General features: G+C 75.6%; 60 protein-coding genes, 2 tRNA genes, 2 pseudogenes and 1 riboswitch (1 of these 65 running past the window's edge). Of the genes and pseudogenes, 33 read left to right on the top strand and 31 right to left on the bottom strand.

Translation table 11 applies throughout. From position 1 onward, the window contains the following. The 4 genes from ACI8AD_RS15395 to ACI8AD_RS15380 form a co-directional block, all read left to right on the top strand. Positions 1-806, top strand: partial view of an ATP-dependent helicase gene (locus ACI8AD_RS15395; RefSeq protein WP_456871391.1) — the 3' portion only. 1,222 nt of this gene lie to the left of the window's left edge; 806 of the gene's 2,028 nt are visible here — the last part of the coding sequence; its start codon lies off the left edge, out of view; its stop codon occupies positions 804-806. 192 nt (positions 807-998) lie between these two features. After that, on the top strand, positions 999-1,316 hold the full coding sequence (locus ACI8AD_RS15390) for a hypothetical protein (RefSeq protein WP_456871390.1): 318 nt from the start codon (positions 999-1,001) through the stop codon (positions 1,314-1,316). Between the two features lie 247 nt (positions 1,317-1,563). After that, the gene (locus ACI8AD_RS15385; RefSeq protein ID WP_281252181.1) at positions 1,564-1,806 is read left to right on the top strand and encodes a WhiB family transcriptional regulator; all 243 of its coding nucleotides are present in this window, start codon (positions 1,564-1,566) and stop codon (positions 1,804-1,806) included. 103 nt (positions 1,807-1,909) lie between these two features. Then, the gene (locus ACI8AD_RS15380) at positions 1,910-2,074 is read left to right on the top strand and encodes a hypothetical protein (protein ID WP_456871389.1); all 165 of its coding nucleotides are present in this window, start codon (positions 1,910-1,912) and stop codon (positions 2,072-2,074) included. Positions 2,075-2,201: 127 nt separating this feature from the next. On the opposite strand, the gene ACI8AD_RS15375 is transcribed toward ACI8AD_RS15380, so the two are convergent. The 3 genes from ACI8AD_RS15375 to ACI8AD_RS15365 all read right to left on the bottom strand — a co-directional run bounded on the left by ACI8AD_RS15375 (position 2,202) and on the right by ACI8AD_RS15365 (position 4,906). Further along, the gene (locus ACI8AD_RS15375) at positions 2,202-3,524 is read right to left on the bottom strand and encodes an ABC1 kinase family protein (RefSeq protein ID WP_456871388.1); all 1,323 of its coding nucleotides are present in this window, start codon (positions 3,522-3,524) and stop codon (positions 2,202-2,204) included. 53 nt (positions 3,525-3,577) lie between these two features. After that, a complete protein-coding gene (locus ACI8AD_RS15370) occupies positions 3,578-4,642 on the bottom strand; it encodes a ThiF family adenylyltransferase (protein WP_456871387.1) in 1,065 nt (354 codons plus the stop codon). A gap of 111 nt (positions 4,643-4,753) precedes the next feature. Continuing rightward, positions 4,754-4,906, bottom strand: coding sequence for a DUF5679 domain-containing protein (locus tag ACI8AD_RS15365; RefSeq protein ID WP_012950213.1), 153 nt, complete (start codon positions 4,904-4,906; stop codon positions 4,754-4,756). Positions 4,907-5,275: 369 nt separating this feature from the next. Between ACI8AD_RS15365 and ACI8AD_RS15360 the strand changes: the two genes are divergently transcribed. Then, positions 5,276-5,854 (top strand): M48 metallopeptidase family protein, encoded by a 579-nt coding sequence (locus ACI8AD_RS15360; RefSeq protein ID WP_456871386.1) that lies wholly within the window; start codon positions 5,276-5,278, stop codon positions 5,852-5,854. A 36-nt stretch (positions 5,855-5,890) separates the two neighbouring features. Here the strand turns inward: ACI8AD_RS15360 and ACI8AD_RS15355 are convergent, their stop codons facing one another. Then, positions 5,891-7,282 (bottom strand): zinc-dependent metalloprotease, encoded by a 1,392-nt coding sequence (locus ACI8AD_RS15355; RefSeq protein WP_456871385.1) that lies wholly within the window; start codon positions 7,280-7,282, stop codon positions 5,891-5,893. A gap of 104 nt (positions 7,283-7,386) precedes the next feature. Here ACI8AD_RS15355 and ACI8AD_RS15350 point away from each other — a divergent pair, with 104 nt between their 5' ends. From ACI8AD_RS15350 to ACI8AD_RS15330, 5 genes are all read left to right on the top strand, one after another. Continuing rightward, positions 7,387-8,412 carry a YlbL family protein gene (locus tag ACI8AD_RS15350; protein WP_456871384.1) on the top strand — a complete coding sequence of 342 codons (1,026 nt, stop codon included), beginning with the start codon at positions 7,387-7,389 and terminating at the stop codon, positions 8,410-8,412. 239 nt (positions 8,413-8,651) lie between these two features. Beyond that, positions 8,652-11,636: a UPF0182 family membrane protein gene (locus ACI8AD_RS15345; RefSeq protein ID WP_456871419.1), complete on the top strand. Its 2,985-nt coding sequence runs from the start codon at positions 8,652-8,654 to the stop codon at positions 11,634-11,636. 79 nt (positions 11,637-11,715) lie between these two features. After that, a tRNA-Met gene (locus ACI8AD_RS15340) sits at positions 11,716-11,789 on the top strand. Positions 11,790-12,364: 575 nt separating this feature from the next. Beyond that, on the top strand, positions 12,365-13,816 hold the full coding sequence (locus tag ACI8AD_RS15335) for an FAD-binding oxidoreductase (protein WP_456871383.1): 1,452 nt from the start codon (positions 12,365-12,367) through the stop codon (positions 13,814-13,816). Positions 13,817-13,999: 183 nt separating this feature from the next. Continuing rightward, positions 14,000-14,449 (top strand): fumarylacetoacetate hydrolase family protein, encoded by a 450-nt coding sequence (locus tag ACI8AD_RS15330; RefSeq protein WP_456871382.1) that lies wholly within the window; start codon positions 14,000-14,002, stop codon positions 14,447-14,449. On the opposite strand, the gene ACI8AD_RS15325 is transcribed toward ACI8AD_RS15330, so the two are convergent. The 6 genes from ACI8AD_RS15325 to ACI8AD_RS15300 all read right to left on the bottom strand — a co-directional run bounded on the left by ACI8AD_RS15325 (position 14,433) and on the right by ACI8AD_RS15300 (position 19,403). Beyond that, the gene (locus ACI8AD_RS15325) at positions 14,433-15,251 is read right to left on the bottom strand and encodes a MetQ/NlpA family ABC transporter substrate-binding protein (protein WP_456871381.1); all 819 of its coding nucleotides are present in this window, start codon (positions 15,249-15,251) and stop codon (positions 14,433-14,435) included. The genes ACI8AD_RS15330 and ACI8AD_RS15325 overlap by 17 nt on opposite strands. A gap of 65 nt (positions 15,252-15,316) precedes the next feature. After that, entirely contained in the window at positions 15,317-15,976 is a 660-nt protein-coding gene (locus ACI8AD_RS15320; protein WP_456871380.1) for a methionine ABC transporter permease, read from the bottom strand. Further along, entirely contained in the window at positions 15,973-17,016 is a 1,044-nt protein-coding gene (locus ACI8AD_RS15315; RefSeq protein WP_456871379.1) for a methionine ABC transporter ATP-binding protein, read from the bottom strand. Before ACI8AD_RS15315 ends, ACI8AD_RS15320 begins: the two co-directional genes overlap by 4 nt. Positions 17,017-17,321: 305 nt before the next feature. Further along, positions 17,322-17,399 carry a putative leader peptide gene (locus tag ACI8AD_RS15310; RefSeq protein ID WP_456871418.1) on the bottom strand — a complete coding sequence of 26 codons (78 nt, stop codon included), beginning with the start codon at positions 17,397-17,399 and terminating at the stop codon, positions 17,322-17,324. A 4-nt stretch (positions 17,400-17,403) separates the two neighbouring features. Then, a riboswitch (SAM riboswitch) is annotated at positions 17,404-17,499 on the bottom strand. A gap of 129 nt (positions 17,500-17,628) precedes the next feature. Beyond that, a complete protein-coding gene (locus ACI8AD_RS15305; RefSeq protein WP_089402327.1) occupies positions 17,629-18,288 on the bottom strand; it encodes a response regulator in 660 nt (219 codons plus the stop codon). Beyond that, positions 18,285-19,403: a sensor histidine kinase gene (locus ACI8AD_RS15300; protein WP_456871378.1), complete on the bottom strand. Its 1,119-nt coding sequence runs from the start codon at positions 19,401-19,403 to the stop codon at positions 18,285-18,287. Before ACI8AD_RS15300 ends, ACI8AD_RS15305 begins: the two co-directional genes overlap by 4 nt. Positions 19,404-19,671: 268 nt before the next feature. Here ACI8AD_RS15300 and ACI8AD_RS15295 point away from each other — a divergent pair, with 268 nt between their 5' ends. The 5 genes and pseudogenes from ACI8AD_RS15295 to ACI8AD_RS15275 all read left to right on the top strand — a co-directional run bounded on the left by ACI8AD_RS15295 (position 19,672) and on the right by ACI8AD_RS15275 (position 22,533). Beyond that, positions 19,672-20,415 carry a hypothetical protein gene (locus tag ACI8AD_RS15295; protein WP_456871377.1) on the top strand — a complete coding sequence of 248 codons (744 nt, stop codon included), beginning with the start codon at positions 19,672-19,674 and terminating at the stop codon, positions 20,413-20,415. A 70-nt stretch (positions 20,416-20,485) separates the two neighbouring features. Further along, positions 20,486-20,562: transfer RNA gene (locus ACI8AD_RS15290), tRNA-Met, on the top strand. An 82-nt stretch (positions 20,563-20,644) separates the two neighbouring features. Then, a pseudogene (locus ACI8AD_RS15285) lies at positions 20,645-20,938 on the top strand (GNAT family N-acetyltransferase); the annotation flags it as partial. A 114-nt stretch (positions 20,939-21,052) separates the two neighbouring features. Continuing rightward, entirely contained in the window at positions 21,053-22,348 is a 1,296-nt protein-coding gene (locus tag ACI8AD_RS15280; protein WP_456871376.1) for a cytochrome P450, read from the top strand. Further along, positions 22,348-22,533, top strand: coding sequence for a ferredoxin (locus ACI8AD_RS15275; RefSeq protein ID WP_456871375.1), 186 nt, complete (start codon positions 22,348-22,350; stop codon positions 22,531-22,533). The genes ACI8AD_RS15280 and ACI8AD_RS15275 overlap by 1 nt, the downstream gene beginning before the upstream one ends. Before the next feature lies 1 nt (position 22,534). Here the strand turns inward: ACI8AD_RS15275 and ACI8AD_RS15270 are convergent, their stop codons facing one another. Beyond that, positions 22,535-23,683 (bottom strand): cystathionine gamma-synthase, encoded by a 1,149-nt coding sequence (locus ACI8AD_RS15270; protein ID WP_456871374.1) that lies wholly within the window; start codon positions 23,681-23,683, stop codon positions 22,535-22,537. Further along, positions 23,680-25,077, bottom strand: a complete 1,398-nt coding sequence (locus ACI8AD_RS15265; protein ID WP_456871373.1) for a cystathionine beta-synthase — start codon at positions 25,075-25,077, stop codon at positions 23,680-23,682. The genes ACI8AD_RS15270 and ACI8AD_RS15265 overlap by 4 nt, the downstream gene beginning before the upstream one ends. A 146-nt stretch (positions 25,078-25,223) precedes the next feature. Here ACI8AD_RS15265 and ACI8AD_RS15260 point away from each other — a divergent pair, with 146 nt between their 5' ends. Beyond that, the gene (locus ACI8AD_RS15260) at positions 25,224-26,003 is read left to right on the top strand and encodes an aldo/keto reductase (protein ID WP_456871372.1); all 780 of its coding nucleotides are present in this window, start codon (positions 25,224-25,226) and stop codon (positions 26,001-26,003) included. 5 nt (positions 26,004-26,008) lie between these two features. Here ACI8AD_RS15260 and ACI8AD_RS15255 read toward each other — a convergent pair whose 3' ends face one another. Continuing rightward, positions 26,009-26,509 (bottom strand): hypothetical protein, encoded by a 501-nt coding sequence (locus tag ACI8AD_RS15255; protein ID WP_456871371.1) that lies wholly within the window; start codon positions 26,507-26,509, stop codon positions 26,009-26,011. A 130-nt stretch (positions 26,510-26,639) separates the two neighbouring features. On the opposite strand from ACI8AD_RS15255, the gene ACI8AD_RS15250 reads away from it, so the two are divergent. The 5 genes from ACI8AD_RS15250 (at position 26,640) to ACI8AD_RS15230 (ending at position 30,538) form a co-directional block, all read left to right on the top strand. After that, the gene (locus ACI8AD_RS15250; protein WP_456871370.1) at positions 26,640-27,656 is read left to right on the top strand and encodes an aldo/keto reductase; all 1,017 of its coding nucleotides are present in this window, start codon (positions 26,640-26,642) and stop codon (positions 27,654-27,656) included. Further along, positions 27,653-28,456, top strand: coding sequence for an alpha/beta fold hydrolase (locus ACI8AD_RS15245; protein ID WP_456871369.1), 804 nt, complete (start codon positions 27,653-27,655; stop codon positions 28,454-28,456). The genes ACI8AD_RS15250 and ACI8AD_RS15245 overlap by 4 nt, the downstream gene beginning before the upstream one ends. After that, positions 28,453-28,917, top strand: coding sequence for an XdhC family protein (locus tag ACI8AD_RS15240; protein WP_456871368.1), 465 nt, complete (start codon positions 28,453-28,455; stop codon positions 28,915-28,917). Before ACI8AD_RS15245 ends, ACI8AD_RS15240 begins: the two co-directional genes overlap by 4 nt. Next, on the top strand, positions 28,914-30,257 hold the full coding sequence (locus ACI8AD_RS15235) for an FGGY family carbohydrate kinase (protein WP_456871367.1): 1,344 nt from the start codon (positions 28,914-28,916) through the stop codon (positions 30,255-30,257). Before ACI8AD_RS15240 ends, ACI8AD_RS15235 begins: the two co-directional genes overlap by 4 nt. Before the next feature lie 86 nt (positions 30,258-30,343). Then, positions 30,344-30,538 carry a hypothetical protein gene (locus ACI8AD_RS15230; RefSeq protein ID WP_456871366.1) on the top strand — a complete coding sequence of 65 codons (195 nt, stop codon included), beginning with the start codon at positions 30,344-30,346 and terminating at the stop codon, positions 30,536-30,538. A gap of 74 nt (positions 30,539-30,612) precedes the next feature. On the opposite strand, the gene hisN is transcribed toward ACI8AD_RS15230, so the two are convergent. Continuing rightward, positions 30,613-31,416: a histidinol-phosphatase gene (gene hisN, locus ACI8AD_RS15225; RefSeq protein ID WP_456871365.1), complete on the bottom strand. Its 804-nt coding sequence runs from the start codon at positions 31,414-31,416 to the stop codon at positions 30,613-30,615. A gap of 22 nt (positions 31,417-31,438) precedes the next feature. Beyond that, positions 31,439-31,615 (bottom strand): DUF2795 domain-containing protein, encoded by a 177-nt coding sequence (locus ACI8AD_RS15220; RefSeq protein WP_456871364.1) that lies wholly within the window; start codon positions 31,613-31,615, stop codon positions 31,439-31,441. A gap of 54 nt (positions 31,616-31,669) precedes the next feature. On the opposite strand from ACI8AD_RS15220, the gene ACI8AD_RS15215 reads away from it, so the two are divergent. Next, positions 31,670-32,212: a DUF2087 domain-containing protein gene (locus ACI8AD_RS15215; RefSeq protein WP_456871363.1), complete on the top strand. Its 543-nt coding sequence runs from the start codon at positions 31,670-31,672 to the stop codon at positions 32,210-32,212. 162 nt (positions 32,213-32,374) lie between these two features. Then, entirely contained in the window at positions 32,375-33,013 is a 639-nt protein-coding gene (locus ACI8AD_RS15210; protein ID WP_456871362.1) for a hypothetical protein, read from the top strand. On the opposite strand, the gene ACI8AD_RS15205 is transcribed toward ACI8AD_RS15210, so the two are convergent. The 4 genes from ACI8AD_RS15205 to ACI8AD_RS15190 form a co-directional block, all read right to left on the bottom strand. Beyond that, complete coding sequence (locus ACI8AD_RS15205; protein ID WP_456871361.1) at positions 33,010-33,441, bottom strand: VOC family protein; 432 nt, start codon at positions 33,439-33,441, stop codon at positions 33,010-33,012. The genes ACI8AD_RS15210 and ACI8AD_RS15205 overlap by 4 nt on opposite strands. A gap of 11 nt (positions 33,442-33,452) precedes the next feature. Further along, positions 33,453-34,349: a ribosome small subunit-dependent GTPase A gene (rsgA, locus tag ACI8AD_RS15200; RefSeq protein WP_456871360.1), complete on the bottom strand. Its 897-nt coding sequence runs from the start codon at positions 34,347-34,349 to the stop codon at positions 33,453-33,455. Positions 34,350-34,465: 116 nt separating this feature from the next. Continuing rightward, positions 34,466-35,770 (bottom strand): 3-phosphoshikimate 1-carboxyvinyltransferase, encoded by a 1,305-nt coding sequence (gene aroA, locus ACI8AD_RS15195; protein ID WP_456871359.1) that lies wholly within the window; start codon positions 35,768-35,770, stop codon positions 34,466-34,468. 40 nt (positions 35,771-35,810) lie between these two features. Beyond that, positions 35,811-37,274 (bottom strand): NAD-dependent succinate-semialdehyde dehydrogenase, encoded by a 1,464-nt coding sequence (locus ACI8AD_RS15190; RefSeq protein WP_456871358.1) that lies wholly within the window; start codon positions 37,272-37,274, stop codon positions 35,811-35,813. Positions 37,275-37,419: 145 nt separating this feature from the next. On the opposite strand from ACI8AD_RS15190, the gene ACI8AD_RS15185 reads away from it, so the two are divergent. Both ACI8AD_RS15185 and ACI8AD_RS15180 read left to right on the top strand, forming a co-directional pair. Beyond that, entirely contained in the window at positions 37,420-38,166 is a 747-nt protein-coding gene (locus ACI8AD_RS15185; protein ID WP_456871357.1) for an SOS response-associated peptidase, read from the top strand. Between the two features lie 116 nt (positions 38,167-38,282). Further along, the gene (locus ACI8AD_RS15180) at positions 38,283-39,752 is read left to right on the top strand and encodes a fused MFS/spermidine synthase (RefSeq protein ID WP_456871356.1); all 1,470 of its coding nucleotides are present in this window, start codon (positions 38,283-38,285) and stop codon (positions 39,750-39,752) included. Here ACI8AD_RS15180 and ybaK read toward each other — a convergent pair. Next, positions 39,731-40,279, bottom strand: coding sequence for a Cys-tRNA(Pro) deacylase (gene ybaK / locus ACI8AD_RS15175; protein WP_456871355.1), 549 nt, complete (start codon positions 40,277-40,279; stop codon positions 39,731-39,733). The two genes, ACI8AD_RS15180 and ybaK, sit on opposite strands and share 22 nt — an antisense overlap. Positions 40,280-40,499: 220 nt before the next feature. Here ybaK and ACI8AD_RS15170 point away from each other — a divergent pair, with 220 nt between their 5' ends. Then, positions 40,500-41,216 carry a sigma-70 family RNA polymerase sigma factor gene (locus ACI8AD_RS15170; RefSeq protein ID WP_456871354.1) on the top strand — a complete coding sequence of 239 codons (717 nt, stop codon included), beginning with the start codon at positions 40,500-40,502 and terminating at the stop codon, positions 41,214-41,216. After that, a complete protein-coding gene (gene rsrA, locus ACI8AD_RS15165) occupies positions 41,213-41,542 on the top strand; it encodes a mycothiol system anti-sigma-R factor (protein ID WP_456871353.1) in 330 nt (109 codons plus the stop codon). The genes ACI8AD_RS15170 and rsrA overlap by 4 nt, the downstream gene beginning before the upstream one ends. A 115-nt stretch (positions 41,543-41,657) precedes the next feature. On the opposite strand, the gene ACI8AD_RS15160 is transcribed toward rsrA, so the two are convergent. Further along, complete coding sequence (locus ACI8AD_RS15160) at positions 41,658-41,732, bottom strand: 50S ribosomal protein bL37 (protein WP_014377707.1); 75 nt, start codon at positions 41,730-41,732, stop codon at positions 41,658-41,660. 183 nt (positions 41,733-41,915) lie between these two features. Here ACI8AD_RS15160 and ACI8AD_RS15155 point away from each other — a divergent pair, with 183 nt between their 5' ends. Beyond that, entirely contained in the window at positions 41,916-42,965 is a 1,050-nt protein-coding gene (locus ACI8AD_RS15155; protein WP_089402352.1) for a biotin carboxylase N-terminal domain-containing protein, read from the top strand. A gap of 70 nt (positions 42,966-43,035) precedes the next feature. Continuing rightward, entirely contained in the window at positions 43,036-43,260 is a 225-nt protein-coding gene (locus ACI8AD_RS15150; protein ID WP_456871352.1) for a biotin/lipoyl-binding carrier protein, read from the top strand. Positions 43,261-43,275: 15 nt separating this feature from the next. Here ACI8AD_RS15150 and ACI8AD_RS15145 read toward each other — a convergent pair whose 3' ends face one another. Further along, positions 43,276-44,070, bottom strand: coding sequence for an esterase/lipase family protein (locus ACI8AD_RS15145; protein ID WP_456871351.1), 795 nt, complete (start codon positions 44,068-44,070; stop codon positions 43,276-43,278). Between the two features lie 164 nt (positions 44,071-44,234). On the opposite strand from ACI8AD_RS15145, the gene ACI8AD_RS15140 reads away from it, so the two are divergent. Next, positions 44,235-45,758, top strand: coding sequence for a WS/DGAT/MGAT family O-acyltransferase (locus ACI8AD_RS15140; RefSeq protein WP_456871350.1), 1,524 nt, complete (start codon positions 44,235-44,237; stop codon positions 45,756-45,758). Between the two features lie 50 nt (positions 45,759-45,808). Here ACI8AD_RS15140 and ACI8AD_RS15135 read toward each other — a convergent pair. After that, positions 45,809-46,246, bottom strand: a pseudogene (locus tag ACI8AD_RS15135) (GNAT family N-acetyltransferase); the annotation flags it as partial. A 44-nt stretch (positions 46,247-46,290) separates the two neighbouring features. Between ACI8AD_RS15135 and ACI8AD_RS15130 the strand changes: the two are divergent. Continuing rightward, positions 46,291-47,790 carry a sensor histidine kinase gene (locus ACI8AD_RS15130; RefSeq protein ID WP_456871349.1) on the top strand — a complete coding sequence of 500 codons (1,500 nt, stop codon included), beginning with the start codon at positions 46,291-46,293 and terminating at the stop codon, positions 47,788-47,790. A 129-nt stretch (positions 47,791-47,919) separates the two neighbouring features. Here ACI8AD_RS15130 and ACI8AD_RS15125 read toward each other — a convergent pair whose 3' ends face one another. Beyond that, positions 47,920-48,246: a WhiB family transcriptional regulator gene (locus ACI8AD_RS15125; protein ID WP_456871348.1), complete on the bottom strand. Its 327-nt coding sequence runs from the start codon at positions 48,244-48,246 to the stop codon at positions 47,920-47,922. A gap of 387 nt (positions 48,247-48,633) precedes the next feature. Further along, entirely contained in the window at positions 48,634-49,656 is a 1,023-nt protein-coding gene (locus ACI8AD_RS15120) for a diacylglycerol/lipid kinase family protein (protein ID WP_456871347.1), read from the bottom strand. 82 nt (positions 49,657-49,738) lie between these two features. On the opposite strand from ACI8AD_RS15120, the gene ACI8AD_RS15115 reads away from it, so the two are divergent. Then, positions 49,739-50,212: a hypothetical protein gene (locus tag ACI8AD_RS15115; RefSeq protein ID WP_456871346.1), complete on the top strand. Its 474-nt coding sequence runs from the start codon at positions 49,739-49,741 to the stop codon at positions 50,210-50,212. An 87-nt stretch (positions 50,213-50,299) separates the two neighbouring features. On the opposite strand, the gene ACI8AD_RS15110 is transcribed toward ACI8AD_RS15115, so the two are convergent. The 6 genes from ACI8AD_RS15110 to sodN form a co-directional block, all read right to left on the bottom strand. After that, positions 50,300-51,082, bottom strand: a complete 783-nt coding sequence (locus ACI8AD_RS15110) for an HAD-IIA family hydrolase (RefSeq protein WP_456871345.1) — start codon at positions 51,080-51,082, stop codon at positions 50,300-50,302. A gap of 14 nt (positions 51,083-51,096) precedes the next feature. Continuing rightward, positions 51,097-51,600, bottom strand: coding sequence for an N-acetyltransferase family protein (locus ACI8AD_RS15105; protein ID WP_456871344.1), 504 nt, complete (start codon positions 51,598-51,600; stop codon positions 51,097-51,099). Next, positions 51,597-52,424 carry a CDP-diacylglycerol--serine O-phosphatidyltransferase gene (gene pssA / locus ACI8AD_RS15100; RefSeq protein WP_456871343.1) on the bottom strand — a complete coding sequence of 276 codons (828 nt, stop codon included), beginning with the start codon at positions 52,422-52,424 and terminating at the stop codon, positions 51,597-51,599. The genes ACI8AD_RS15105 and pssA overlap by 4 nt, the downstream gene beginning before the upstream one ends. Positions 52,425-52,433: 9 nt before the next feature. Further along, complete coding sequence (locus ACI8AD_RS15095; RefSeq protein WP_089402362.1) at positions 52,434-53,123, bottom strand: phosphatidylserine decarboxylase; 690 nt, start codon at positions 53,121-53,123, stop codon at positions 52,434-52,436. Positions 53,124-53,201: 78 nt separating this feature from the next. Then, a complete protein-coding gene (locus ACI8AD_RS15090) occupies positions 53,202-53,615 on the bottom strand; it encodes a VOC family protein (RefSeq protein ID WP_456871342.1) in 414 nt (137 codons plus the stop codon). 127 nt (positions 53,616-53,742) lie between these two features. After that, positions 53,743-54,147, bottom strand: coding sequence for a superoxide dismutase, Ni (gene sodN / locus ACI8AD_RS15085; RefSeq protein ID WP_456871341.1), 405 nt, complete (start codon positions 54,145-54,147; stop codon positions 53,743-53,745). 50 nt (positions 54,148-54,197) lie between these two features. Here sodN and ACI8AD_RS15080 point away from each other — a divergent pair, with 50 nt between their 5' ends. Further along, complete coding sequence (locus ACI8AD_RS15080; RefSeq protein ID WP_456871340.1) at positions 54,198-54,560, top strand: S26 family signal peptidase; 363 nt, start codon at positions 54,198-54,200, stop codon at positions 54,558-54,560. Positions 54,561-54,683 lie beyond the last annotated feature (123 nt).

The following is a 54,683-nucleotide window of genomic DNA, read 5'->3' as shown; positions in this document are numbered from 1 at the left end:
GCGAGGCCGTCGTCCTGCTGCGCGGGGCCGCGGCGGGCGGCAGCGAGCCGGGCGCCCTGGTGACCACCGTGCGCGACGTGCTGGCCTCCACCGGCTGGGTCGAGCACCGCCCGCCGCCCGGGGGAGCGGCGCGCGACCGCTGGCAGTCGCTGGCCGCCCTGGTCGACCTCGCCGTCGACCTCGTGGCCGAGGACCCGACCACCGACCTGCCGCGCTTCGTCGCCCACCTCGCCGAGCGGGCCGACGCCCAGCACGCGCCGACCGTCCAGGGCGTCACGCTCGCCTCGATGCACGCGGCCAAGGGCCTGGAGTGGGACGCGGTGTTCGTCGTCGGCCTGGTCGACGGCGTGCTGCCGATCGCGCAGTCGCTGTCGCGGCCCGACGCCGTGGAGGAGGAGCGGCGGCTGCTCTACGTCGCCGTCACCCGCGCCCGGGAGCAGCTGACGCTGTCGTGGTCGCTGGTCCGCAACCCCGGGGCCAAGCGGCCCCGCCCGCGCAGCCGCTTCCTCGACGGGCTCGTCCCCGGGTCCACGCCCACCGCTCCGGCGCCGCCGCGGAAGGCGAAGAAGGCGAAGGTCGTCCTCGACGGCGAGGCCGGTGAGCTCTTCGAGCGGCTGCGGGCCTGGCGCAGCTCCACCGCCCAGGCCGCCTCGGTGCCGGCCTACGTCGTGTTCACCGACGCCACGCTGCAGGCCATCGCGGAGGCCCGGCCCTCGAGCCTGCGCGAGCTCTCCGGGCTGCCCGGCATCGGCGCCCGCAAGCTCGACCTCTACGGCGAGGACGTGCTGGCCACCCTCAGCGGCTGAGCGGTCACGGATCGTCCCGACGGGTCGGTCCGCGGCGGACGCGCCCACCCGTCGGGCGACCCGCCCGTTAAATGCGTTGCGCCGCCCGCGCGACCTTCCCTACTGTCCTGACTGCGCCCGAGGGACCACCACGGGCGCGCCAGACCGAGCCCGGTGCGACAGCCGGCTCCGACCCCGGGAGGAGGGGTTCCGATGATCGACACGCGCTTCGCTCTCGCCCCCGCCGGGGTCTCCGCCTGGGGCGCCCTCGACGTGCGTCCGGCCGGCACCGGTGCGGTTCCGCCCACCCGTGACCGGTACGCGCTCGTCCGTGCCCTGGTGCCCTCCGAGCTGATCGGCGGCGCCTGCACGGCGCCCGACGCCCCGGTCCAGGGGACCGGTGTGCCCACCGTCGGCGGCACCGCCGCGCCGTTCGGCACCCGCGTCACCGGCACCGACGTCTTCGACACCCACATCTCCACGCAGCGCACCACCCTCGGGATCCACTCCCCGGGGAGACCGCAGAGCTAGCCGCTCGACCGGTCCTCCTCGAGGCCGCGGAACCCGAACCCGGGATCCGCGGCCTTCGTCTTTCTCCGCGGCACCCGGCCCCGACCACCCGGTCGGCGGGCCCCGCCGGCCGCGCAGACGACGAGTACGAGGAGGAGCGGCAGTGCTACAGACGATCGACCGCCCGACGTCCCACCGCCGAACCGGGCTCCCCCGGACCGGTGGCGCCCCGCCGAGGACGCCGCACACGCCCCTGGCCCCGGCCCCGGTGCGGCGACCGCTGCCGTGCCGCGGGACCGACGACCCGGACCTGTGGTTCGCCGAGAGCCCCGCGGCCCTCGAGCAGGCCAAGGTCCTGTGCGGCGACTGCCCGGTCCGCGACGCCTGCCTGGCCGGTGCGCTCGACCGCGGCGAGCCCTGGGGCGTCTGGGGCGGCGAGATCTTCGAGCGGGGTGTCGTCATCCCGCGCAAGCGACCGCGGGGTCGTCCCCGCAAGGTCGTCGCGGCGTGACGAAGGACCCCGTCCCCCTCACCCCTCGCAGGCTCGGGGTGAGCCTCGGGACGGGGCCGACAAGAACCGGAAGACGTTCCACCAGAGACCGTGAGGAACCGAGATGACCACGTACGAGTACGACCTCGCCGTCACGCGGCTGAGCGAGCTGCGTGCCGAGGCCGACGCCGCCGGGCGCACGCGCCGGCTGCGGGCGGCCCGCCGGTGGGCCCGTCGCGCGGAGTACGCCAGCCGGCGTGCCGCGCGGGCCAGCGCCGCGGTCCGCTGACGAAGGACCCCGCTGCCCCCCACCACTCGCGAGCTCGTGGCGGGGCCCTGCAGCGGGGCCGACCGGCCGAGGCCGGGTCCCCGACGCTCCCGGTGCGTCGGGGACCCGGCCTCCTGTCCGTGGGCGCTCAGCCGACGAAGCCGGGCAGCCACTCCTCGAGCACGCTGCGGTAGTCGGCGGCGGCGTCGAGCTGGCACAGCACGCCGATCGACCCGACGGTCACGCGGTGGATGAGCAGGTAGGCCGGCGGGAGGTTGAGCTGGCGCCCCAGCCGGCTGGCCTCGCTGCGGGGGTCGGCCAGGCGGGCGGCCTGCTCCTGCATCCACCGGCGGGTGAAGCGGAAGTTGTGGCTGACGATCGGCTCGAGCATCGGCCGCAGGTAGTCGAGCACCCCGGCGGCGTCGACCGCCACGCCCGGCCGGACGAAGCCCTCGGTGCGCAGGTCGGCGAGCACGTCCTCGGCCCGGCCCTCCAGCGCCCACCGCACCAGCCGGCCGATCGGCTCGGGCAGCCCGTCGGGCAGCCGGGCGGTGGCGCCGAAGTCGATGACGCCGAGCCGGTCGCCCTCGACGAGCCGGAAGTTGCCCGGGTGCGGGTCGGCGTGCAGCAGGCGGGCCCGCGAGGGCGCGGAGAAGTGCAGCACCGCCATCAGGTGGCCGGCCCGGTCCCGCTGCTCGGCGGTGCCGTCGGTGATCACCCGCGACAGCGGCAGGCCCTCGAGCCACTCGGACACGATCACCTTCGGCGCGCTGGCCACCACCCGCGGGACGACGATCTGGCCGTCACCGGCGTAGGCCGCCGCGAACTGCCGCTGCGCGTCGGCCTCCAGGCCGTAGTCGAGCTCCTCCATGACCCGAGCCCGCAGCTCGGCGATCAGCGGCTTGACGTCCAGCCCCGGGAACACCGCGGCGAACAGCCGGGCGAAGCGGGCCAGCTGGTTGAGGTCGGCCATGAGGGCGGTGGCCGCGCCCGGGTACTGGATCTTGACGGCGACGTCGCGGCCGTCACGCCACGTGGCGCGGTGCACCTGGCCGATGCTGGCGGCGGCGGCCGGCTGGTCGTCGAACTCGCGGAAGCGGGTGCGCCAGGTCCCGCCGAGCTGCTGGGCGAGCACCGCGTGCACGGTGCGCACCGGCATCGGCGGCGCCTCCTCCTGCAGCTTCACCAGCGCCTCGCGGTAGGGGGCGGCCACCTCGTCGGGCACGGCCGCCTCGAACACCGACAGCGTCTGGCCGAGCTTCATCGCCCCGCCCTTGAGCTGGCCGAGGACGGCGAACAGCTGCTCGGCGGTGCGCTGCTGCAGCTCCGCGTTGACCGCCTCGGACGACTGCCCCGACAGCCGCTTGCCGATGCCGAGCGTGGCGCGACCGGCGGCCCCCAGGGGGAGGGAGGCCAACCTCGCCGTGCGCGAGATCGAGCCCCGCGGGATCCCCCGTGCGTCGTCGCTCACCCGGCCATTGTCCCCTGAGGGACCGACGGGCCGCTGACGGACGGGAGCCGCCCTCACCCGGGAGAGCGGGCGGCCGCGCCCGTGCCGGTGCAGCCGCAGCCCGGGTGCCGCGGCCAGGGGCGCAGCCGCGGCGCCAGGTCCGGCGGGCGCAGCTCCACGACCGCCGAGAGCGCGGCCGGGCTGCCGCTGCCGTCGAGGTAGGCCAGCACCTGCTGGGCGGCGGCCAGCGCGGTGGCCCAGCAGGTGAGCGTCGACCCGCTCGGGGCGTCCGCGCCGCCGGTCAGCTGGGCGGCCAGCGCCGGCCACCGCGGGTCGGCGTCGCGGCGGTGCAGGTCGGCGCAGCGCAGGCAACTGGTGACCCCGGGGACCACCAGCGGCCCCACGACGCCGGTCTCGCCGCGCACCGTCGCCACGAGGTGGGCCACGCCGGTGTCGCGGAGGCCGGCGACGAGCGGGTCGGACGCCGACCACGGCCGGGACAGCACCACGAGGTCGGGGGAGACGCCCTGCGGCAGGGGACGCAGGTCGGTGAGCGGGCTGGCGCGGCGGACGGCGTCGGCGGCGGCCGGCCCGCGCGGGCGCCCCTCGTCCTCGGCGGTCAGCCCGCCCACGACCGCGTCGGCCGCACCGACCACGCCGTCGTCGTCCACGGTGACCCGGCCGACGCCGCTGGCGGCGAGCAGTGCCGCGAGCGGAACCCCCACCCGCGTGGCGCCGTGCACGACGACCGAGGCCGCCCGCCGGGCCCGCCAGCGGGAGGCTCCCCGCCCGTCACGGGCGGCCGGCAGCTCCGCGGCGGTGCGGGCGGTGGCGGCGGGGCCGGCGTCGGCGGCGAGCAGGTCGGCGGCGTCGAGGTCGAGGAGGGCACCGGCGCCGCGCAGCCCGTCGAGGAGGGCGCCGACCGGGCCCGGGTCCAGGCCCGCGGCGGCGGCGTCGGCGAGGACGGCCCGCTGGGTGCGGCGACCGTCGAGCCCGCGCAGCAGCGCGGTCACGGCGGCCACGTCCGCCCCGGCGAGCACCGCGCCGGTGGCGTCGACACCGCCGACCTGCAGGGTGTCGGGCGCGCGGCGGAGCAGCGGCGTGCCGGGCGGGAGCAGCGGGTGGGCGGGATCGGGCACCGGCGCAGGGTGTCAGCCGGCGGCGTCGGTGCGCTCCGGTCGTCCACAGCCCGGGAACGGCGACGGCGGCGCCCGCCGTGCGGACGCCGCCGTCGAGGCGGTGCGAGCGCCTTACGCCTTGCCGAGGATCCGGTTCATCTTGGTGCCGCAGACCGGGCAGGTGCCCTGGGCCATGCGGCGGCCGGACTCGCTGACCTTGACCTCGCCGTCGAAGTCCCGCTTCTCCTTGCACTTCACGCAGTAGCCGTTGTAGCTCTCCGCCACCGTGTCTCTCCCTCCGGCTGCTCGACCCCCGCTCCGGGCGCCGTCGCGGGGAACGCTACCCGGACCGCACGGTCCGCCCGCCGCGGCGGCCCGACCCGGTGGGGGAGCCCACCCACAGCCTGTGGACAGGGCTGTGGGCAGCGTGGGGACCCGGCGGCGTGTCCCTGTGCGCAAGCCGGGGACGGCCCCCGGGGCGGATCGCCCGGACGGCGCCGTCGCGGGGCCGTCACCTGCGGTGATGCCGCGACACGGCTGTGGACGGACGCTCCGCCGCCGAGGGCGGCGGGCTGTCCACCGTCCGTGCGACTCGTACCCGAGTGGGTGGTGCCCCTGGGCGCGTCGACCCCGGCCGCTGGCTACGGTCCTGCTGTGCCCGGAACGACCCCCGACCCCTCGTCCGCGCCCGGGCCGGTCGAGGTCCGTCGCAGCGCCCGCCGCCGCCGGACGGTGACCGCCTACCGCGAGTCCGGGCGCACGGTCGTGCTCATCCCCGCGGCGTTCACGCCGGCCGAGGAGCGGCGCTGGGTGGCGCAGATGGTGGCCAAGCTGCAGACCCGCGAGGAGCGCCGGCGCCGGTCGATGGGCGGGGACGACGAGCTGATGGCCCGCGCCCGGACGCTGTCGCAGGCGCACCTCGACGGCGCCGCGCGGCCGGCCAGCGTCCGGTGGGTCGACAACCAGCAGCGCCGCTGGGGCTCGTGCACGCCGGCCGACGGCAGCATCCGGCTGTCGAGCCGGCTGCGGTCGATGCCGGCCTACGTCGTCGACTACGTGCTGGTCCACGAGCTGGCGCACCTGATCGAGGCAAGCCACGACGCCCGCTTCTGGGCGCTGGTGGCCCGCTATCCCCGGGCCGAGCGCGCCCGCGGCTTCCTCGAGGGCGTCGAGACCGCGCGCGCCGACGGCGCCGAGCTCGCGGACCCGGACGAGGGCGACCTCGTCGACTGACGGCGGCCCCGCCCCCCGGCGCCTCCCGGGGCGCCGTCAGCGGGTGGGGGTCTCCCCGTCGCCGTCGGTGGCGTCGCCGTCGGTGCTGTCGTCGGTGTCCCCGCCGGCCGGCTCCCCGGCCTCGGCCGTGAGCCGCCGCAGCTCGTCGTCGGCGCCCTGGCGGGCGACGAAGTCCAGCGGCTCGTCGAGGTCGTCGGAGGTGGGCAGCAGGTCGGGGTGCGACCACAGCCGGTCGCGCTCGGCCGCGCCGTACCGCTGCTCCATCGCGCCCCAGACGGTGGCCGCGTCCCGCAGCCGGCGCGGCCGCAGCTGCAGGCCGACCAGGGTGGCGAAGGTCTGCTCGGCCGGGCCCCCGGAGGCGCGACGGCGGCGCATCGTCTCGGCCAGCGCCCCGTGACCGGGCAGCCGCTCGCCGGCCGCGGCCGCGACGACGGCGTCGACCCAGCCCTCGACCAGCGCCAGCAGCGTCTCCAGCCGGCGCAGCGCCATCTGCTGCTCGGGCGTCTCCTCCGGCTCGAGCACCCCGCTGCCCAGGAGCTCCTGGATGGCCTCCGGGTTGGACGGGTCGAAGCCGCCGCCCATCGACCCCATGGCGTCGTTCAGGCCGCGCTCGATGGCCTCGCGGTCGATGGTGATGCCGCGGGCGTAGGCGTGGACGGCGTCGTGCAGCTGCTGGCGCAGCCACGGCACGTGCGCGAACAGCCGCAGCGAGGCCGCCTCGCGCAGCGCGAGGAACAGCCGCACCTCGTCGGCGGGCCGGTCGAGCCCCTCGGCGAACGCGGCGACGTTCTGCGGCACGAGCACGCCGGAGCCGGCCGGGGCCAGCGGCAGCCCCACCTCGGTGCCGGTGAGGACCTCGCCGGCCAGCCGGCCCATCGCCTGCCCGACCTGGGCGCCGAACATCAGCCCGCCCATCCGGCCCATGATCCCGGCCAGCGGGCCGGCCATCGCCATGGCCTCCTGCGGCAGGGCGCTGGTCATCGCCGCGACGACCTTCTCGGCCAGCGGGTCGATGAGCGCCGTCCAGGCGGGCAGCGTCTGCTCCACCCACTCCACCCGCGACCAGGCGACGGCGCGGTCGACGCCGGAGGGCAGGTCGGTCACCTGGTCCAGCCACAGGTCGGCCAGCCGCAGCGCCTCGGTGACGGCGGCCCGCTCGGCCTCCGACGTCGGCTGGGTGCCGGTGGCCAGGGTGCTGATCGCGCCCTGCCGGGCGAGGTCCCAGTTCACCGGGCCGCCCGACCAGGTCATGAGCTTCTGCAGCTCGGCGAACAGCGGCATCTTGCCCAGCAGCTCCTCGGGCGTGCCGGCGCCCGCGCCGCCGGAGCCGAAGAGGGCGCCGAAGCCGAAGGGGTCGTTCGAGCCGGGCTGGTCGCGTCGCTCGGGGTCGCGGTCGGGCAGCCCGAAGCCGAACGGCAGGTCGCTCATGGGTCCCACGGTAGACGCGTGATCACCCGGTCGCGGGCGGATCGGCACCCCGGCCGTCCGCTCTCGGCGGACGCTGCCAGCGCCACCACATACCCTGGCCCGTCGTGACCCGTCGGATCGCCGTCCTCGCCGTCGGTGTGGTGCTGCTGCTGGTCGCCGGCGTCCTCGGCGCGGCGCTGCCGGTGCCCTACGTGGCCCAGGTGCCCGGCCCCACCTTCAACACCCTCGGCGACATCGACGGCGACCCGGTCATCAGCGTCCGCGGCCGGGAGCGCAACGACGTCAGGGGCAACCTGAACCTGACCACCGTCGGCGTCGGCCGGGCCGGCCTGAGCCTGGTCGAGGCCGTCCGCGGCTGGTTCGACGACGAGGTCAGCATCGTCCCGGAGGAGTCGGTGTACCCGCCGGACAAGACCGAGGACGAGATCGAGCAGGCCAACCGGCAGGCGTTCCTCACCTCGGAGGAGTCGGCCGAGGCCGCGGCGCTGGGGGAGCTGGGCTACCCGGTCAAGGTCGTCGTCCGCGGGGTGAGCGGCGAGGACTCGCCCTCGGAGGGGCTGCTGGAGGAGGGCGACGCCCTCGAGTCGGTGGCCGGGCAGCCGACGCCGGACTCCGCGACCCTCGTGTCCGTCCTCACCGGGATCCCGGCCGGCACCGAGGTGGAGGTCGCCTACACCCGCCTCGGACAGCCGGGCACCGCCACCGTGACGACGACGGGCGCGCCGGACCGGGAGGGCTCGGTGCTCGGCATCGCGGTGCGCGAGCAGCCCTCGGCGCCCTTCGACGTGGACATCGACGTCGCCGACGTCGGCGGCCCCTCGGCCGGCCTGATGCTGACCCTGGGCATCCTCGACCTGGTGGGCGACACCGACCTCACCGAGGGCGCGGTCGTCGCCGGCAGCGGCACGATCCAGGCCGACGGCACGGTCGGCCCGATCGGCGGCATCCAGCTGAAGATGGTCGCCGCCGAGGACATCGGCGCCGAGCTGTTCCTCGTGCCGGCCGACAACTGCGCCGACGCGCTCGGCTCGCCGGCCACCGGGCTGACCCTGGCCCGCGTCGGCGACCTCGACGACGCCCTCACCGCCCTCGAGGACCTCCGCGCCGGCCGCACGCCCGTGGGGTGCTGACCCTCCCGGACGACGGCCCCGACACGGACCCCCGTCCGTGGGGGAAGCTGTCGGGCAGCACGGGCCCCGCGGGAACCCGGTGCCGCGCCGGTCGTTGGTCGGGGCGGCACCTGCCTCACGACGGGCCCGTGCCGGCGTCGGCGACGACGTCCGTCCGACCGCACGCGGTCGCCCCACCGCGGCGTGGCACCCCCCGGGTGCGGCGCCGCACCTGCAACTGAAGGAGACCGCTCGTGGCCATGCGGCCCCCCGTGTCCGTGCCGACGTTGTCGCGGCGGGCGAAGGTCGTCATCGGGTCCATCGCCGTGCTGCTGGTGCTGTTCACGGCCATCGGCACCCTGACGAACGTCTACGTCGACTACCTCTGGTTCGACGAGACCGGGTACACCGAGGTGTTCTGGACCGAGCTCCAGACCCGCGCGCTGCTGTTCGCCGTGGCCGGCGTGGCCACCGGCGGGCTGACCGCGCTGGCGGTGTACCTCGCCTACCGCTTCCGGCCCGCGTTCCGGCCGATGTCGCTGGAGCAGCAGAACCTGGAGCGCTACCGGCAGTCGCTGGAGCCGCGCCGCACCCTGGTGCTCACCGCCGTCGCCGTCGTGGTCGGCCTGTTCGCCGGCTTCACCGCGCAGGGTAGCTGGGAGACCTGGCTGACCTTCCGCAACGCGGTGCCCTTCGGCCGGGTGGACCCGCAGTTCGGCCTGGACCTGTCGTTCTTCGTCTTCGAGTACCCCTTCTACCGGCTGCTGCTGGGCTTCGCCTTCGCGATCGTCATCCTGGCGCTGATCGGCTCGCTGCTCACCCACTACGTCTTCGGCGGCCTGCGGCTGCAGACGCCGGGGCAGAAGCTCACCGGCGCGGCGATGGTGCAGCTGTCGGTGCTGCTGGGCCTGTTCGTGGCGCTCAAGGCGGTGGCCTACTGGTTCGACCGCTACGACCTCGTCTACTCCGACCGCGGTGAGCTGTTCAGCGGCGCGAGCTACACCGACGTCAACGCGCTGCTGCCGGCCAAGACGATCCTGGTGTTCGCCGCGGCGTTCTGCGCCATCGCGTTCTTCGCCAACGTCGTCGTCCGCAACTTCCGGCTGCCGGCCGCCGCGCTGGTGCTGCTGCTGCTGTCGAGCCTGGTGATCGGCGTGGCCTACCCGGCGATCGTCCAGCAGTTCGTGGTGCGGCCCAGCGCCAACGAGCGCGAGGCCGACTACATCGAGCGGGCCATCGCCTCGACCCGCGACGCCTACGGGCTCTCCGACGTCGACTACGTCGACTTCGCGGAGGACAACACCGGCGACGAGGTCGACACCGACGCGGCGCTGGCCGAGCTGCGCGCCGACGACGCCACCATCCCCAACGCCCGGCTGCTCGACCCCAACGTGCTGGCCGGCACGTTCACCGCGCGCCAGCAGATCCGCAACGTGTACGGCTTCCCCGAGAAGCTCGACATCGACCGGTACACCATCGACGGCGAGACCCGCGACTACGTCGTCGCCGTCCGCGAGCTCGACAGCAACAGTCTCTCGGAGAACCAGGACACCTGGATCAACCGGCACACGGTCTACACGCACGGCAACGGCTTCGTCGCCGCGCCGGCCAACCAGGTCGTCACCGGGCAGGAGGGCGGCGAGCCGAACTTCACCAGTCGCGACCTGCCCACCGTCGGCGACATCGACGTCGACCAGGCGCGCGTCTACTACGGCGAGCTGATCGAGGACTACTCGGTCGTCGGCGCGCCGGAGGACGCGACCCCGCGCGAGTTCGACCGGCCCGAGGACGGCTCCGACGGCGAGGTCAACAACACCTACGACGGCGAGGGCGGCGTCGCGATCGGCAGCTTCTTCCGGCAGCTGACGTTCGCGATCTACTACCGCGAGCGCAACTTCCTGCTCTCCGGCGCGGTCAACGACGCCTCGAAGGTGCTCTACGTCCGCGACCCGCGCGAGCGGGTGGAGAAGGCCGCGCCGTTCCTCGAGGTCGACGGCGACCCGTACCCGGCGGTCATCGACGGGCGGGTCGTGTGGATCCTCGACGGCTACACGACGTCGGACGCCTACCCGTACTCCGAGCGGATGGAGCTCGGCGAGGCCGCGACCGACGCGCTCACCGGCACCGGCACGGCCGCGCTGCCCAACGAGCAGTTCAACTACATCCGCAACTCGGTCAAGGCCACCGTCGACGCCTACGACGGGACCGTGACGCTCTACGAGTGGGACGAGCAGGACCCGGTCCTCAAGGCCTACACCGCCGCCTTCCCGGGCGTCATCGAGCCGCGGGAGTCGATGAGCCAGGAGCTCGTCGAGCACGTGCGGTACCCCGAGGACCTGTTCAAGCTGCAGCGGGACATCCTCACCCGGTACCACGTGAGCAACCCGAGCGACTTCTACAGCCAGAACGACCGGTGGGCGGTCCCGGCCGACCCGACGCAGTCGCAGGAGGCGACGGCGGCCGACGAGGCGCAGCCGCCGTACTACATCCTCGCGGCGCGGCCCGACGAGCCGGGCGCGACGTTCCAGCTGACCAGCGCGCTCAACGCCTTCCGCCGGCAGAACCTCTCGGCGTTCATCTCCGCCTCCAGCGACCCGGACACCTACGGGCAGATCCAGGTGCTCCGGCTGCCCGGCAACACCCCGTTCCGCGGGCCGCAGCAGGTGCAGCAGTCGTTCAACACCAACGACGAGGTCGCGCGTGACCTGACGCTGTTCAACAGCGAGGACTCGCAGGCGGTGTTCGGCAACCTGCTCACCCTGCCGATCGGCGCGAACGGCCTGCTCTACGTGCAGCCGCTCTACGTCGAGGGCACCGGGGAGAACTCCTTCCCGCTGCTGCGCAAGGTGCTGGTCAACTACGGCGGGCGGGTCGGCTACGCCGACACCCTCTCCGACGCCCTGGACGAGGTCTTCGGCGCCGGTGCGGGTGACACCGCCACCGACTCCGGCGACGCCGGGACCACCCCGGACACCCAGGAGCCGGCGACCCCGACCGAGCCCACCGAGCCCACGACGCCCGCGGAGCCCACCACGCCGCCGGCCGACGGCGGCACGGCGACGACGCCGGAGCTCGACCAGGCGGTGCGCGACGTCGACGCGGCGCTGCAGCGTCTCGAGGACGCCCAGCGCAACGGCGACTTCGCCGCGCAGGGTCAGGCGCTGGCCGACCTGCAGGCGGCGGTGCAGGCATACGAGGCCGCCCGGGCCGCGGCGGGCGGCGCACCGGCGACGCCGACGGGCTGAGCGCACGGCGGGGGCGCACCGGCCCGGTGCGCCCCCGCCTGCGGGCCCCCCACCCGAGGGGGTATGGTGGTCTCACCGACGCGGGGTGGAGCAGCTCGGTAGCTCGCTGGGCTCATAACCCAGAGGTCGCAGGTTCGAATCCTGCCCCCGCTACGAAGCGACAGGGGCCCTCACAGTGACTGTGGGGGCCCCTGCCGTCTGCACAGGGATCTGTGTGCCCGCGCGTGGAGACGTCTGTCACGCAGACTCCGCGACGACCGCCGTTTCAGCATGCGGGCGACCCGACTGCCGATCGCCCGTGTCCGACCAGGCCAACGGTGCTTCCCTCGAGCTAGGGCCGGCGTTGTCGTACTCGTGGTGGTCCTCCCGCCAGGTGGCACCGACCAGGTCGGTGTGGGGCGTCCTCGGTGGCGGCCGCGAGGTCGGTGTTCACCAGACCCCTCCGCGGCTGGCGCAGAACAGGCGCAGGTCGGGGGAGGCCCACAGGATGCTCTCGGTGGCAGGCCGTCTGGGTCACCTAGATCTCCGCGCCGTGCAGGATCCCGTGCCCGGTCCATCACCCCGCGGCGCGCTCGGTGCCTCGCGAGTCACTACGCGCCGGACCGCACTGGTCGACTGTCGCTGTGGGAACTCACTCGGCTGGCACGCCACGGATTGCGTGCAACAGTGCCTCCGCGCTCCCAGCGGTCTGCAGCACCGGGAGGCGAGTCCAGCCGCAGGGGGCTGTCATGGCGCTCGATCGATCTGCACTCACCAGCATCGCCCGGTCGATCGGCGGCGAAGCGCTGCAAGCGGGCGATGCAGGGTTCGCCGCTGCCCGGGCTGAGGCGATCTGGAACGGCGCAATCACTCGCCAGCCAGCGCTGATCGTGCGGCCCTCCTCCGCCCCGGACGTCGCGCGCGCCCTTGCTGTGGTTCGGGAAGCAGAGCTGGACTTCACCGTGCGTGGCGGCGGCCACAGCGGAGCCGGGAACGCTGTGGCGGACGACGCGGTCATGATCGACCTGTCCCGCCTCTCCGGCGTCCGAGTGGATCCGGAGGGCCGGGTCCACGTGGGAGGTGGTGCGACGTGGGGCGCCGTCGACGGAGCCACCGCGCCGCACGGCCTGGCTGTCACCGGTGGCACGGTCAGTCACACGGGGGTCTCAGGCCTCACGCTCAGCGGCGGGCTGGGCTGGTTGACGTCCCGGCTGGGGCTGGCCTGCGACAACCTGGTGGCCGCCACGCTGGTCACCGCCGACGGGCGGACGGTGACCGCCTCCGAGGACGCGGAACCGGAGCTGTTCTGGGCGCTGCGCGGTGCCGGCACGAACTTCGGGATCGTGACCGAGCTCGTGTTCGGCCTGCACGAGGTCAACCCGCTCGCGCACGTCGGCATGTTCTTCTGGCGGCCAGACGACGCCCTCGAGCCCCTCCGCTTCGCCCGCGAGTACCTGTTCGACCTCCCCGCCGGGCTCAGCGGAGCCGTGGTCGGGATGTCCGCGCCGCCGGAGGCGTTTGTCCCCGAGCAGCTCCGCGGTGAGAGGGGGGTCGCGGTCATGGTCGCCGGCTGGGGGAGCGGCGAGGAGCACGCCGCCGCCATCCGGCCGCTGCGCGAGCGCAACCCGCAGTTCGAGTTGGTCACGCCAATTCCGTACGTGGCACTCCAGCAGATGCTGGACAACGCGAATCCGTGGGGTATCCGTGCCTACGACAAGGGGCTGAACCTGGATGACCTGGGCGATGATGCCCTCGAAGTCATCCTGGAGCAGCTCCCGCGCATGCGCTCGCCGCTCTCCTACGTGCCCATGTTCCCGCTCGCCGGCAGGTACAGCGAGATCTCCGATGACGCGACGGCCTGGGGTAGTCCACGACGTCCGCACTGGGCGCTGGCCATCCTGGCTCTCGCTGCCGACGACCAGACCTACGAGGTCGACCGCGCCTGGGTCCGTGACCTCTGGAACGCCTTGCGCCCCTACGCCCCAGACGACGGGACGTACCTCAACTTCGAGGCCGACACCGACGAGCGGCGCGTGCGCGCCTCCTACGGGGAGAGCAAGTACCGCCGCCTCACCGAACTCAAGTCCGTGTGGGACCCGGAGAACGTCTTCCGGCACAACCCCAACATCCCACCGACCGCAGCCGGCATCCCCTCGCCTCGCCAGGCTGCGCCGGCGAGGGCCGACGAGACCGCTCGCTGACCCACTGACGGGCCCGACCTCCGCAGTGAGAAGGGGCCCGTCAGTGCTCGTGCGGTGACGGCTCTCAGCTGATGGGCACGGGCACGAGCGCTCCCAGGCGGGTCAGACCCGGCGGCGAGTCCGGTGGCGTCGTCGCTGTCGGCGGCCTCGTAGACGGGGAAGTCGGGACGCACCCGGACCGAGATGGCCTCCACCGTCGGGGACACCCTCGCGCTGTTCTCCCGCACCCTCGCCCTGCGCCCCGGTGACCTGCTGGCCACCGGCACCCCGTCCGCGGTCGGCTACGCCCGGACCCCCACCGGGCTGCTGCAGCCCGGTGGGGTCGTCGAGGTCGGGGTCGACCGCCCCAACCGCAATCGAGATCGGCGCTGTCCGAAGGGCGAGCCGAGATCGCACTCGTATCCGGACCCGCTGAGGAGCGAGGTCGGGAAACGAACCGGAGCGGGGGTGCACGTTCCCGTGCAGAACGCTGGGATCTGCGGGAACACACGAAGTCGAACAGCGCGAGCGGTGATTCGGCCGGTCCCCTCGCTACTCACCAGAGCCCCGGATGCGGTCCCTGACGGAGGCCGGCGCGACAGCGCCGGAGGCCGGCCGGCTTCCGGCTGCCGGGAGCTCAGAACGCGGGGATGACGGCGCCCTCGTAGGTGTCGTCGATGAACTGGCGCACCTCGTCGGAGTGGATGAGCTCCTCCAGCTCCTGGATCCGCTCGTCGTCCTCGTCGCCGGTGCGGACGACGACCAGGTTGGCGTTGGGGTTGTCCTCGGCCTCCTCCAGCGCGAGGGCGTCCTCGGCGGGGACCAGGTCGGCCTCGATGGCGTAGTTGCCGTTGATCACCGCGATGTCGACGTCCGCGAGGGACCGGGGCACCTGCGCGGCCTCGACCTCGGAGATCTGCAGGTCCTTGGGGTTGTCCTGGACGTCCAGGGACGTCGGGGCGGCGTCACCGGTGTCGGCCAGGGTGATCAGGTCGTTGGCCTCGAGCAGCCGCAGCGCGCGGGCGGCGTTGGTCGGGTCGTTCGGGATCGCCACGGTGGCGCTGTCGGGGAGCGCGGCGAGGTCGGTCAGCGACTGGGAGTAGATGCCCAGGGGCTCGATGTGCACCGGGTCCAGCGGGGTGAAGTCGTAGCCGCCGCTGGTCTCCTGCTCCTCCAGGTAGGGGATGGTCTGGAAGTAGTTGGCGTCCAGCGAGCCGTCGTCGAGGGCGACGTTGGGCTGCACGTAGTCGGTGAACTCGACGATCTCGAGGTCCAGCCCGGCGTCCTCGGCCAGGTTCTCGTCGATGAAGCGCAGGATCTCGGCGTGCGGGACCGGGGAGGCGCCGACCCGCAGCGGCTCGTCGGCCGCCGACAGCTCGGCGTCCCCACCGCCGCACCCGGTGAGCAGGGTGGTGGCGGCGGTGGCGGCCAGGAGCAGGGTGGAGCGGGAGCGCATGGTGGTGGTTCTCCTTCGGGGTGGTGCGGTGGGGGCCGGCGGCCGGACGGCCGCCGGCGAGGGGGTCAGACGTGGGCGAGGCTGCGGGCCCACCGGTCACCGGCCCACTGCAGGCCCTGCACGACGACGAGCAGCAGGGCGACGGTGACCAGCGTGATGTCGGTGCGGAACTGCTGGTAGCCGAAGCGGATGGCGAAGTCGCCGAGCCCGCCGCCGCCGACGGCTCCGGCCATCGCGGAGTAGCTGATCAGCGCGACGACGGTGACGGTGACCCCGGCGACGAGCGAGGGGCGGGCCTCCGGCAGCAGCACGGTGCGGACCACGTCCCGACGGCGCGCGCCCATCGACAGCGCCGCCTCGACCTTCCCGGAGGCGACCTCCCGCAGGCTGGTCTCCACCAGGCGGGCGAGGAACGGGACGGCGCCGATGGTCAGCGGCACGATCGCGGCCGTCGAGCCGATCGTCGTCCCGACGATGCCCCGCGTCACCGGGGCGACCAGCACCAGCAGGATGATGAACGGCAGCGCGCGGCCCAGGTTGACGACCAGGCCGAGGGACCGGTTCAGCGCTCCCCGCGGGGCCAGCCCGCTCGGGGCGGTGACGGTGAGCAGGACGCCCAGGGGGACGCCGAGCAGCACCGTGAGCACCGCGGCGGCGCCGACCATGTACAGGGTCTCGCCGGTGGCCTCGAGCAGCTGCGGCCAGACCCGGCTCCAGTCGCTCATCGCCCCGCTCCGGCCGTGGCGGCCGCACCGGCGTGCAGCCGCTCGACGAGCACGCCGTCGGACCGCATCCGGTGCAGGGCGGCGTCGAGCCGGTCCATGCCCTCGGTGCCGCCGTCCCCGGTGACGCGCAGCAGCAGCCGGCCGTAGCGCCCTCCGGCGACCGTCTCGACCGAGCCGCCGGCGACCTCCACCGCCAGCCCCAGCTCCCCGACGAGGGCCTGCAGCACGGCGGTCTCTGGCGTGCGGTCGGTGACGGTCACGCGGACGAGGGCCCCGCCGTGCCCGGCGCCGGCGTCGGCGACCGGGGCGGGCAGCAGGGCGTCACCCAGCGGGGAGTGCTCGCGGGTCAGGACGTCGGTCAGCCGGCCGCCGTCGACGACGCGTCCCCGGTCGAGCAGGACGGCGCTGTCGCAGACGGCCTTGACCACGGCCATCTCGTGGGTGATCAACAGCACGGTCAGGCCCAGCTCGGCGCGCACCCGCCGCAGGAGCTCCAGCACGCTGCTCGTGCTCGCCTGGTCCAGGGCGGAGGTGGCCTCGTCGCACAGCAGGACCCGGGGACGGCCTGCGAGCGCCCGGGCGATGGCCACGCGCTGCTTCTGCCCGCCGGACAGCTGCGCCGGGCGGGCACCGGCGCGCTCCCCGAGCCCGACCAGGTCCAGCAGCTCGGTGGCGCGGCGGCGTCGCTCGGCCCGGCCGACGCCGGCGAGCTCGAGGGGGTGCTCCACGTTGCCCGCGGCCGTCCGGGAGTCCAGGAGCTCGAAGTGCTGGAACACCATGCCGATGGAGCGGCGGGCCTCGCGGACCCCGTCGTCCGGGAGGTCGGTGAGCACCCGCCCGTCCACGCTCACCGATCCCGCCGTCGGGCGCTCGAGCAGGTTGACCAGGCGCACCAGCGTGCTCTTGCCCGAGCCGCTCGGGCCGACGACGCCGGCGAACTCACCGGCCGCCACGCGCAGGCTCACCCCGTCGACGGCGACGACCTCGCCCATCCGTCCCCGGGCAGGGAACACCTTGCGGACGTCGTTCAGTTCGATCACAGGCTGGGTCCTCGGGACGGGTGCGGGGGAGGGGCGCCGGGGCTCGGCGCAGGCGTCCGGTCGCGACGGCCGGACGCCGCAGGGTCGGTGCGGGAGGCAGGACGGATCGGCCGGGATCCCTGCGGATCGGGGCCGGCCCGCACGGCGGTCCCGGGCGCGGTCGACGACACCAGGGAACGGCCCCGCGCGCGGGAGAGCCGGGTCACCGCCGGGGCGGGGTGCTCGAGGCGTCGCGGGAGGCCGCCGAGGCGGCACGTGCCGCGCCGGGGTCGTGCCCCTCAGCTAGCGGGAGCGGACTCGCGGCGTCAGCGCCGACACAGGGCGGTGGCGGTCCGGCACAGGTCCACGTGCCGGCGAGCCCAGGTGAGCTGGGCGTGGGTCATCGGTCCTCCATCGATCCTGGCGGTGGCACCCTCGTCCGCACGGGGCGGGGGGTTGCTGCGACGTCGTCGAGCCAGGTCTCTCGGCCGCTCTGGATGGTCGGGGGCGATCCTACCGAGCCGGTCGGGATGGTGACGGAACGGGGTGCAGACCCCGCCCGGGTCTCCGTCAGCCGGCGGCGGTCCCTCCAGGGATCCGGAGTGGCGGAGGCGAGCCGCGCGCGGTCCCGGCTCAGTCGGTCCCCGGGCCGACGAAGCCGGTCCGGTAGGCCCACACCACCGCCTGCGTGCGGTCGCGCACGCCGAGCTTGCCGAGGACGGCCTTGACGTGGGTCTTCACCGTCTCGGGCGAGAGCCACACCCGGGCGGCGATCTCGGCGTTGGACAGCCCCTCGGCCATCGCGCGCAGCACCTCCACCTCGCGCTCGGTGAGCGCGGCGGCCGCCCGCAGCCGTTCGGGGTCGGCGGGCCGGCGGGCGGCGTGCACGGCCAGCAGCCGGCGGGTCACCGCCGGGGCGACGAGCGCGTCCCCGGCGTACACCGTGCGGATGCCGTCGACGAGCTGCTCCGGGGTCGCGCGCTTGAGCAGGAAGCCGTCCGCCCCGGCGTCGAGCGCGTCGTCGACGACCTCGTCCAGGTCGAAGGTGGTGAGCACGAGGACCCGCGGGCGGCGCGGCCAGGACACGATCTCCCGCGTCGCGGCGACGCCGTCGACCCGGGGCATCCGGACGTCCATGAGCACCACGTCGGGCCGCAGCGCCCGGGCGCGGTCGACCGCCTCCCGGCCGTCGGCCGCCTCCCCGACGACGGTCAGGTCGTCCTCGGCGTCGAGGAGCGCGCGCAGGCCGCTGCGCACCAGCCGGTCGTCGTCGGCCAGCAGCACGCGGATCACGCCGGCACCCCCGTCCCGGCCGGCAGCACCGCGTGCACGCGGAACCCGCCCTCCACCGGACCGGCCTCCAGCTCGCCGCCCTCGAGCCGGGCCCGCTCGCGCATGTTGACCAGCCCGCGTCCCGGGACCGGGTCGGGCAGGTCGCGCCCCTCGTTGGTGACGTCGAGCAGCACCCGGTCGGCCACCCGCGAGACCTCCACCCGGATCGGGCCGGAGGGGGTGTGCCGGACGGCGTTGGTGAGGGCCTCCTGCACGATCCGGTACAGCGCCCGCGCGGCGCCCGCGGACAGCGGCCCGCCGTCGGTGTGCAGCTCGACCGGGCGGCCGGTCGCCCGGATCCGGTCGGCGAGCTCCTCCAGGTCGGCCACGGTCGGGGCGAACGGTCCCGCCCCCGCCCGGCGCTCCAGCGGCTGCAGCACGCGCAGCAGCCGGTCGAGCTCGTCGAGCGCGGAGCGCCCGGCGGACTCGACGGACCCCAGCGCCTCGCGGGCGAAGGCCGGGTTGTCGTCGAACACCCGCCGTCCCACCCCGGCCTGCATCACCATGACGTTCACCGTGTGCCCGAGGGAGTCGTGCAGCTCGCGGGCCAGCCGGCCGCGCTCCTGCAGCAGCAGCCGCTCGGCCGCGAGCGCCTGCGCCCGGCTCTCCGCCGCCTCCCGGGCGCCGGCGGCCGCCGCCAGGGCGCGCCGCCGGCTGAGCTCGCCGGCGACCACGGCGACCAGCGAGGTCATCCCGATGTCGGGCAGGGCGGCGAGGGAGTCGACGCGGTCCAGGGTCACGTACCCGGCGGCGCCCAGGACGGCGACCGCGCCGGCCGCCAGGCGCAGCCGCCGCCCGCCGACGGCGAAGCAGGTGAACAGCGCGATCCAGGCCGGCCAGGGCAGGTAGCCGATGGCGTACCCGGCCGCCGCGTTGACCACCACGACCGTGTCGGCGGCGACGAGCGACGCGAGCGGCGCGGCCTGCCGCCACAGCAGGGTCAGCGGCCCGGCCGCGGCCAGCGCGACGGCCGCGGCGTCCACCGGCCGGTAGGGCGGGCCCGCCGGCACCGCGAGGGTGACGGTGACCGTGGCGAGGACCAGGACGCCGGCGAGCGCCGCGTCCGTGCGGCTCACGGCGCCGGTCCCGGGCGCGGGGGAGGTGGACGGCGACACCTCCCATCGTCCCGCCGGCGGGCGGCCCGGGGGAGACCCGTGCGGGCCGTCCGCCTCCCTCGCGCGAGGGAGCCGCGGTCCCCCACCGGGGCGCCCGCCGCGCGCCGCGGACCACTCCCGCGGGACCGCACGGGACCCGCGCGGGGCTCGTGGCGGGCAGCGCGGCGGCGCCACGCTCGGGCACCGCGGCGCCGCGGGAGCGCGACGCCCTTCCCCCTGGAGGTGCCCCGTGACCGACGTCCGACAGCCCACGTGGACCCCGCCCGGCCGGGCCAGCCGTGCCGGACGGGCGGCCGCGCTCGTCCTCGGCGTGCTGCTCCTGCTGCCCGGCCTGGCCCTGGGGGCCGCGGGGGGAGTGCTGCTGTGGGCCGACGCGCACCGCTCCGGCGGCTTCGTCACCAGCCCCGAGGAGCGCTTCACGTCGCCCGGTGCCGCCCTGGTCAGCGACCGGATCGACCTGCGGGCCGGCCCCGACTGGCTGCCGGTCGGCTCGGCCCTGGGCACCGCCCGGCTCGAGGTCACCGCGGAGACGGCCGAGGAGGTCTTCGTCGGGATCGCGCCGGCCGCGGACGCGCGGGCCTACCTCGACGGCGTCCGGCGGACCGCCGTCGACGGGCTCGGCTTCGACGGCCCGGCCGACGCCGAGGACGAGATCCCCGGCGGCCCGCCGCCCGGGCCGCCCGGGGACCAGGACTTCTGGACCGTGCAGGTCTCCGGCACCGGACCGCAGCAGCTGACCTGGGACCCCGCCGACGGCGACTGGGTGTTCGTGGTGATGGACGCCGACGGCTCCCCCGGGGTCGACGTGCGCGCCCGGATCGGCGCCGAGCTGCCCGCGCTCACCGGCATCGGGTGGGCCGTCGTCGCCGCCGGCCTGGTCGTGAGCCTGCTGGCCGTGCTGCTCCTGCGCCCGGCGCTCGTCCGCCCGGTCGAGGACTGGCCGGCCGCGCGGGCGCGCCCCGTCGGCGACTGAGCGGTCCGGCGGGCCCCTCACCGGGGGCCCGCCGGCACCCGCGCGGGGACGTGTACAGTGGAGTCACCGACGCGGGGTGGAGCAGCTCGGTAGCTCGCTGGGCTCATAACCCAGAGGTCACAGGTTCGAATCCTGTCCCCGCTACCACCGCACGAGGGCCCCGGAGCACACGCTCCGGGGCCCTCGTCGTCTCCGCGGCCGGAACAGGGCGCCGCCGCGGACGGTTGGCCCGCACATGGAGCCCACCGTGCACGACGCCCCCGACGCCGAGCGCTACGAGATCCGCGACGGCGACCGCCTGCTGGGCCTGGCCGCCTACCGGCGCCGCGGCGACGAGGTGGTGTTCACCCACACCGAGGTCGACCCGCACGCCGAGGGCTCGGGGCTGGGCGGCACGCTGGTCCGCGGCGCCCTCGACGACGTCCGGTCCCGGGGGCTGCGCGCGGTGCCGCACTGCTCCTTCGTCCGCGGCTGGATCGACCGCCACCCCGAGTACCGGGACCTCGTCGCGCACGACTCCTGACCGGCGGACGGCGCCGGAGGGTGACCCGCCCGACGCGCCCGGGTGTGTTGCCTGCCACAGGGGCGTCTCTCTAGCGTGCGGTCAACGGTGACCGTTTCGACGAGGGAGTCGTCCGTGACCATCGCAGCCGTGCCCCCGGCCGAGCCCGCCGACGTCGACATGGGCACCGTCGACCTGTCCGACCGGGACTGGTGGACGACGCCGCCGGGCTACCGGCACGCGGCCTTCGACCGGCTGCGGCAGGAGCGCCCGTTCGCCTTCTTCGCCGAGCCCGAGATCCCCGGCATCCCGGCCGGCCCGGGGTACCACGCGGTCACCCGCTACGCCGACCTCGAGGCGATCAGCTCGCAGCCGGCGCTGTTCTGCTCCGGCCGGGGCGCGGTGTCCATGCAGGACATGCCCTCCGAGCTCAACGAGTTCTACGGCTCGCTGATCAGCATGGACGACCCCCGGCACGCCAAGATCCGCCGGATCGTCTCGAAGACGTTCACCCCGCGGATGCTCGAGCGGACACTGGACTCCGTGCGCGCCGTCGTCGACGACGTGCTGGCCCGCGCCCGGGCGACGGCGGCGGCGAACGGCGGGGCGATCGACGTCGTCGCCGACATCGCCGCGCCGATCCCGCTGCGGGTCATCTGCGACATGATGGGCGTCCCGGAGGAGGACCGGCCCGCGGTGCTGGCGCACTCCAACGTCATCCTCTCCGGCGGCGACCCGGAGCTCATCGAGAACGACGACCCGCTGACCGCCTTCCTCACCGCCGGCATGGAGCTGGCCGCGCTCATGGAGCGGCTGGCCGGCGAGCGGGTGACGCAGCCGCGCGAGGACCTGACCACCGCCCTGGTCACCACCGAGGTCGACGGCGAGAAGCTGTCGCACCAGGAGATCGCGTCGTTCTTCATCCTGCTGCTGGTGGCGGGCAACGAGACCACCCGCAACGCCATCTCCCAGGGCCTGCTCGCGCTGTCGGAGCACCCCGACCAGTGGGCGCGGTGGGCGGCCGACCCCGCGCTGGACCGCACCGGTGTCGAGGAGGTGGTCCGCTGGGTCAGCCCGGTCACCTGGATGCGGCGCACCGCCACCCAGGACGGCGAGATCGGTGGGCACCGCTTCACCGCGGGGGAGAAGTTCCTGCTGTTCTACGCCGCGGCCAACCGCGACCCCGAGGTCTTCGCCGACCCGCAGCGCTTCGACGTCGGCCGCGACCCCAACCCGCACGTCGGCTTCGGGTCCAAGGGGCCGCACTTTTGCCTGGGCGCGCACCTGGCCCGCCGCGAGCTGCAGGTGACCTTCCGCGCGGTGTTCGACCAGCTGCCCGACCTCGAGGTCACCGGCCCCCCGGACCGGCTGGCGTCGTCGTTCGTCAACGGCCTCAAGCGGCTGCCGGCGCGGCTGGGCGGGGAGCGCTGATGCGGGTCACCGCCGACCGGGAGGTGTGCGTGGGCTCGGGCCAGTGCGAGCTGCTGGCCCCCGATGTCTTCGAGGTCGACGACGACGGCGCCGTCCGGGTGCTGCAGGAGCACCCCGACGACGCCGCCGCGGCCCGCGACGCGGTGTCCCAGTGCCCGACCGGGGCCCTCGCGCTGGTCGAGTAGCTCAGCCCAGCGCCTGCGCCAGGTCGGCGAGCAGGTCGTCGGCGTCCTCGATGCCCACCGACAGCCGCACCAGGTCGCCGGGCACCTCCAGCGGCGAGCCGGCCGCGCTGGCGTGGGTCATGCGATGCGGGTGCTCGATGAGCGACTCCACCCCGCCCAGGGACTCCGCCAGCGTGAACAGCCGCGCCCGCTCGCAGACCCGCAGCGCCGCGTCCTCGCCGGCGGCCAGGCGGAACGACAGCATCCCGCCGAAGCCGGACATCTGCTTGGCGGCGATGTCGTGACCGGGGTGGTCGGGCAGGCCCGGGTAGAGCACGGAGGACACCGCCGGGTGCTCCGACAGGTACTCGGCGATCCGCGCCGCGTTGGCCTGGTGCCGCTCCATGCGCACGCCGAGGGTCTTGATGCCGCGCAGGACCAGCCAGTCCGACAGCGGGCCGGAGACCGCCCCCATCGCGTTCTGGCTGAAGACCAGCTCCGCGGCGAGCTCCTCGTCCCGCACCACCAGCGCCCCGCCGACGACGTCGGAGTGCCCGCCGAGGTACTTCGTCGTCGAGTGCACGACGACGTCGGCGCCGAGGGTCAGCGGCCGCTGCAGGTAGGGCGAGGCGAAGGTGTTGTCGACGACGAGCAGCGCGCCGGCCTCGTGCGCGATCTCGGCGGTCAGGGCGATGTCGGCGACGTTGAGCAGCGGGTTGGTCGGCGTCTCGCACCACACGACCCGCGTCGAGCCGGGCCGGATGGCGGCGCGCAGCGCGTCGGGGTCGTTGAGGTCGGCCGGCGTGTGCTCGACGCCCCAGCGGGAGACGACCTTGGAGATCAGCCGGAACGTGCCGCCGTAGGCGTCGCCGCCGAGGACGACGTGACTGCCCGGCCGGCACACGGTGCGCAGCAGGGTGTCCTCGGCGGCCAGGCCGGAGGCGAACGCCAGGCCCGCGGTGCCCTCCTCGAGGGAGGCCAGCAGGTCCTGCAGCGCGTCGCGGGTCGGGTTGGCGCTGCGGGCGTACTCGTAGCCGTTGCGCAGCCCGCCGACGCCGTCCTGCTTGAAGGTGGTGGCCAGGTGCAGCGGGACGACGACCGCGCCGGTGGCCGGGTCGGGGTCCTGCCCGGCGTGGATGGCGCGGGTGTCGAAGCCGGAGAACTCGCTCACCGGGTCACCCCCGCCAGGTGGCCGAGCACGTCCTGCCGGGTGACGACGCCCGCGGGCTTGCCGTCGACGTGCACGATCAGCGCGTCGGCCTCGCCGAACTCCGCCACCGCGGCGCTGACCGGCTCGCCGGAGCCGATGATCGGCAGCGGTGCGGACATGTGCCTCTCCACCCGGTCCGACAGCGACGCGCGGCCGGCGAACAGCGCGTCGAGCAGCACCTTCTCGTCGACGGAGCCGACCACCTCGCCGGCGGTGACCGGCGGCTCGGCCTTGACCACGGGCATCTGGCTGACGCCGTACTCGCGCAGGATGTCGATGGCGTCGCGGACCGTCTCGTTGGGGTGGGTGTGTACGAGGACGGGCGTGGCGCCGGCCCCGTCCCGTGACTTGGCCTGGAGCAGCTCGCCCACCGTCTCGCCACCGGTGGTGACGTCGAGGAAACCGTAGTCGGCCATCCACTGGTCGTTGAAGATCTTGTTGAGGTAGCCGCGGCCGCCGTCGGGCAGCAGCACCACCACGACGTCGTCCTTCGTCAGCTTCTCGGCCGCGCGCAGCGCGCCGGCGACGGCCATCCCGCAGGAGCCGCCCACCAGCAGGCCCTCCTCGCGGGCCAGCCGGCGGGTCATGTGGAAGGAGTCGGCGTCGGACACCGGGACGATCTCGTCGGCGATCCCGCGGTCGTAGGCGTCGGGCCAGAAGTCCTCGCCGACGCCCTCGACCAGGTAGGGCCGGCCGGTGCCGCCGGAGTACACCGAACCCTCCGGGTCGACGCCGACGACGCGGACGCGGCCGTCGGAGGCCTCCTTGAGGTAGCGGCCGATGCCGCTGATGGTGCCGCCGGTGCCGACGCCGGTGACGAAGCAGGTCACCCGGCCCTCGGTCTGCTCCCAGATCTCCGGGCCGGTGGTCTCGTAGTGCGAGCGCGGGTTGGCCGGGTTGGCGTACTGGTCGGGCTTCCAGCCGCCGGGGGTCTCGCGGGCCAGCCGGTCGGAGACCGAGTAGTAGGAGCGCGGGTCGGCCGGGTCGACGGCGGTGGGGCAGACGTGCACCTCCGCGCCGTACGCCCGCAGCACGTTGATCTTGTCCTGGCTGACCTTGTCGGGGCAGACGAACACGCACCGGTACCCGCGCTGCTGGGCGACCAGCGCCAGCCCGATGCCGGTGTTGCCGCTGGTGGGCTCGACGATCGTCCCGCCGGGCTTGAGCTCACCGCTGGCCTCGGCGTCGTCGACCATGCGCACGGCGATCCGGTCCTTCACCGAGCCGCCGGGGTTGAGGTACTCGACCTTGGCCAGCACCAGGGGCGCGTCCGGTCCGAGGTCGCGGGTCACCCGCGACAGCCGGACCAGCGGCGTGCCCCCGATCAGGTCGACGACGGACTCGGCGTACTGCACTCGGACCTCCTCGGCGGCGCCCCGGGCGGGCGCTCGCCTCTCCATCCCACCACCCGGGACGGGTGCGGGCGCGCGCGCCGGTCCCCGGTCACCCGGGGGACGGCGCCGCGGGTGTCGGCGCGCGGGGAGGCGGGCAGGGCAGCGGCATGACCGACGCGATCCCCGCCGCCGCGCTGACCGGCGGCGGCGCCATGCCGCTGCTCGGGTTCGGCACCTGGCAGATGACCGGTGCGACCTGCTACGACGCCGTCCGGACCGCGCTGGACGCCGGCTACCGGCACCTGGACACCGCGACGATGTACCGCAACGAGGCCGAGGTGGGCCGGGCGCTGCGCGACTCCGGCGTCGACCGCGACGAGGTCTTCGTCACCACCAAGCTGCCGCCCCGCGAGGCCGGCCGCGCCGAGCGGACGCTGACCGCGTCGCTGGGCGCGCTCGGGCTCGACGCGGTCGACCTGTGGCTGGTGCACTGGCCGCCCGGCGGCGCGGGGGAGGACCTGTGGGAGCGCTTCGTCGCCGCACGTGAGGCCGGGCGGGCCCGGGCGATCGGGGTGAGCAACTACTCGCTGCAGCAGGTCGACCGGCTGACCGCGGCCACCGGGGTGACGCCGCAGGTGAACCAGGTCAGCTGGGCGCCGGCGCTGTTCGACGCCGCCGTCGAGACCGGCCACCGCGAGCGTGGCGTCGTCCTGGAGGGGTACAGCCCGTTCAAGAACACCGACCTGCGCGACCCGGTGCTGCGCGAGGTCGCCGACGCGCACGGCGTCACCCCGGCGCAGGTGGTGCTGCGCTGGCACGTCGAGCACGGCGTCGTCGTCATCCCCAAGTCGGCCACGCCCGAGCGGATCCGGGCCAACCTCGAGATCGGGGGGTTCTCCCTGACCGCCGACGAGGTGGCCCGCGTCGACGGCCTCTCGCGGCGCTGAGCCGGTCAGGACCGCGGGGCCACCGGCGTCCGGGGCTCGCCGGCCAGCGCGCGGCGGACGTCCACCATCGGCGCCACCAGCCCCGTCGTCGGCCGGCGGACCGGGGTCGGGTTCGGCGTGGCGGTGCGGCGGCGCCGGGAGCGGCGGGAGCGCAGCGCGGTCAGCAGGTCGAGGAGGGCCAGCGCCGAGGCGCCGACGACGACGTTGCCCAGCCGCCGCTGCCGCTCGCCGCTGCGGTTGCCGAGGGCGATGCCCAGGGCGGTGAGGTCGACGACGTCGCCGGCCACGCGCGTCCAGGCCCAGCCGGGGCGCCCGGCGAGCAGCCCCGCGGCGTGCGCGAGCTCGCGGGCGCCGACGGCGGTGACCACCGGCAGCGCGACGGGGGAGTCGTCGACCCCGGCGAACCGGGCCACCTCCCGGGGCGAGACGAGCATCGCGGTGCCCAGACCCAGGCTGGCCAGGCCGAGCAGGCGGCCCGTGCGGCGGGGGGCGGATCGGGCGGTCATGGGTCCTCCCGGGGTCGGTGCCCGGGGCGGCTACCCGGGGCAGCGACCGGGAAACGGCGGCGGGACGGCCGTGGGACGGCGGCGGGACGGCCGCTGGCGGACCGGGCGACGGCGGGGCGAGGATGCGGGCATGACCTCCCCCTCCGCCGGCACCCGCACGCTCGGCCGGGACGGCCTGGTCGTCTCCGCCCTCGGCCTGGGCTGCATGGGGATGAGCCAGATGTACGGCACCGCCGACCGCGACGAGTCGATCGCGACGGTCCACCGGGCGCTCGACCTCGGGATCACCTTCCTCGACACCGCCGACGTCTACGGGGACGGGCACAACGAGGAGCTGGTCGGCGAGGCGATCCGCGGCCGCCGCGACGAGGTCCAGCTGGCGACGAAGTTCTCGCTGCGGCGCAACGACCGCGGGGGCATGGACATCGACGGCCGGCCGGAGAACGTGCGGGCCTGCGCCGAGGCGAGCCTGCGCCGGCTGCGGGTCGACGTGATCGACCTGTACTACCAGCACCGGGTCGACCCGCGGGTGCCGATCGAGCACACGGTCGGGGCGATGGCGGAGCTGGTGGCGCAGGGCAAGGTCCGGTTCCTGGGGCTGTCGGAGGCCTCGGCCGCCTCGGTCCGCCGCGCGGTCGCCGTCCACCCCGTCGCGGCGCTGCAGAGCGAGTGGTCGCTGTGGACCCGCGACGTCGAGGCGGAGGTGCTCGGCGTCGCCCGCGAGCACGGCATCGGCGTCGTCCCGTTCAGCCCGCTCGGCCGCGGCTTCCTCACCGGCGCCATCCGCGGCCCGGAGGACTTCGCCGACGACGACTGGCGCCGCGGCCACCCCCGCTTCACCGGGGAGGCGTTCGCGGCCAACCTGCGGCTGGTCGACGCCGTCCGGGCGATGGCCGAGGAGAAGGGGTGCACGCCCGGGCAGCTGGCGCTGGCCTGGGTGCTCGCGCAGGGCGAGGACGTCGTGCCGATCCCCGGCACCAAGCGCCGGCCCTACCTGGAGGAGAACGCCGGCGCGCTGGCCGTCGCGCTGTCGGCCGGTGACCTGGCCAGGCTCGGGGAGATCGCCCCGCCCGGCGTCGCGGTCGGCGGCCGCTACGTCGACTCCTCCTACGCCTACGGCGACAGCCCGGAGCGGGGCGCCGCGTGACCGCGACGACCAACACCGTGACCACCACCGCGCCCCTGCGGGTGCCCGGTGCCGACGGCGTCGCGGTGGCGGTCCACCGGTGGGGGACCCCGGGCGCGCTCCCGCCGGTCTACCTGCAGCACGGCTTCGTCGCGGACACCCGGCTCAACTGGGTCGGCACCGGCACGGTCGCGGCGCTGCTGGCGGCCGGGCGCGAGGTCGTCGGGATCGACGCCCGCGGGCACGGCCGGTCGGACAAGCCGCACGACCCCGCTGCCTACGGCGAGCTCCGCATGGCCGGCGACCTGCGGGGGGTGGCCGACGCGCTCGGCCACGACGCCTTCGACCTGGCCGGGTACTCGATGGGCGCGACGGTCGCGGTGCTGGTCGCCGCCGCCGACCGGCGGGTGCGCCGGCTGGTGGTCGGCGGCGCCGGCGCGGCACTCGTCGAGCCCGGCGGCGCCGAGCGGCACCGGGTCCTCATGGGCGAGCTGGCCGCCGCGCTCGAGGCGGCCGACGTCGCCGACGTGCGCGACCCGGCCACCGTCCTCTTCCGCCGGATGGCCGACGCCCTCGCCGCCGACCGGATGGCCCTGGCCGCGCACGCCCGGGCGGTGCACACCCGCGACGCGGACCTCGCGGCGATCACCGCGCCCACGCTGGTCCTCGCCGGCGACGCCGACCCGCTGGCGGCCCGCCCCGAGGTGCTGGCCGGGGCCATCCCCGGTGCCCGGGTCACCGTCGTCCCCGGCGACCACTCCACCGTGCTCCGGGCGCCGGCCTTCGCCGCGGCGCTGGTGGCCTTCCTGGGGGAGTCGTGAGCGGGGGAGCCGGGCGGGTGCTGGTGGCGGTGTTCGACTCGCCGGTGGCCGCGGTGCTGCTGCGGTGGGCGCCGGAGCTCGGCTTCCGCACCGTGCTGCTCGACCCCGACCCCGCCCGCGGTGCCGGGGTCACCGGGCTGGCCGACCTGACGGAGGACCTGTCCGACGCCGACGTCGTCGTCACCGACCACCACCGGCCCGAGCTCGGCGAGGTGCTGCGCGACGCGCTGGCCCGGCGGGTGCGCTGGGTCGGGGTGATGGGCAACCCGCGGCACGAGGGTCCGCACGTGGCCGCGCTGGCCGCTCTCGGCGTCCCGCCGGAGGAGGTGGCGCGGGTGCACCGGCCGATCGGCCTGGACATCGGCTCCCGCACCCCGGCGGAGATCGCGCTGAGCACGCTGGCCGGGCTGCTCGCCGACCGCAACGGCCGCAGCGGCGGAGCCGCCCACCGCCCGCGGTGAGCGCCGTCCTGCTCGGCGCGGACCTGGGGACGAGCGGGCTCAAGCTGGTCGCGCTGGGCGAGGACGGCCGGCTCGTCGCGGAGGCGGAGGCCGGCTACCCGGTCGAGCAGCCGCACGAGGGCTGGGCCGAGTGCGCCGTCGGCACCTGGCGGGCGGCGTTCGACGACGCGCTGGCCCGGCTGCTGCCGCTGCTCGGGGGCCGCCCGGTGGCCGGGCTGGGGCTGGCCGGGCAGATGCACGGCACCGTCCTGGTCGACGACGGCGGGACCGCGCTGGCGCCCGCGGTGCTGTGGCCCGACCGGCGGGCCACCGCGGAGGTCGCCCGCTGGCGGGGGATGCCGGCCGCCGACCGGGCGGCGCTGGCCAACCCGCTCGTCCCCGGGATGACCGGTCCGGTGCTCGCCTGGCTCGCCGCCCACCGGCCGGACCTGGTCGGGCGCGCGGCCGCCGTCGTGCTGCCCAAGGACGCGCTGCGGGCCACCCTGCTGCCCGGCGCCGACCCGCGGGTCACCGACCGCAGCGACGCCTCGGCGACGCTGCTGTGGGACGTCGTCGCCGACGGCTGGTCCGACGCCGCCCGGGCCGCGGCGGGCGTGCCGGCGTCGCTGCTGCCCGTGGTGCGCCCGTCGGCGGGGATCGCGGGTACCGCCGTGCTCGGGGGTGCCGAGGTGCCGGTCGTCGTCGGGGGTGCCGACACGCCCCTGGCGATGCTGGCGGCCGGCTCCGGCGGGGCGCTGCAGGTCAACCTCGGTACCGGTGCGCAGGTGCTGCGCCCCGGCTGGACGCCGGTGCCGGCCGACGACCCGCCCGTGCACGGCTACGCCGACACCGGCGACGGCTGGTACGCGATGGCGGCGCTGCAGAACGGCGGCTCGGCGTGGACGTGGGTCGCGGGCGTGCTCGGGGTGGCGCCCGCGGAGCTGTTCGACCTCGCCGCGACCGCGCGGCCCGGTGCCGGGGGAGCGGTGTTCCGGCCGTTCCTCACCGGCGAGCGCGGCGGCGTCGCCGGCCCCGACGACCGCGCCGGGTGGACCGGCCTGTCCGCCGGGACCACCCGCGCCGACCTCGCCCGCGCCGCCGTCGAGGGGGTGCTCTCGGCCGTGGCCGCCGCCGCCGGACTGCTCGGCGGGGCGCCGCGCGGGCCGGTGGTCCTCACCGGCGGCGGGGGACGGGTGCCGCTGGTCCGGCAGCTCCTGGCCGACTCGCTCGACCGGCCGGTGGTCTACCTGCCGCTGCGCAGCGCGTCGGCCGTCGGCGCCGCGGTGCTGGCCGGGCGCGGCGTCGGCCGGCCGGTCGAGCCGCAGCGGACGCCGTCGCCGCCGGTGACGCCGCGGGCCTGACCCTCCCTGCGGAACGGTGCCGGTCGGACGGCCGTTGACCGGGACGAGGGGCCCCGCACGGGGCCCGGCGAGAGGAGGCGCACGACATGGCGTCGGTGTTCGACAAGGTGGCCCAGTTCGCCCGCAGCCCGAAGGGCCAGCAGGCGCTGCGGCAGGTGTCCGACAAGGCCCAGCGGATGGCCAAGGACCCCAAGACCAAGGCCCGGATCGACGACGCCCGCCGCCGGTTCTCCGGCGGCCGCGGCACCGGCAGCGGCGGCGGGACCACCCCCACGGTCTGAGGAAGGACCCCCTTGCCCCCCGCCGCTCGCGAGCTCGCGGCGGGACCCTGCAGGGGGGCCACCCTCGTCCGTCGCTAGGCCGGGTCGGGCAGCCGCAGGTGAGACAGCGCGGCGTCGTGCAGCGCGCCGTTGGTCGCGAGCGCACTGCCCCCGGCCGGCCCGGGGACGCCGGACAGGTCGGTGAACCGGCCGCCGGCCTCGCGGACGATGACGTCGAGGGCAGCGAGGTCCCACAGCGACACCTCGGGCTCGCAGGCGACGTCGACCGCGCCCTCCGCGAGCAGCACGTAGCTCCAGAAGTCGCCGTAGGCCCGGGTGCGCCAGACCGACCGGGTGAGGTCGAGGAACCCGTCGAGCAGGCCGCGCTCCTCCCAGCCGGACAGGCTGGAGAACGACAGGCTCGCGTCACCGAGGTCGGAGACGCCCGAGACCCGGCAGCGGGTGGCCGACTCCAGCCGCCGGCCGGTCCAGGCGCCGACGTCCTTGGCCGCCCACCAGCGGCGGTTGAGCGCGGGCGCCGACACCAGGCCGACCACCGGCTCGTCGCCGTCGAACAGCGCGATCAGGGTGGCCCAGACCGGCACGCCACGGATGAAGTTCTTCGTCCCGTCGATGGGGTCGAGCACCCACCGCCTGGGCCCGTGCCCGGTGACGCCGAACTCCTCGCCCAGGACGGCGTCGCGGGTGCGGGCCCGGGAGAGGGTGATCCGCAGCTGCTCCTCGACGGCGCGGTCGGCGTCGGTGACCGGCGTCAGGTCGGGCTTGGTCTCGACGGTGAGGTCGAGCGCCCGGAAGCGGTCCATGCTCAGCGAGTCCGCCTGGTCGGCGAGCACGTGCGCGAGGTGCATGTCCCCCGTGTAGTCCCGGCCCGGTGTCATGGGCACCGAACCTAGCGGGGCGTCAGTCGAAGACCGCGGCGCTCACGCCGCTGGGCCCCTCGTACTCGCGGTCGTCGATCTTCTGCAGCGCCTCGACCACGTCCTTGCCGCCGCCCTTGGCGTGCTCGAGGATCTGCTCCTTCGTGGCCGGGTAGTCGATGCCCTTGAGGGCCTTCTGGATGTCGATGGGGCTCACCATGCCGGTCGGCCTACCCCCGCCCCGCTGCTCCGATGCGCGGATACCGTCCTGGGGGTGCAGGCGACGACGATCGTGGGGCTGCTGGCCGACCCCACCCGGCTCAAGGTGGTGGCCGCGCTCGCCCTGGGGGCCGGGACGATCGAGGAGGTCGCCGTCGCCGGCGGCCTGCCGCTGAAGGACGTCGCGCTGGCCGCCCGCCGGCTGGCCCGCGCCGGGCTGGTGCGCCGCGACGGCCACGCCCTCGAGCTGCTCACCGAGCGCTTCGGTGCCGCGGCCCGGGCCGCGGCCGAGGCCGCCCCGCCACCGGAGCCGCTGTCGGACGACCCCGCCGAGTCCGCCGTCCTCGCCTCCTTCATCCGCGACGGGCGGCTGACGACGATCCCCGCGCAGCGCAGCAAGCGCCGGGTGGTGCTCGAGCACGTGGTGCGGGTGTTCGACGTCGGCGTCCGCTACCCCGAGCGCGAGGTCAACGCCCTGCTCGCCGTGTGGCACCCCGACACCGCCGCGCTGCGCCGCTACCTGGTCGACGAGGGGCTGCTCTCCCGCGAGGCCGGGCTGTACTGGCGCACCGGCGGTCCGGTCGACCTCGACGGGTAGTCCTCCCGCCGGCAGTCGTGCTCTGCCCCCCGATGCGGGGCAGAGCACGAGTGTCCGGCCGAGCAGGTCCTGGTCCTGGACGCTCGTGCTCTGCACACACCTGTGTGCAGAGCACGACCACTCGCACGACAGGTGTCCGGCTGCCGGGCCACACTGCCGGTCGTGCCCGACGCCGACGCCTTCCGCGCGCTCGCCCGCTCCTCGCCGGAGCGGTGGACGACGCTGCGCTTCACCGAGCGCCGGCGCCACGGGTGGGCGTGGTCCGAGCCGGTCCGCGCGTGGCTGCGCCGGCCCGACCTGCTGCGCGTGGAGGACGCCACCGGCCGGCTGCTGCAGGTGGTGCGGGAGGTCGGTGCGGACCACGACCCGATGTGGCAGGACTACCGCTGGGTGGCCGAGCTGCGCCCGCTGGAGCTGGCCGACGGCCTGGATCCCGACACCCGGGAGCCCGCGGTGGGGACGGCGGTCGAGGTCGACGGGCTGCGCGAGGTCGAGCACGCCGGCCGCGCGGCGTGGGAGGCGCTCGTCGTGCCGACCGGCCGGTACGAGCCGCGCTGCGGGTGCTGCCCCCTGCTGCGCAGCCGGAGGATCGACGAGCTCGAGTGGGGCAGCGTCGAGGACGTCGTCGAGTACCCCTCCGTGCACCTGGTCCGGCTCGACGTGGCGACCGGGGTCTGCGTGTGGGCCGAGCCCCTCGACGGCACCTACGCCGGTGAGACGCACGACCTGCGCATCGAGGCGGTCGACGAGCGCATGCCCGACGACCTCTTCTCCCGGGCGCGGCGCCAGGGTGCGGTCTAGCCCAGCCGGACCGTCCCGTCGGGGCCGACCGACCAGCCGGGGTTGTGCGCGACCTCCCAGACCACACCGTTCGGGTCGCGCACCAGCGCGTGGAAGACGCCGCCGAACGCGCCCTCCTCGGGGGCGGTGAGCACCGTGCCGCCGGCCGCGGCCATCCGGTCGGTGAGCGCGACGACGGCGTCCCGGTCGGCCACGTTGTGCGCCAGCGTCACGCCCGACACCTCGGGGCGCGCCGGGCCGGTGCCGAGGTCGCGGGCGAAGCTCCCCGCCTCGAAGAAGGCCAGCACCGTCCCGGGCGCGATCTGGAAGAAGACGATCTCGCCCGGGACGTCGAGCAGCGGCGTCCACCCGAGCCCGTCGGCGTAGAAGCGCCGCACGGCGTCGAGGTCGGCGGTGGCCAGGGTGACGACGTGGACCTGCTGCTCCATGGAGACCTCCGTCAGTAGCCGGGGCCGAGCTGGCCGACGGCGTCGAGCAGCCGCCGGACGCTGGCCAGCCGCTCGGTGCGGCCGGGTGGTCCGGCCGCCGCCCAGGCGTCCAGCGCGCAGTCGGGGTCGTCGGCGGAGTGCCCGCACCCGGGCGGGCAGTCGACGGCGGCCTGGGCCAGGTCGTCGAAGGCGGCGACGACGTCGTCGGCGGTGACGTGCGCCAGGCCGAACGAGCGGATGCCGGGGGTGTCGATGACCGTGCCGCCGCCGGGCAGGTCGAACAGCACCGCCGACGACGAGGTGTGCCGCCCCTTGCCCACCTTGCTGACGTCGCCGGTGGCCCGGTCGGCGGCGGGCACCAGCCGGTTGACCAGCGTCGACTTGCCCACGCCGGACTGGCCGACGAACACGCTGGTGCGCCCGCCGATGCGGTCGAGCAGCGGGTCCAGCGGCGCCTCGCGCGACATCGGCACCGCGTCGACGCCGAGTCCCGCGTAGCGGTCCAGCAGCGGCTGCGGGCTGGCCAGGTCGGTCTTGGTCAGGCAGAACAGCGGCTCCAGGCCACCGGCGTAGGCGGCGACCAGGCAGCGGTCGAGGAACCCCAGCGCCGGGTCGGGGTCGGTCACCGAGGTGACCACGACGAGCAGCTCGGCGTTGGCGACGACCACCCGCTCGGTGGGGTCGGTGTCGTCGGCGGTGCGCCGCAGCGACGTCGTCCGGTCCTCGATGACGACGATCCGGGCGAGCGTGTCGGGCCGGCCGGTGGTGTCGCCGACCAGCCGCACCCGGTCCCCGACGACGACGCCGTGCCGGCCGAGCTCGCGGGCGCGCATCGCGGTCACCTCGGCCGTGCCGCCGCCGGGCTCCTCGACCCGCACGGTCATCCGCCCGCGGTCGACCGCGGTCACCAGCCCGGGGACGGCGTCGGCGTGGGCCGGGCGGGTGCGCGTGCGGGGCCGGGAGCCGCGCCGGTTGGGCCGGACCCGGACGTCGTCCTCGTCCGACCGGCTGTCGTGCCGGCGGCTCAGGAGCCCGCTCCCGCCGTCGCGCCGGGCACCCCGGACAGGCCGGTGCCGAGCATCCGGTCCCAGCGCTCGCGGAAGTCCGGCAGCGTCTTGGTCACCGCCTCCGGCCCGGAGACCGCCACCCCCTCGACGGCGAGGCCGAGGACGGCGGCGGCGTGCACCATGCGGTGGTCGGCGTAGGAGTCCACCAGCGCCGGGCGCCGCGCACCCGGCTCGACCACCAGCCCGTCGGGGAGCTGCTCGACCCGCGCGCCGACCGCGGTGAGCACCTCGTCGAGGGCCTGCAGCCGGTCGGTCTCGTGACCGCGCAGGTGCCCGATCCCGGTCAGCCGGGAGGTCCCGTCGGCCAGCGCGCACAGCGCGGCGAGCACCGGCGTCAGCTCGCCGACGTCCCCGAGGTCGGCCACCAGCGGTGCGACGCGGCCGGTGCCGGTCACGCGCAGCCCCTCGGGGGTGCGCTCGACCTCGGCGCCCATCGCGCCCAGCAGCCGGTCGAGCTGCGCCCCGGGCTGGGTCGTCACCGCCGGCCAGTCGGGCACGGTCACCCGCCCGCCGGTGACCAGGGCGGCGGCGAGGAAGGGCGCGGCGTTGGACAGGTCGGGCTCGACCACCCGGTCCCGCGGCGCGATCGGCCCGGGCAGGACGCGCCAGCCGCGCCCGGTGGCCGCCACGTCCACGCCGTGCTCGCCGAGCGCGGTCACGGTCATCTCCACGTGCGGCATCGACGGCACCCCGCCGGCCAGCGCGAGGTCGACCCCGTCGTCGAAGCGGGCGGCGGCGAGCAGCAGCCCGGAGACGATCTGGGAGGACTCGCTCGCGTCGACGGTCACCGCCCCGCCGCGCACCGCCCCGGTGCCGTGCACGGTGAACGGCGCCCGGCCGCGGCCGCCGTCGTCGACCCGCACGCCGAGGTCGCGCAGCGCGGCGAGCAGTCCGGCGTTGGGCCGCTCGCGCAGCCGCGGGTCGCCGTCGAGCCGGACCGGGCCGGTGGCCAGCGCCGCCACCGGCGGCAGGAAGCGCAGCACGGTGCCGGCCAGGCCGGCGTCGACCTCCGCCGGGCCGCGCAGTGCGGCCGGGGCGACCAGCCAGTCGTCCCCGTCCTCGTCGATGCGCACGCCGAGCGCACGCAGCCCGGCGGCCATGAGGTCGGTGTCGCGGGCCCGCAGCGGCCGCACCACCCGGCTCGGCCCGTCGGCCAGCGCGGCCAGCACCAGCGCCCGCGCGGTGAGGGACTTCGAGCCCGGCAGCGGGACGACGGCGTCGACGGGTGCGCCGTGGTGCGGCGTCGTCCAGACCGAGCTCACGGGGCACCATCCTGCCCGGTCCGGACGACGCCGCCCACGCTCAGCCGCCGACGGGCTGCTGCGGCTTCTTCACCGGAACGGTGCGCACCAGCCGCCGGTTGGCGAACTCGAACACGGCCAGCTCGGAGAGCTCGCGGCCGTAGCCCGACCGCTTGATCCCGCCGAAGGGCAGCTCGGGGGAGGAGCCGGTGGGCTGGTTGATCCACACCATGCCGGCCTCCAGTCGCTCGGCCACCGCCCGGGCGCGGTCGAGGTCGCTGCTCATGACGGTGGCGCCCAGGCCGAAGTCGCTGTCGTTGGCCAGCGCGACCGCCTCGTCGGCGTCCTTGACCTTGTAGACGACGGCCGCGGGGCCGAACAGCTCCTCGCGGTAGGCGCGCATCTCCGGGGTGACGTCGGTCAGGATCGTCGCCTCGACGAAGGCGCCGTCGTGCTCGGGCCGCTTGCCGCCGGCGACGACGGTGGCGCCCTTGTCGATCGCGTCCTGGATCTGCGCGTGCAGGTCCTGCGCGGCCCGCTCGCTCGACAGCGGGGCCAGCGACGTCGACGGGTCGGCCGGGTCGCCGGGGGAGAAGGTCGAGAAGGCCTGCTTGAGGCCCTCGACGAAGGGCTCGTAGAGCTCCTCGGTGACGATAAGCCGCTTGGAGGCGGTGCAGGCCTGGCCGGTGTTCTGCATCCGGCCCATGGTGGCGGCCTTGACGGTGGCGGCCATGTCGTCGGCGTCGAGCACGATGAAGGGGTCGCTGCCGCCGAGCTCGAGCACCGACTTCTTCAGGTACTTGCCCGCCAGGGCGCCGACGGCGCTGCCGGCCCGCTCGCTGCCGGTCAGCGTGACGCCCTGGATGCGGGGGTCGGCGATGACCTGCTCGACGTCGTCGATGCGCAGGAAGGTGTTGGTGAACACGCCCTCGGGAGCGCCGGCGTCGGTGAACAGCTGCTCGATGGCCACCGCGCACTGCGGGGTGATCTCGGCGTGCTTGAGGATGACGGTGTTGCCCAGCACCAGGTTCGGGCCGGCCACGCGGACCACCTGGTAGAAGGGGTAGTTCCACGGCTCGATGGCCAGCAGGACGCCGATCGGGCGGGTCTCGACCACCGCCTCGCCCTTGCCCATCAGCGGCGTGATCGGCTGGGGCTCGAGGAAGCCGGGGCCGTTGTCGGCGTAGTACTTGAGGATCATCGAGCACAGGTAGAGCTCGCCGGTGGCCTCCTCGCGCCGCTTGCCCATCTCGGTGGTGATGAGCCGCGCGAGGTCGTCCCGGCGCTCGTCCATGAGCTCGGCGGCCCGCCGGACGACGGCGGCGCGCTCCTCGATCGGGCGCTCCCGCCACTGCAGGTAGGCGGCGTGCGCCCGCTCGACGATGCCGTCGATCGCCTTGGTCGGTGTGAAGTCGAACTCCTCCTCCACCTGGCCGGTGAAGGGGTTGACCGTCGCGTAGCGGCGCTCGGCGGAGTCGCTGGCGGTCTTCGGCTGCTCGTGCGGTGGGTTCTGGGTCGCGGTCACGGCGTGATCCTCGTCTCTCGTCGTACGGGGCTCCACCCCGGCCTACCCGCCGCCGCCCGGGGCACTCGCACCGTCGGCACCCCCACCTAGAGTCGGCGGCGACGGGCCCGCCGTCCGGGCCCGACAGCAGCCGGGAGGACCAGCCGTGTGTGGTCGCTACGCCGCCAGCCGCCGTCCCGAGGACCTCGTGGTCGAGTTCGAGGCGGTCCCCGCCGAGGGCCAGGAGCCGCTCCGGGCCGACTTCAACGTCGCGCCGACCAAGGACGTCTACGTCGTGCGGCACAAGCGCGAGCGGGACGCCGAGGGCAGCCCGACCGGTGCCGGGCACCGGGAGCTGCGCGCCGTCCGGTGGGGCCTGGTGCCCTCCTGGGCCAAGGACGTCTCGGTGGGCAACCGGCTGCTCAACGCCCGGGTCGAGTCGCTGACCGAGAAGCTGGCCTTCCGCTCCGCGGCCCGCTCCCGGCGCTGCCTGGTGCCGGCCGACGGCTGGTACGAGTGGCAGAAGCGGCTCGACGCGCCGGCCAAGCAGCCGTTCTTCATCACCCCGGCCGACGGGTCGGTGCTGGCCATGGCCGGCCTCTACGAGGTGTGGGGCACGGGCGAGGACCGCCTCTACACCTGCACGGTCGTCACCGCGCCGGCCGTCGGTGCGCTCACCGAGATCCACGACCGGATGCCGCTGGTGCTGCCGCGCGAGCGCTGGGCCGACTGGCTCGACCCGGCCCGCGACGACGTCGAGGCGCTGGCCGAGCCGACCCCGCCGGAGGTGGTCGAGGCGCTGGAGCTGCGCCCGGTCGGCACCGCCGTGAACAACGTCCGCAACAACGGCGCCGAGCTGCTGACCCGGGTGGAGGGCACCAGCGCCCCCGCCGACCAGCCGGCGCTCTTCTGAGGAGTCCTGTCCTGAGCGAGCGCGCGCCCGCGACCCGGCCGGCCGAGCTGCCCCCCGACCCGCCCGTCCCCGCCGGCCCGCCCGGTGCCGCGCTGCCCGGCTGGGTGGCGGCCGGGGTGACCTTCCTGTCCTCCGGCGCGGTGCTCGTGCTCGAGATCGTGGGGCTGCGGCTGATCGCGCCCTACGTCGGCATCACCCTGCAGACCAACACCGCGATCATCGGGTTCGCGCTGGCCGCCATCGCCGTCGGCGCCTGGGCCGGCGGCGCCACCGCCGACCGCCGCGACCCCCGGCAGCTCATCGCGCCGCTGCTGGTCGCCGGCGGGGCGCTGGTGGTCGCGGTCCTGCCGCTGGTGCGCTTCACCGGGTCGCTGTTCACCGGGGCCGACGCCGGCAGCGTGCTGCTGCTGGCCGCCGTGGCGGTCGTGGTGCCGGCCGCGCTGCTGTCGGCGGTGCCGCCGATGGTCGTCAAGCTGCAGCTGGCCAGCCTGGCCGAGACCGGGTCGGTGGTCGGCAAGCTGTCGGGCATCGGCACGCTCGGCGGGATCGCGGCCACGTTCGGCACGGGCTTCCTGCTCATCGCGGTGTTCCCGAGCAGCGGCATCCTCGTGGGCACCGGGGTGGTCACCGTCGCCGCCGGCGTCGCCGTGTGGGTGCTGCTGCGCCGCCGGACGCCCGGCGGCGCGGGACGGCTGCCGACGGCGCTGCTGCTGCTCGCCGTCGCCGGGTCGCTGCTGGCGGCGGTGGCGCCCACCCCGTGCGAGGCGGAGACCTCCTACCACTGCGCCCGCGTCGTGGCCGACCCCGAGCGGGAGACCGGCCGGGTGCTGCTGCTGGACACCCTGCGGCACAGCTACGTCGACCTCGCCGACCCCACGCACCTGGAGTTCGAGTACGTGCGCGCGATCGCCGCGGTCACCGACGTCGTCGCCCCGCCCGGGGAACCGCTGTCGGCGCTGCACCTGGGCGGCGGCGGGCTCACCGTGCCGCGCTACCTCGCCGAGGTGCGGCCCGGCACCACCAGCCGGGTGCTGGAGGTCGACCCGGGCGTCGTCGCGATCGACCGGGAGCAGCTGGGCCTGGAGACGTCGGAGGACCTGCAGGTGCGGGTCGGTGACGCCCGGGTCGGGCTGACCGCCGAGCCGGCGGGGGAGCGCGACCTCGTCGTCGGCGACGCCTTCGGCGGGCTGTCGGTGCCCTGGCAGCTGACCACCGTGGAGGCGCTGGAGCTGGTCGACCGGGCGCTCACCGACGACGGCGTCTACGTCGCCAACCTCATCGACCACCCGCCGCTGGGGTTCGTCCGCGCGGAGCTGGCCACGATGCGGCGGGTGTGGCCGCACGTGCTGCTGCTGGCGCGGGCGCCGGTGCTGGCGGGGGAGGACGGCGGCAACCTCGTCGCCGTCGCCGCGCACCGGCCGCTGGACGAGGCCGCCCTCGCCGGCGCGCTGCGCGCCCAGGACTCGCAGTGGCGGGTCGCCTCCGGCGCCGAGGTGGCCGCCTTCGCCGGGGACGCGCGGGTGCTCACCGACGACGCCGCGCCGGTCGACCAGCTGCTGACGCCCTACGGCACTCCTGGCTCGTAGTCGGCCCCTCGCAGGGGCCCGCCGCGAGCTTGCGAGTGGTGGGGGGCGAGGGGTCCTTTCGCGATCGGGGCGGTGCGGGCGCGGGTGAGCCGCACCAGGTCGGCCGGCGCCAGCTCCACCTGCAGCCCGCGCCGGCCGGCGCTGACCAGCACCGTCGGGAATCCCAGCGCCGAGTCGTCGACGACGGTGGGGAGCGCCTTGCGCTGCCCGAGCGGGCTGATCCCGCCGACGACGTAGCCGGTGGTCCGCTCGGCGTCGGCCGGGTCGGCCATGACCGCCCTGCGCCCGCCGGCGGCGGTGGCCAGCGCCTTGAGGTCGAGGGTCCCGCTCACCGGGACGACGGCGACGGTCAGCGTGCCGTCGACACGGGTGACCAGCGTCTTGAACACCTGTCGCGGGTCGGCGCCGAGCGCGGCCGCCGCGGCCTCGCCGTGGCCCTGCCCGTCCGGGTGTGCCGGGTCGTAGGGGCGCAGGGTGTGCTCCACCCGGGCCTTCTCCAGGGCCCGCACCGCGGGGGTCGCCGCCACGGCCGGGGAGCCTAGCGACCGCCGTTCCGGGGCGCCGCCGACTTCGGGAGGGAGGGGAATGACGTCGCCGGGAGGCGCCGTTGCAGGGATCGTGACCAGCACCGTCTCCAGCGCCCGCACGCGGGCTCCGCGCCGGCGGCCCCCGGGCCGGCCCGACGCCGCGCGACTAGGATCGACCGACGTGGTGGCCCGCCTCCGGGTGCCGCAGAGAGGACGGTCGGTGCCTGAGGAGACCCCGGGCGGGGACCCCGCCGTCGAGTCGGTCGAGACCCCGCGCGAGCAGGTGGTCGGGGCGCCGGTGGAGGTGCCCGAGGCCCGTGAGGGCGGCAGCCGCACCGAGGTCGCCGAGACCCGTGCCGAGCGCGACGCCCGCTTCGAGCGCGACGCGCTGCCCTTCCTCGACCAGCTCTACCCGGCGGCGCTGCGGATGACCCGCAACCCCGCCGATGCCGAGGACCTGGTCCAGGAGACGTTCGTCAAGGCCTACTCCGCGTTCCACCAGTTCGCCGAGGGCACCAACCTCAAGGCCTGGCTGTACCGGATCCTGACCAACACCTACATCAACAGCTACCGCAAGAAGCAGCGGCAGCCGCAGCAGTACCCCACCGACCAGGTGCAGGACTGGCAGCTCTACGCGGCGGAGGAGCACAGCTCCAGCGGGCTGCGCTCGGCGGAGATCGAGGCGCTGGACCACCTGCCGGACTCCGACATCAAGGAGGCCCTGCAGCAGCTGCCCGAGGACTTCCGCCTGGCGGTCTACCTCGCCGACGTCGAGGGCTTCGCCTACAAGGAGATCGCCGAGATCATGGGCACGCCCATCGGCACGGTGATGTCCCGGCTGCACCGCGGCCGACGGGGCCTGCAGCGGCTGCTGGCCGACTACGCCCGCGAGCGCGGCTTCGTCCGCGCCGGCGCCGGTGAGGAGGGGCGGTCGTGAGCGCGGAGCAGGAGCACGAGCACGCGGACTCGTGCGACGACGTCCTGTCGCACGTCTTCGAGTTCCTCGACCACGAGACCGACGACGCCCGACGCGCCGTCATCGCCGAGCACCTCGAGGACTGCTCGTCGTGCCTGCGGCAGTTCGGCATCGAGCAGGAGTTCAAGGCGCTGGTCCGCCGCCGCTGCGGCGGTGACAAGCCGCCGCTGGGCCTGCGCGACCGGATCAAGCTGCAGCTGACCACCGTCTCCTTCGAGGAGGACGGCACGCACGTCAGCGTCGAGCAGGTGCGCACCGAGGTCGTCCGCACCGACTGGGCCGAGTAGACGAAGGACCCTCCTGCCCCCCCACCGCTCGCAGGCTCGCGGCGGGCCCCTGCAGGAGGGCCACACACGACGGCGCCCCGCCCCGGATCACCGGGAGCGGGGCGCCGTCGTCATTTCAGGCGTTGGGGCGCTTGCCGTGGTTGGCCTTGTTCCCCTTGCGGGAGCGACGCTTGCGTCCGCGCTTGGACACCGCTGCCCTCCTTCCCTCGTCGTCGGGTGCCGGGCGCCGGGTGTCGCCCGATGGTCTGCCCCCAGGGTCCCACAGGCGGGGGAGAGCCCCCCGGCCGGTGCGGCGGGTGTCGCAGGCGGCAGGCACGATGGGGCAGGCCGGGACGACGGTGACCCGGCGCGGTGGACGGGGAGGGCCGTGGGCGTGGCGCAGCACGGGATCGAGAGCGTGCTCGTGGCGGGACGCGGGCCGGCGGCGTGCGCGGTCATCACGGCCTGCTCCCGGCTCGGCGTCAAGGCCGTCGCCGTCTACTCCGACGCCGAGCGGTCGGCGCGGCACGTCCGCCTGGCCGACGACGCCGTGCTCCTCGGGCCCGCCCCGGCGGCCGAGTCCTACCTCGCCGTCGACCGGATCGTCGAGGCCGCCCGCCGCAGCGGCGCCGGCGCCGTCCTGCCGGTGCCCCCGGCGCTGGCGGGCAACGCGGCGCTGGCCGCCGAGGTGGCCGCCGCCGGCCTGACCTGGGTCGGGCCGCCGGCCGAGGTGCTCGAGCGGCTCGGTGGCGACGGCGTGGAGCCGGCCAGCGAGCACGGCCTGCTGGCGCTGGTCACCGACGAGGGCCTGCGCTACCCCACGACCGTCTCCCGCGACCGGGCCGCCGGCATCGCCCGCGTGTCCTGGACGCCGGAGCCCCCCGGCGAGATGCCGGTCGGCGCCAAGCGGCTGGCCGAGGTCGGCTGGCGCGGGCTGGTCACCGTCGGGGTCGACGCCGACGGCGAGCTCGGCGAGGTCGCGGCCGGCTTCTCCCTCGACATGGCGGTGCTCGAGCGGGCGCACCGCGTCGACGCCGTCGACCTCGCGCTCGCCGCGGCCGCCGGCGAGCGCGCACCGCGCCGCCGCACCGTCGAGGAGCACCCGCCGCGGGCCGCCGTCGCGGTGCAGCTGCGCTCCACGCTGCCGCCCGGGCAGGCCGGCCGGGTCTCCGGCCGGCTCCCCAGCGCCGGGCGGCTGCGCGGCACCGCCGGCCAGACGGAGGTGGTCGCGGTCAGCGGCTACGACCCCGGGGACCGGCTCGACCCCTGGTACGACGCACTCCTGGCCACCGTCAGCGCCGGCGCGGCCGACACCGCCACCGCCGCCCGGGCCGCTGGCGCCGCGCTCACCGACCTGCCCGAGACCGGCGTGCCGCACGACGGTCCGGAGGTGTGCGCGGTGCTGCAGCGGCTGGCCGACGGCGACCCCGAGCCCGGCGCGTAGCGGCAGGACCCTCCGGTTCCGGGAGGACCGGCCTGCTTGGATGGGTCATCCGGCTCGAGAGGGGTGCTGCGTGGCGGTCGAGGAGATCCACGCCGAGATGGTGTCCAGCGTGTGGAAGGTCCTCGTGACCCCCGGGGCCGAGGTCGGTGCGGGCGACACCCTGGTGATCCTCGAGTCGATGAAGATGGAGATCCCCGTCCTCACCGAGCGCGCCGGGGTCGTGCAGGAGCTGCACGTCGTCGAGGGCGAGGTGCTGCAGGAGGGCGACCTCATCGCCACCGTCGCCGACGCCTGAGCGGCGCCGTCCCGCTCAGGACGCCCGCCGGGCCAGCGCCGCCAGCCGCTGCCCGAGGAGCTCGTAGACCTCCGGGTGGACGCTCATGCCGACGTGGCTGGAGTCGACGTGCACGTTCTCGGCGGCCGGGTCCAGGCAGGCGTGCCAGTCGACCACCCAGTCGGCGCGCGAGTAGACCGACACGTACGGGACGCCGGCGGGGAACGGCCGCGCCAGCTCCTCGGCCAGCTCGTCGGCGCAGCCGCCCTGCAGGCAGTCGTCGACGAACAGCCCGGGGACGCCCGCGCCGCCGAGGGCGGCCACCAGCCGGACCTGCGCCGCGACGAGCGGGTTGATCGCCATGTGGTCGACGTTCGGGCTGCCCAGCGTGACGATCCCGGTGACCCGGTCGGGCCGGCGCACCGCCAGCAGCTTGGCGAACAGCCCGCCGCGGCTCTGGCCGACGACCGCCGCCGGCCGCCCTGTCCGGTCGGTGAGGTCGACCAGGCGGCGCTCGAGGCGCTCCACCGCCCGCCGGGTGCAGTCGACGTTCACCCGGATCTGCGACGTGCACGTGCGGTAGCCCCGCCCGCGCAGCCAGCTCTCCATCAGCGACAGCGACGGGTCGCCGGCGAGGAAGCCCGGCACGAGCAGCACCGGCAGCCCGCCGCCGTCCGGGACGCCGCGGCCGCGCCACACCGGCGAGCGCAGCAGGGCGGCCGCCTCGCGCCACGGCCGCTGGGCGGCGAGCAGCGCGGCGAACGGGGAGGCACCCGTCCACGGGGGAGCCTCCCCAGGGGGCGTCCGGGTGGGGAGCGCGGCAGTGCGCATGTCGTGTCCTCGTCCTCATCGACGGCCGGCGACGGTGCGCGCCCCACCCCGCGGTGGGGCGTCCGACCGCCTGCAGCAGAGTGTGGGGGCTGACACACTTCCCCACACCACGGGGCCGGGTGTCCCGCGCGGGCCCCCGCCGCCGAGCCGAGGAGGACAGGGCGATGAAGCAGCTGTCAGGACTGGACGCGGCGTTCCTGCACCTGGAGACGTCCGCGCAGTTCGGCCACGTCTCGAGCGTGTCGATCTACTCCCGCCCCGACGATCCCGACTACCGGCCCTACGACGCCTGGCGGGCGCAGCTGCAGCAGCGGCTGCACCTGCTCGAACCGCTGCGCCGGCGCCTGGCGGAGGTCCCCCTCGGCCTGGACCACCCGTACTGGGTGGCCGACGCCTCCTTCGACCTGGACTTCCACGTGCGCCACACGGCCGTCCCGCCGCCGGGCACCGACGACCAGCTCGCCGCCCTTGTGGGGCGCCTGGTGTCCCGGCCGCTGGACCGGCGCAAGCCGCTGTGGCTGTCCTACGTCATCGAGGGCCTGCCCGACCGGCGCTTCGCCATCCTGACGATCGTCCACCACGCCACCATCGACGGAGCCTCCGGCGTCGAGCTGATGACCCTGATGCTCGACGACCGTCCCGAGGGCGGCACCGTGCCCCCCGAGGGGGAGTCCTGGACGCCCGAGCGGCCGCCGGGGGACCTGGAGATGCTCGCGCGCGGCGCGCTCGGCCTCGCCCGCAAGCCCGCGCGCGGGGTGCTGCTGGCCACCCGCACCGCCCGCGAGATCGGCCGGGCGACGCGCAACCCCGTGCTGGTGCGGGCGGCCAACGACGTCCGCCGGAGCCTGCGCGGGCCGGTCGGCACGGTGCTCAACCTCGGGCGGTCCCGCCCCGAGGAGCCCGACCAGCCCCCGCCGCTGCCCAGCGTCCGGCCGCCGCGCACGCCGTTCAACGGGCCGATCACCCCGCACCGCAAGCTCGCCATCGCCTCGACGTCGCTCGACGTGGTCCGGCAGGTCAAGTCCGCGCTGGGCGCCACGGTCAACGACGTCGTCATGGCCGCCTGCGCCGGTGGCCTGCGCACCTGGCTCGACCGGCGCGGGGCGCTGCCGGAGGACCCGCTCGTGGCGCTGGTGCCCGTCTCGGTGCGGACCGGGGAGGAGACCGACCGCTGGACCAACCGGGTGTCGATGCTCTCGGCCGTGCTGCCCACCGACGAGCCCGACCCCGTGCGGCGGGTCCGGCGCGTGCACGAGGCGATGGCCAGCAGCAAGGAGCTGTTCTCGGCGCTGCCGGCCGAGCGGCTCACCGACTTCGCGGAGTTCCCGCCGCCGGCGGTCTTCGCGCGGGCGATGCGGCTCAGCGCCCGGCTGCGTCTGGGCTCGCGGCTCACGCCGGGGAACCTGGTGATCTCCAACGTGCCCGGCCCGCGCACGCCGCTCTACGCCGCGGGCGCCCGCCTCGAGCACTACTTCCCGGTCTCGACGATCGTCGAGGGGCAGGGGCTCAACATCACGGTGCAGAGCTACCTCGACCGGCTCGACTGGGGGCTGGTCTCCTGCGCCGAGCTGCTGCCCGACGTCGACGTGCTGCTGCGCGACGTCCTCGCCGAGCTCGACGCGCTGGCCGCCGCGGCGGGCGTCGCGGTGCCCGGCAGCGGGTCGGCCGCCCAGAGCTCCAGCACGTAGGCCAGCAGGTCGATGCCCGGGCGTGGGCTCCAGTCGCGCCCGGGCAGCCGGGTGAACCCGAGCCGGGCGTAGAGGCGGTGCGCGGCGGTCATCCGCGGGTCGGTGGACAGCACCACCCGCCGCTTGCCCGCCGCGCGGGCCCGGTCCAGGCACACCCGCACCAGCGACTCGCCCACGCCCCGGCCGCGCACCCGCGGGTCGACGACGAGCATCCGGAACGCGGCCTCGTCGTCGCCGGCGGTGATCTCGCCGAAGTCGCCCTCGAGCACCAGCGCGACGGCGCCGACGACCCGCCCGCCGTCGCGGGCCACCAGCAGCTGCGAGCGGCCCGCCCGGTGCGCGACGTCGGCCAGCTGCCCGAGGTACTCCTCGGAGGCCAGCCGCTCGTCGCGGTAGACCGAGACGGTCAGCTCGGCGATGGCCGGCCAGTCGGCGGGGACGGCGTCCTCGACGGTCAGCGGGGTCAGGTCGGGGGAGGGGAGAGCCACGGGGCGCCAGCCTAGGGAGGGGGCGAGCCATACGCTCGGTCCTGATGAGCACCCTCTCCGAACGCCTGGGCCGCGGCTCGGCGACCGCGCCCTCGCAGGTCGACCACGCCCGGCGCCTCGTGGCCGACTGGCAGCTGCTGGCCGACCTCGCCTTCGCCGACCTGACGCTGTGGGTGCCGCTGCGCACCGGCGCGTGGTGGTGCGTCGCCCAGGTCCGCCCGCTCACCGCGCCCACCAGCCAGCCCGAGGACCTGGTCGGCAGCGAGGCCGACGGCGCCGACGCCGACCCGTTCCGGCTGGCCCACCGCGAGGGCCGGCCGGTGACCGAGGGCGACCCGGACTGGTCGGGCCGGGCCCCGCGGCGCCGGGAGATCATCCCGGTCCGGCACGACGGCGTCGTCGTCGCGGTGCTCGCCAAGGACACCAACCTGGCCGTCACCCGGTCGCCGTCGACGCTGGAGCTGACCTACCTCGACATCGCCGCCGACCTCTGCCTCATGGTCTCGGCCGGCACCTTCCCGCCGGAGAAGCTGCTCGACGCCGAGATGAGCCCGCGGGTGGGCGACGGGCTGGTGCGCCTGGACGCGGCCGGCCGCGCGGTCTACGCCAGCCCGAACGCGCTGTCGGCCTACCGCCGCCTCGGCGTCACCGGGGACCTGGCCGGTGCTGACCTGGCGAAGGTGACGCGGGCGGCGTCGTCGGACCGGGTGGCGGGGGAGGCGGTGGCGGCGGCCATCGCCGCCGCGGTGGCCGGGCGGTTCCCCGACCCCACCGACGTCGAGGGGCGCACCGCCACGCTGCTGGTGCGCGCCCTGCCGCTGCAGGCGCCCGGGGCCGAGGAGGGCGCGCTGGTGCTCGTCCGCGACGTCACTGACCTGCGCAGCCGCGACCGGGCGCTGCTGACCAAGGACGCCACGATCCGCGAGATCCACCACCGCGTGAAGAACAACCTGCAGACCGTCGCCGCCCTGTTGCGGCTGCAGGCCCGCCGCATGACCGAGCCGGCGGCGCGCGCGGCGCTGGAGGAGTCGGTGCGGCGGGTGGCCTCCATCGCCGTCGTCCACGAGACCCTGGCCGGCAGCCGGGAGGACGTCGTCGACGTCGACGACGTCTTCGACCAGGTGCTGCCCATGCTCGGCGACCTGACCTCCATCGGCCCGGCCGCGCGCACCCGCCGGGTCGGGCGGTTCGGGGAGCTGCCCGCGGCGACGGCGACGCCGCTGGTCATGGCGGTCACCGAGCTGCTGCAGAACGCCGCCGAGCACGCCTTCCCGCCCGACGGGCCGCCCGGCGCGATCGAGCTGGTCGCCGAGCGGGACGGCGAGGACCTCGTGGTGCGGGTCCGCGACGACGGCCGCGGGCTGCCCGAGGGCTTCGACCCGGCGTCCAGCGACGGGCTGGGGCTGCAGATCGTGCGGACGCTGGTCACCAGCGAGCTCGGCGGCGCGCTGCACGCCGCCACCCCCGCCGAGCCGCCGGGGCCGGGCCGGCCGGGCACCGAGGTCGTGCTGGAGCTCCCCGGCGCCGGCCGCCCCCGTCGCTAGGCGGAGTGGCCTGCGAGATCCTCCCGGGCAGGGAGCCGCGGTGTCGTCCGGTAGGACGACCGTGTGACAGCGGCGAGGCCGGTCACCCGGAGCGGGTGACCGGCCTCGCCGCCGGGTGGTGCGGTGCGCTCAGGCGCGGACGCGGGTGCGGGACTGGCGGCGCTTGAGAGCGCGCCGCTCGTCCTCGGACAACCCGCCCCACACGCCCGAGTCCTGGCCGGATCGCAGGGCCCAGTCGAGGCAGGACTCCATGACGGAGCAACGACGGCACACGGCCTTCGCCTGCTCGACTTGCACGAGGGCGGGGCCGGTCGTCCCGATGGGGAAGAACAGCTCGGGGTCCTCGTCCCGGCAGAGGGCGCGGTGGCGCCAGTCCATGTCGGTGCACTCCTCGGTGTCGACGACGTTCGGTGCTTGCAGATCGCTGACGTCGGGCCGCCTGCGTGGGCGCGACACCGGTTGCCCAGCGCCTCGTTCCAGCGACCGCCTGCCGCTTGTTACCGGCAGGTTGCGTTCCTCTCGCGATGTTTTCACCTGAGGACGGCGTGTCAAGCGCGCGGCGGTCGTGGTCTGACCCCGCGTGAGCAACCTCACCACGGGCGTGCTAGGGGCGCCACTCGGGACCGCGGAGGTCGTTGACACCGCGCCCCGGACGTGCGTGAGGGACGTCCGGCCGCCGACCGACGGTGTGCAGGTGTGCGCACATCCCCGCCCCACGGCTGCCCGTCAGCGCACACCGTCCGGCCGCGGACGGGTCTCGCGAGGACGGTGCGGCGCGCTCCTGCGACGCCCGGGTCCTCTCCGTGGGCGTCCCCGCGGGAACGCCCACGGACCGAGGTGCGCCTAGGAGACGACGGACAGCGCCGCGGGCACCGAGCGCACGCGCAGCCCGGTGGCGGTGCCGAGGTGGTCGCCGTCGAGCTGCCAGCCCTGCGGCCGGGAGGCGGTGAGGACGGCGTCGCCGAGGTCGTGCCGGCGGTGCACGCCGCGGCCGCGGGCGTCGGGACGGCGGGCGAGCACCTGCCGCGAGTGGTGCAGCATCCGCAGCACGCCCATCCGGCCCATCGCGAAGACGTCGAGACCGGTGTCGAAGGAGGCCTCGGGGCTGGGGTTGACCGGGCGCGAGCCCAGGTAGGTCCACGGGCTCACGTTGGACACCAGGCACAGGAAGAGGCCGTCGAGGTCCGGCTCGCCCGGCAGCGCCAGCGTCACGGCCGGGCGCCGGCGCTCGCGGCCCAGCACGAAGGCGCGGGTGGCCTCGCGGACGTAGAGCGCGCCGGTGGACCGGCGGCCGCGGGCGCGCACGGCCTCCACCCGCGCGATGACGTCGGCGTCGAAACCCATCCCGGCGGCGAAGACGAACCAGCGCGGCTCGCTCCACCCCGGGTGCACCTGCGCGCCGACCTCGGCCGCGGCCACCGCGGTTCCCGGGTCGACCCCGCGGACCGCGGCGGTGCTGGTCCCGGTGGCGCTGGCGGTGCCGAGGGAGACCCGCCGGGTCCGGCCCGACCGCAGCGAGTCGAGGATCTCGCCGGTCGCCTCGACCGGGTCGCGCGAGCGGCCCAGCGCGCGGGAGAAGACGTTGGTGGAGCCGCCCGGCACGACGGCCAGGGTGGGCACGTGCGCGCCCGGCCCGTCGGTGAGCAGGCCGTTGACGACCTCGTTGACCGTGCCGTCGCCACCGAGCGCGACGACGACGTCGACGCCGTCGGCCAGCGCCTGCTGCCCGAGCTCGCGGGCGTGGCCGCGGTGGGTGGTCTCGGCGAGGTCGACCTTCAGCTCGCTGGCCAGCGCGCCGACGAGCACGTCGCGCACCCGCCCGGTCGTCGTCGTCGCCGCGGGGTTGGCCACCACGAGCGCGCGCATGGCTGTGAGCTAACCAGCACGCGGGCCGCCCAACCGGTCCGGAGCGGGGCTGCCGTGGCGGCTGACGCGTAGCCTCGCTGGTGTGACGGAGGAGGACGCGACACGCCGCCCGACCAGGGCCGAGCGGCTCCTCGGCGGTGCCGCGCAGCCCTCGGCCCGCCCGCCGCGCCCACCCCGTCCCGAGGCGCCGCGGGCCGTCGTCCGGGCGGCGGTGGTGGCCGCCGTCGAGGCCGGGCTGCTGCTCGCCGGGGCGCTGGTCCTGCTGTGGCTGACGATCACCAGCGACCCCGACAGCGTCGGCCGGGCGCTGGCCGAGGTCGTCTACGTGGGCTTCTTCGGGGTGGCGCTGGCGGTGGCCGCGGCGGGGCTGCGGCGGCTGGCCGGCTGGTCGCGGGGGCCGGTGGTCGTGCTCCAGCTGCTGCTCGGCCTGTTCGGCTACAGCACCGCGTTCCCGGGCGGGCAGCCGCTGCTGGGCATCCCGCTCATCGTCCTGGCGGTGGCCGAGCTCTACCTGCTGGCCACCCCCGAGGCGCGGCTGGCGTTCCTCGACCGCTGAGGGGATCCGCTCCCTTCCGGCGGTGCTCGCGGCCCCGTCCCGGGGCCCGCCCCGAGCGTGCGAGGGGTGGGGAGGACGGGGTCCTCCTCACACGAGCTCGACGACGTCGGCGATCGAGTCGAGCACCCTGCTGGGCCGGAACGGGAAGCGGGCGACGTCGGCGGCCGTGGTGGAGCCGGTGAGCACCAGGATCGTCTCCAGGCCCGCCTCGATCCCGGCGACGACGTCGGTGTCCATGCGGTCGCCGATCATCACGGTGGACTCCGAGTGCGCCTCGATCCGGTTCATCGCGCTGCGGAACATCATCGGGTTCGGTTTGCCCACGAAGTAGGGCTTGGCGCCGGTGGCCTCGGTGATCAGCGCGGCGACCGAGCCGGTGGCCGGCAGCGGGCCCTCCGGCGAGGGGCCGGTGACGTCGGGGTTGGTGGCGATGAACCGCGACCCGGCCCCGATGAGGCGGATGGCCCGGGTGATGGCCTCGAAGGAGTAGGTGCGCGTCTCGCCGAGCACGACGAAGTCCGGGTCGGTGTCGGTGAGGGTGTAGCCGGCCTCGTACAGCGCCGTGGTGAGCCCGGCCTCGCCGATCACGTAGGCCGACCCGCCGGGCAGCTGGGAGGACAGGAAGTCGGCCGTGGCCAGGGCCGAGGTCCAGATCGACTCCTCGGGCACGTGCAGGCCCGAGCGCGCCAGCCGGGCGGCGAGGTCGCGCGGGGTGAAGATCGAGTTGTTGGTGAGGACGAGGAAGCGCCGTTCCGCGTCGACGAGCCGGGCGAGGAAGTCCGCGGCCCCGGGCAGGGCCTGTCCCTCGTGCACCAGGACGCCGTCCATGTCGGTCAGCCAGCACTCCGCCGGGCCACGCTCGGTTCCCACCCGCCCAGCCTGCCCTACGAGCCGGCGGCCGGTCGGTCGCGGCGGTCGGCGGCGAACGAGGTCAGCGCGTCGTCGGTCAGCCGGAACACCGTCCACCCGTCCATCGGGAGGGCGCCGGCGGCCCGGTAGAAGTCGATGGAGGGGGTGTTCCAGTCGAGCACCGACCACTCCAGCCGGCCGTAGCCGCGCTCGACGCAGGTGGCCGCCAGCGTCCGCAGCAGCTCCCGGCCCAGGCCGCTGCCGCGGTGCTGCGGCTGCACGTAGAGGTCCTCCAGGTAGACGCCGTGGGTGCCGCGCCAGGTGGAGAAGTTGAGGAACCACAGCGCCGTGCCGACGACGGCGCCGCCGGGACCGAGCGCCACGTGCCCGAACAGGGCGGGGGAGTCACCGAACAGCGCGCCGTGCAGCTGCTCCTCGGTGAGCCGGACCTCGTGCGCGGCGTGCTCGTACTCGGCCAGCTCGCGCACCAGGCCGACGACGGCCGGGACGTCGGCGGGCTCGATCGGCCGCACCGTCACGTGAGGACCTCCCGGACGCGGGCCGGGACCAGCCGGCCGAGGGGTGAGAGCAGCGGCACCAGGACCGGCGCCAGCAGGTAGCCGTAGGCCAGCACGCAGCCGGTGACGACGGGGACGGTGGCGAACCCGACGACCAGCGCCACCGCGGCGGCGACCAGCCCGTACGGGCGGCCGCTCTTCGGGCTGACCAGCGAGCGGAACGAGCGGAACCGGACGGTGCTGACCATGAGCAGCGCCGGGACGGCGACGATGAGCAGCACCCACAGCCGGTCGCGGCCCTGCATCTGGTCGCCGAAGGCGAACACCGAGGCCAGCACCACCCCGGCCGCGCCGGGGCTGGGCATGCCGGTGAAGTACCGCTTGTCCGCGGTCGGGTCCACGGTGGTGTTGAAGCGGGCCAGCCGGATGGCCGCGCACGCCACCCACAGGAAGCAGACCACCCAGCCCAGCGGGTCCCACTCGTCGCGGCCCTCGGAGAACAGGGTGAAGGCCAGCAGCGCGGGCGCCAGGCCGAAGGAGACCAGGTCGGCCAGCGAGTCGAACTGCAGGCCGAAGGAGCTCACCGCGCCGACCAGCCGGGCGACGGCGCCGTCGGCGATGTCGAAGAGCACCGACAGGCCGATGAGTACGGCGGCGAGGGTGTACTGCCCGCGGATCGACACCAGGATGGCGGCGAAGCCGCACATCATGTTGGCCAGCGTGAACAGGCTGGGCAGCGTCGCCATGGCGCGGCGGCGGCTGCCGCGGACCGAGCCGCGGACGAACTCCACGGTCGCCGTGCGCCGGGTGGCGGGCCGCCCCTCGCCCGAGGCCGAACTGGGCACCGGGGGCTCTCAGCCGGCGGCGGGCCAGCGGGCGATGACGGTGTCCCCGCCGCGCACGCGCTGGCCCTTCCGCACGGTGATCGTGCACTCCGCGGGCAGGAAGACGTCCATCCGCGAGCCGAACTTCATCAGGCCGAAGCGCTCGCCGGTGGCCAGCCGCCGGCCGACGCCGGTGCGGGTGACGATGCGGCGCGCGAGCACCCCGACCAGCTGCCGGAAGACGACGGTGCGCTCGCCTCCCGGGTGGTCCTCGCGCAGCCACAGCTCGCTGCGCTCGTTGCGGTGCGCGGACTCGGCGCGGTAGGCGGCCAGGAAGCTGCCCGGGCGGTAGGAGCTCTGCACGACCTCGCCGCGGTAGGGCGAGCGGTTGACGTGCACGTCGACGACGGACAGGAACACGCTGACCTGCTGCCAGCCGCCCGGCGGCGCGGGCTCGGGCGCGACACCCTCCTGCGGCTCGCCGGCGACCATCACCATGCCGTCGGCGGGGGACACGACGACGTCGGCCGGCGGCTCCTCGCGGTCGCAGGGCCGGTCGGGGTCGCGGAAGAACAGGACCATGTAGGCCGACAGCGCGAGGAACGGCCAGGCGGCCACGCGGGCCCAGCGGCGGCCCGTCCGCGCGCCGGCGAGGGCCAGGACGGCCGCCGGCCCGAGGGGTCCGGTGATGAAGGGCCACCCGGCCCGGTCGATGCGCATCGAGGGCTGACGGTACCGGGGGGCCGCGGCGGCCCGGCCGCCCCGCCGGGGCCCCCGGCGGGTCGGCGGGACCGTCCGTCACACGCCGGGCGTCGCCACGTTGACGAGCCAGCGGATGCCGAACCGGTCGGTCACCTGGCCGAAGGTGTCGCCCCACACCTGCTCGTCCAGCGGGACGTCGACCGCGCCGCCCTCGGCCAGCGCCTCGAACCAGCCGGTGAGCAGCCCGAGGTCGTCGCCGGACAGCGACAGCGACACCTTGTCCGGCCCGCCGGCGTCGGGGTCGTGGCCGTCGGAGGCCATGAGCTCCAGGCCCTGGTCGGTGCGCAGGAACGCGTGCATGACACCGTCGTCGGGGTACTCGCCGCCGCCCCCGCCCACGTCGCCGAAGGTCATGACCTCCAGGTGCCCGCCGAAGACGGAGCGGTAGGACTCCATCGCCTCGCGGGCGTTGCCGGAGAAGTGCAGGTAGGGGTTGAGCCGGACGGCCATCGCGGGTCTCCTCGGGGATCGGGGTGTCGGGAGCGGTGACCGGCCTCGCCACCGGGACTCATCGGTGCCCGGGGACGCCGACGGCCGGCGGGCGCAGCGCCCACCGGCCGTCGGGACGTGCTCGTGCTCAGGCGGCGGCCTTCGTCTCCCAGAAGATCCGGTCGATCTCGGCGATGTAGTCGAGCAGCTTCTGGCCCTCGGCGGGGTCCATGCTGCCCTTGCCGCCGGCCGCGCCGGCCTGCTTGGTGGCCTTGTTGAACAGCTCGTGCAGCTGCGGGTACTTCTCGAAGTGCGGGGGCTTGAAGTAATCGGTCCACAGCACCCACAGGTGGTGCTTGACGAGGTCCGAACGCTGCTCCTTGATCAGGACGCAGCGCTGGCGGAAGACCTCGTCCTCACTGCCCTGGTACTTCTCCTGGATGGCCTTCACCGACTCCGCCTCGATGCGGGCCTGGGCCGGGTCGTACACGCCGCACGGGAGGTCGCAGTGCGCGGTGGCCTCCACGGCGGAGAACACGCGGCTGAACAGCATGTCCTCTCCTCCGTCAGTCGATGGTCAGGTCGTCTGCGACCCTACTCGGGGTGATCGGTCCCCGCCCTGGACGGCGCCCGCCCGCGGCGCTGCCGTCGGCGTGGGTGCTCGCCCGCGTCACCGGACCGTCGATGTCGCCGACCGTGCGGCACGGCGACCGGCTGCTGGTGCGGCGGGTCCGCGACGGCCGGGTCGCGGTCGGCGACGTCGTCCTGGCCCGCTTCCCGTCCCGTCCCGGCCTGCTGGTGGTCAAGCGGGTGCACCGGCTGCTCGGCGACGGCGCGGTCGACGTCCGCGGTGACAACCCGCTGGTCACCGACGACAGCCGTGCCTACGGACCCGCGGTCGCCGTCGGCCGCGTCGTCGCCCGGCTGCGGCCGCGGCCCGGCCGGCTGGCCCCGCCGCCCGCCTAGGGAGTGTCTGGCGGATCTTGCCGCCGTGGGTGTAGAGCGGTCGGATGCAGGACCGGCATGACCTGACTGATGAGCAGTGGGCGGTGCTCGAGCCGCTGCTGCCCGATCGCACTCCGCGACGAG

This window comes from Geodermatophilus sp. SYSU D00766 (assembly GCF_054049915.1).
Note: the sequence above shows the minus strand (reverse complement) of the source record. Positions and strands in the feature narration are given on the sequence as shown.

Coding starts and splice junctions, on each gene's coding strand:
- ACI8AD_RS15390 (WP_456871390.1), top strand. CDS start 999: ATGATCGACACGCGCTTCGCTCTCGCCCCCGCCGGGGTCTCCGCCTGG.
- ACI8AD_RS15380 (WP_456871389.1), top strand. CDS start 1,910: ATGACCACGTACGAGTACGACCTCGCCGTCACGCGGCTGAGCGAGCTG.
- ACI8AD_RS15355 (WP_456871385.1), bottom strand. CDS start 7,282: ATGAGCGACCTGCCGTTCGGCTTCGGGCTGCCCGACCGCGACCCCGAG.
- ACI8AD_RS15345 (WP_456871419.1), top strand. CDS start 8,652: ATGCGGCCCCCCGTGTCCGTGCCGACGTTGTCGCGGCGGGCGAAGGTC.
- ACI8AD_RS15335 (WP_456871383.1), top strand. CDS start 12,365: ATGGCGCTCGATCGATCTGCACTCACCAGCATCGCCCGGTCGATCGGC.
- ACI8AD_RS15330 (WP_456871382.1), top strand. CDS start 14,000: ATGGCCTCCACCGTCGGGGACACCCTCGCGCTGTTCTCCCGCACCCTC.
- ACI8AD_RS15325 (WP_456871381.1), bottom strand. CDS start 15,251: ATGCGCTCCCGCTCCACCCTGCTCCTGGCCGCCACCGCCGCCACCACC.
- ACI8AD_RS15320 (WP_456871380.1), bottom strand. CDS start 15,976: ATGAGCGACTGGAGCCGGGTCTGGCCGCAGCTGCTCGAGGCCACCGGC.
- ACI8AD_RS15310 (WP_456871418.1), bottom strand. CDS start 17,399: ATGACCCACGCCCAGCTCACCTGGGCTCGCCGGCACGTGGACCTGTGC.
- ACI8AD_RS15275 (WP_456871375.1), top strand. CDS start 22,348: ATGCGGGTCACCGCCGACCGGGAGGTGTGCGTGGGCTCGGGCCAGTGC.
- ACI8AD_RS15260 (WP_456871372.1), top strand. CDS start 25,224: ATGACCGACGCGATCCCCGCCGCCGCGCTGACCGGCGGCGGCGCCATG.
- ACI8AD_RS15255 (WP_456871371.1), bottom strand. CDS start 26,509: ATGACCGCCCGATCCGCCCCCCGCCGCACGGGCCGCCTGCTCGGCCTG.
- ACI8AD_RS15250 (WP_456871370.1), top strand. CDS start 26,640: ATGACCTCCCCCTCCGCCGGCACCCGCACGCTCGGCCGGGACGGCCTG.
- ACI8AD_RS15230 (WP_456871366.1), top strand. CDS start 30,344: ATGGCGTCGGTGTTCGACAAGGTGGCCCAGTTCGCCCGCAGCCCGAAG.
- hisN (WP_456871365.1), bottom strand. CDS start 31,416: ATGACACCGGGCCGGGACTACACGGGGGACATGCACCTCGCGCACGTG.
- ACI8AD_RS15220 (WP_456871364.1), bottom strand. CDS start 31,615: ATGGTGAGCCCCATCGACATCCAGAAGGCCCTCAAGGGCATCGACTAC.
- ACI8AD_RS15205 (WP_456871361.1), bottom strand. CDS start 33,441: ATGGAGCAGCAGGTCCACGTCGTCACCCTGGCCACCGCCGACCTCGAC.
- ACI8AD_RS15145 (WP_456871351.1), bottom strand. CDS start 44,070: ATGCGCACTGCCGCGCTCCCCACCCGGACGCCCCCTGGGGAGGCTCCC.
- ACI8AD_RS15140 (WP_456871350.1), top strand. CDS start 44,235: ATGAAGCAGCTGTCAGGACTGGACGCGGCGTTCCTGCACCTGGAGACG.
- ACI8AD_RS15130 (WP_456871349.1), top strand. CDS start 46,291: ATGAGCACCCTCTCCGAACGCCTGGGCCGCGGCTCGGCGACCGCGCCC.
- ACI8AD_RS15120 (WP_456871347.1), bottom strand. CDS start 49,656: ATGCGCGCGCTCGTGGTGGCCAACCCCGCGGCGACGACGACGACCGGG.
- ACI8AD_RS15095 (WP_089402362.1), bottom strand. CDS start 53,123: ATGCGCATCGACCGGGCCGGGTGGCCCTTCATCACCGGACCCCTCGGG.
- ACI8AD_RS15090 (WP_456871342.1), bottom strand. CDS start 53,615: ATGGCCGTCCGGCTCAACCCCTACCTGCACTTCTCCGGCAACGCCCGC.
- sodN (WP_456871341.1), bottom strand. CDS start 54,147: ATGCTGTTCAGCCGCGTGTTCTCCGCCGTGGAGGCCACCGCGCACTGC.